Below are 51,358 nucleotides of genomic sequence, written 5' to 3'. Positions count from 1 at the left end.
TTTTTCTTAGGGTTTAAGAAAAAGGTAACACCCATAGGGAAGCAGTCAAATTAGAGAGACTATCACCTGTATTCAAGAAGGGAAGGTTTGGAGTCTTTTTCCCGCGTAAGCGGTTGAGTTCAACAAGTTATTCTGGAGTTTCCCGATAACACTCCTTTTTGAGTATTATCCGTCTTTTCTATCAGTGTTATTTAATCATTCGGCGTATGGCGCAGGCTTATACGCCCTACCGCTACGGGGCTGCAAACCCCTAAACCGAACTGAAGTCAGAAACAATTATGCACTTTGAAGGTCAGGCCGTAAAAACAGCGAAAATCAAAGATTTTCGCTAATAGATTTTTTTATCCCTTGACTAGCGGGGACCATATATGTGTTATAATTTTTTTGTTATTGAACTGTTAACTCTTTAACAACACTACTGGAAATAACATTTGCTAGTTTTACAGGAACAGCATTTCCAATTTGCCTCATAGCTTCAGACCACACGCCTGTAATTTGGTAACTTGCAGGGAATGTTTGAATTAATTTTGCTTCTAAAGTCGTATAGTATCGGACTTCTCCATTTGGATAACGAATCATGTTTTCACCACCAGGAACACCATGATCCCCAGCCTTGATTGTTTTTGAAGGTAAATCAAGGGGACTTCCTGTATGTCCAGGATACGCTTTTGCTCCGGGTCTAAATATATGGTCTTGGTGTTCTGTCAACTCTCTAGCGTTGGGTGTAGGCAAATGCCCTATAGCGTCGCGAACTGTGCGCCAAGGTTTTTGAAGTGGGGCAAAAAGACTATATTGTTGTTTAAGTTTTTTTGTTTTTTGAAGAATACTTTGGCTAACTAATGAACTACTGAGGTCACTAATATTATGTCTACCCCAATATTCTTTGGTAACAAATTGGCTCCAGAGTAGACTTTCTTCTGAATGAGTTGGTTGAGGAAAACTCCATGATAAATTCAAATCATTTCTTATTCCAACGATAATAACTCTTTCTCGTTTTTGTGGCACACCATAATCTGCTGAGTTAATGAGCCTATAAACAATGTTATACTTCAGAGAATTTTTACCCCCTGAAGTATGATTTTTTTCTAACCTCTTAAGATGGTTTAACCACTCTTCTTCAGGCTTCCTGATTATTTCAGGATACGTTAGCTGAAGTAAGATGTAGTTAAAATATGATGCAAATGACTTTCGTAACAACCCTTTGACATTTTCAAAGATGAAGGCCTTGGGAGTTAATTGTTGTATTGCTTTTATTGCATAAGGAAACATATCTCTCTTGTCTAAATGGCCCTTATGATTTCCTCCAAGAGAAAAAGGTTGGCATGGCGGACCACCAGCAATAATTGAAATGTTTTTGAAGTTCTGGAAATTAAATAGTTCTATATTGCCTTCATAAACAAGTTTCTTTGCATAGTTTTGTCGTAAAGTTTTACAAGCTTGAGAATTTAATTCAACAAAGGCCTCATGATTAACACCTGCCAACTCAAGCCCTTTAGCCAAGCCACCTGCACCTGAAAAAATTTCAATACTATTTAACATACTGTAGTTACTCTTTAGAATTTGTAAAATAGGATGCAATATTTTCTTGAACTTTTATATCCGTTGAATGTTCACCTTTACATTTTTCTGCCCATTTTCTTCCGGGATGCAACACGTCCCAATCAGACTTTGCCTGGTTATATCGACCTTTCCCCGGGTCATGGTTGCCAAAACCATCAATAGATGAATTCCATAAAGGAGTATATAGCCTGATTAGTGCAGCTTCTACTGTTCCTATCATGCTACTCGCATAATTTTCTAAAATCATGAATCGACATCTAAAGTCGTTGCACTCGAGATTTGAAGCCTGCAAAATACTTCTTGAGTGTTCTTTAAGCCTCGTATGTAACTCAAAAGTTATTTTGTTTTCTGTAGAAATAGTTCTGGCTTGTCTCCAGCCTGTTGGCACAGCTTTCCCAATATAGATTGGTAAGTCAAAAGAAGTGCGATTCTGTTCGTAAAGCTTTTTGTATTGGGGGAATCTTCCAATGTAATAAATGGCATAAACACCAGTCCCATGAAACTTTTCAGGTGGTGGTAGCATATGAACAGGCGTGCCGTTAAAGAATCGAATTGTATCTTTTACTAATTCTTCGAATTCATCGGAATGGTATACATGTTTGTCTCTTTCAAATTTAATCATAGTTCGTCAATTTTAAATGTTTGGCTCGTTTTTGTCTCTAAAATTATAACGCAAAACTGAGGGTGCGAAAAAGCGCTAGCTTTTAAGCATCCCTCTCAAGTGAGTTATTATCTGCTTTTTCAGAGTTATCTTCATTTATAACTGTAGATATAAATTCATCTTGGTGGTCAATAGTCTCTCTATGCCCTAGTAACAGCGAGATAAAACTAACTATAGCGATAATTGTTATTACTAAAATGTTTTCTGGGAAATAATAGTTATAATTATTGCCCAGATTAAATAACATCCATTTATCTTTATTTATCACATAGAATAATACTAGCCATAGTAAATATGCTACTATAGTTGCCGCTGCACCATTTCCATAGGCTTCTCCGATTGCCATAAATCGCTCTAAACGCTGATCATCTTTATCATCTTTCTTGGAATTCCGAAATTTTCGCAACACTTCGTGAAACTCGCAGGTTGGCGAATACTTCACAGAATAACGAACTATCCTTATATGGCTCCCAATGGCTTGTGCAGCCAATCCGATGATCCAGGAAAAAGTGAGTAGAAGTATCCAAACGACGAATTGAAGCTTTGATTTGAATAAATCAATATAGCTGAAACAATCTAAGGTTATAACGGTTGTGAATAGAATAACTGCTCCAGGCACGACTTTGCCCGCTAAATCACGAAGCAAAAAATGGCTATATAGAAGCTCTATAATATATTTCAGTTCTTTCATAATGTGCATATGATATAGGTTGGTAATTTTATACCGCTAAGTTATTATATAGTTTCCCGATAACACTCTTTTTCGAGTATTATCCGACTTTCTACTTCTCTTCTTTCTTCAAGGCCATCGTTCTGTACTGTTCAATATCTTCATCTTCTTTCAATAACTTTTCTTTATACATATCTTCATCAAAATGAACAATGGGCGTCATATTGCTTGACTTATAGAGATGGCATTCACCGGGTAAGTCCTCATTTCTATCGAGAAACACAGAAACCTCTATTTTTTTCTCAATAAAATCATGAGCAATTTTATTGGGCACATTTTTATGAACAGTTACAGTAAAGTCAGCCCCTTTAAAAGTCACCTTGCACAAGTCTTTTTTTGCAAGTTCCCTTAATTCCTTTGCATGCTGCTGATCCATCGGCATCTCCTTTTTTAAAATTAAATCTTTTCCATTAAATATAAATTGATAAGTCTTTACGGCCAGTTCCCGTATTTTAGCTAAAAGCTCGTGGGGAGAACAGGGTTTTTCTACAAAATCATCGGCGCCGGATTGAAAGCATTCTTCACGGTAGTTGTGATTTCCTGAATAGGCCATGATGGGGAAGTAGCTTAAGTCGCGCCGCATGATGCGTGTCGCCTCACAGCCATCCATTATAGGCATCTCTACATCCATAATGCAAAGGTCATATAAGCCTTTGTTTCTTTTTGCCTCATTGACGGCCTCCTGCCCGTTGGCCGCCAGGTCGAAGTCAAAGCCCCAGGCTTTCATCATCATTTCCATTGTTTTTTGAAGAGCTGTATGGTCTTCGGCGATTAGCAGTTTCATTTTATTCCCCCTTTTTAAAAGAATGTTGCAGGTTACAGGTTGCGAGTTACAGGTTTTAAAACCTTAAAATTCTCTTTCGACACAGATGAACACAGATAAGATATGATTATCACTGATAAACCTTTATTTTATATAAACCTTTGAAAAATCATAATAAATCAGTGTAAATCCGTGTCAAAAAAATTTTGCTCTTAATCCAGTCAATCCTGTTAATCCTGTCAAAAATAATCTTTCGATCTTGTGCTTTTCGTGCGCATGACGCACGCTACAAGGCTTTTTTTAAAAGAATGTTGCAGGTTACAGGTTGCGAGTTGCAGGTTTTAAAACCTTAAAATTCTCTTCCGACACAGATGAGCACAGATAAGATATGATTATCATAGATGAATCTTTATTTGATATCTCTCTTAAAATCATATTCAATCAGTGAAAATCAGTGTCAATTTTTTTTATTTTTTTATCCCGTTAATCCTGTAAATCCTGTCTAAAATTAGCTTTTGACCTGGATTCCCGCTTAAACAATGCGGGAATAACAACATTAAGGGCAAGCCCCTGGCCCGGAACCTGACATTCACCCTTTAAATCCAATCTCCCTTTTAGGTTTATCAGAGGATGCCATTAAAGCCCTGATAGTATCGAAAACAACCTTGAACTGTTCATCATATTTCTTTTCCATTTCCTCAAGCTTTTTTGACAACTCCTTGTTTGAGGCCAGCATTTCCCTCAGCTTTACAAAAGCTCTCATGATTGCAATATTAACCTCAATGGCTCTGTCACTTCTTAAAACACTGGATAACATGGCTACACCCTGTTCAGTAAAAACATTTACATTGGGAGCATGTTTAATTTTAGAACTTATCACAGTTTGTGATAAGTTCATGATCTCTTCACGCGAAAGAAAAAACATAAAATCTTCCGGGAAACGTTTTATATTCCTCCTCACAGCCTGATTCAAAACTCTGGTTTCTACTCCATATAATTCTGCCAGATCACGATCGAGCATCACTTTCTGCCCCCTGATCAACAGTATCTTTTTCTCTATAACCTCTACAGGAAGACTTACTATCATCTATATCAATTCCTTTCAGATCAAAAAAAGCCCTTAACCATTACCGGTCCGGGCTTTTCCTTTCTTTCAATCTCTTTGCATCCCTCATTTACAGTCCCCCATGCTTTTGTTTTATTTTTTATACATTAAGCAAGGGAGTTTGTAAACAAAAAGGAAGGTGGTTGCCGATTGCATGTTTAAATTCAGTTAATTATGCAGACGCTGTCAAAAATTTTAAGATTCCTCACAACCCTTCGAAATGACAACTGTCTCACATTTCTTCCTCTTATTAATAAAGAAAGCCAAAAAGCCAGAGAGGGATTTTGTTTCCGAAACCGGTTTCCATATTATCAAGGGCAAGATATGAATGATCGATATTTTTTATTTGAGAGAAACTTTTGTTTTTGCCTCCCACTTCAAAAAGGAGTTTTCCCTTTACAAGAAAATCTCCTTTGGGGGGAATCGATATCCGGTTTGTTGTCTTTACCATGTTAAGGAAGAAGGTTTCCCTTATGCTCCCTACCTCGGGTTGCAGACTTTCTGTGAGGGCATAAATCAGGTTGGGATTGTTGAGGTATATTTTTTCAGGTTTTTCCATTCCCCCAAGGCTTCTGCTCCCTTTTGAGAGAGTAAGAATGATTCCCGCATCTTCAAGGTACTTAAGGTAGGTTTTCAGTGTTCTTTCATCACCGATATGGAGTGTGGTTTTGAGCTTTCGAAGATCAGGCGTAAAGGGAACTGATGAGGCGATGACTGAAACAAGTTGTTTTATCTTTTTTATGCTGTTGCCGGTCAGGGCCGGATAAATAGCGATCAAATCCGACTCCAGCGTTGTGTGTACATTCTGCTCGAGAGTGATGTGAAATAGTTTTACGTCTCTATATTCGGAAAAATAGGGATAATAACCATGACTAAGATAATCACTGAAAAGGGCGAGAATTCTGGAGCCCCTTTCCTCTATGGTGGTAATAATTTTATTTGCTATCTGCTCATGCTCTATAACTATCTTTTCAAGGTTGCAGCAGCCAAGCTCGATGCCGAGTGTCAGTTCTATATACTCCCTGAAGGACATACCGAACATGCGATAGACAACGGCCCTTCTGCTCAGATCGTGTGTCCCTTTGTGGACTTCCAGCGCAGAGCTCCCTGAAGCGATAATTTTGAGACCGGAAAATGTATCATGGATGCTTTTTAACTCAAGAGACCAGTCAGGGTATTTATGTATTTCATCGAGGCAAATTAACTCTCCACCCAGACGATAAAACTGTTCCGCTATTTCATAAAGGGCGTACTTTCTTGTGAGAAAGTGGTCTGCTTGAATATATATGGCTTTTTTCGTGTTTATGTCGCTATAGGATGAAAGAAGATACTGAATAATGGCCGTTGTCTTACCGACACCCCGCTGACCTACAATAATTGAAAAACGGTTCTCAAGGGGACTTGTTTTCAGGAAGTATCTCTCATATTCCCTGTTGCTTATCTTGATAAAATTCCTGCTGAGCCTGAAAAGTTCGTCAAGCATTGCTTCTCACCTCCTATAATGGATTGCAATACTAAATTACCACCTTTTAATTAGTATTGCAATCCTAATTAAAAGGTGTGCCCATCAACATTTTTACAGGGAGTTAAAGATAGTTGCCGGATGCAGGTTACAAGTTGCGGGTTAATATTTTTTAAAATCCTTATCAATCCCTATTATCTGCGTCACCCGTGTTCTATTCCCATCTTTTTTAAATAGCCTCCTTTTCCGCCATATGTTATCATTCGCCATCAACAACGACAGCAGGAGAAGCACTAGTGAACGACAAGACTCAAGAGGGCGCTACCGAAACAGGGCCTTCTAACTTTATCAGAAATATCATCGAAGAAGACCTTAAGCAGGGGGAAAAGGGTGGTAAGGTTATTACCCGCTTTCCACCGGAGCCGAATGGATATCTTCACATAGGCCATGCTAAATCGATATGCCTCAATTTCGGGCTTGCCGGGAGATATGACGGCACTTGCCATTTACGCTTTGACGATACCAATCCTTCGAAGGAAGAGGAAGAATACGTTAATGCCATCATTGAAGACGTAAAGTGGCTCGGTTTTGACTGGGGTAAAAACCTCTTTTATGCCTCAGGCTACTTTGAGCAGATGTATGACTATGGCGTAGAACTGATTAAAAAAGGGAAAGCCTATGTCTGCTCACTCAATGCTGATGAAATGAGGGAAGGCCGCGGCACACTGACCGAAGCGGGGACTGAAAGCCCTTACCGAAACCGTTCAGTCGAGGAAAATCTCGACCTTTTTGAAAAGATGCGAAAGGGAGAATATGAAAACGGCGCCCATGTATTGAGAGCTAAAATTGACATGGCCTCGCCCAATCTCAATATGCGCGATCCCGTTCTTTACCGCATACAGCATGAATCTCATCACAAGACAGGTGATAAGTGGTGCATTTATCCTATGTATGACTTTGCCCACTGCATTGAAGACTCCATCGAGGGAATTACCCATTCTATCTGTACTCTCGAGTTTGAAGACCATCGTCCCCTCTATGACTGGATACTCGATGCGCTTGAAGTCGATTGCCATCCGCAACAGATAGAATTTGCAAGGCTTAACCTGAGTTACACCCTGATGAGCAAAAGAAAGCTACTTACGCTGGTGGAAGAGGGCCATGTTTCGGGATGGGATGATCCACGTATGCCTACACTGGCAGGACTTAGAAGACGGGGATTTCCACCGGAAGCCATCCGTGATTTTTGTGACAGGATCGGTGTGGCAAAGGCAAACAGTATGGTTGATGTGGCCATGCTCGAACATTGTGTCAGGGAAAATCTGAACGAATTTGCCCCAAGAGCCATGGCTGTTTTGAATCCGCTAAAAGTGATCATTGAGAACTATCCCCATGGACAGGTTGAAGAGATGGATGTTCCCATCCATCCGGCAAACCCCGATATGGGAAAAAGGAAAGTGCCCTTTTCAAAGGTGATCTATATTGAAAGGGATGACTTTATGGAAGAACCTCCAAAAAAGTTTTTCCGCCTTGGGCCCGGGAGGGAAGTGAGGCTGAGATCAGCCTACTTTATTACCTGCAATGAAATCATAAAAGACGACAAAACTGGTGAAGTTATCGAACTAAGATGCAGCTATGACCCTGAATCACGTGGCGGCTCGTCACCTGACGGACGCAAGGTAAAGGGGACTATCCACTGGGTATCATCAGAGCACTCTGTCGAGGCGAAAGTCCGTCTCTATGACAAGCTTTTTCTTTCGGAAAATCCCGGTGGAGGAAAGGGAGGAGCAGATTTCAGGGAAGACCTTAATGCCGGGTCACTTATAAAACTGAATAATTGCAGGGTAGAGCCTTCTCTTGCCAATGCTGCACCAGGCAGCCGCTACCAGTTTGAACGGCAGGGATACTTTTGTGCTGACGTAGATGGGAGTGAGAAGAGGCCCGTTTTTAACCGTATCGTTCCCCTTCGCGATAGCTGGGGCAAGGTGGGAAAGAAATAAAAAAACTAACAGATAAATCTACTCACGATGCTACTCAACTCGTCCTTATCAAAAGTCTTTTCAATAAAGTCATCTGCTCCGAGTTGAGTAAAGCCGTCCATCGCTTCCATTGATTTATCAACGCTTACGACGATGACCGGCGTCTTTTCAGTATCCGGTATATTTCTTAATCTTTCCAGCAACTCGAGACCGCTCATTCCCGGCATATGCGTATCAATAAAGATGAGATGCGGCAGTGCCCTTTCCAGACATTGAATAGCTTCTTCACCATTTCCCGCTTCAATAAAAGAGACATCCATTTTTTCAAGCCTCCCCTTCAATAGGTCTCTCATTGATTCATCATCATCGACGATCATAATGGATGGTTTTATGTGGGGAAAGTTCATATAGAAGGTTGTCCCATTCGCCGGGGAAGAAGATACGGTAAGATCACCGTAATGACTTATCATTATGTCATGTGATAGAGGTAGGCCAAGGCCGCTGCCCCCCTCATCAGAAGTCCCTCGCGTCGAACTTTTTTCATCGTATTTAAAGAGGGCTTCCATTCGTGATTTCTCAATGCCGATGCCTGTGTCCGACACGGCTATGACAGAACTTTCTCCCTGAGGGATGTAAATATCAATGCTGTCTCCCCTGTTACAAAACTTGACGCCATTTGAAATGAGGTTACGAAACACTTCCAGTATGAGCCTTTTATCTCCATAGAGGCGAAAATCTGAAGGGAGACTGCTTTTTAGTGTTATCCCTTTTTCTCTGGCAAGTATTGCATAATTCCTGATGGCCTGCTGAGCGATTTTATCAGCATGCACAAAGGAATAGTTGGGGTGCATAATCCCACCCCGGATTCTGTTCATGTTAAGGATTTCATTGATAAGAGAAGTCATATCATTACAGGCTATTTTTCCCTCTTCAATCATATCTTTCCCCTGATCTGAAATCTGCTGGCTTGCTTCAATGAGGTCCAGATAGCCTGCAATCCTGTAAATAGGATTTTTCAAATCATGGGAAACAAGGGAGACAAACTTATCTTTCAGTCTGTTCGCTTCTTCGGCTACCTCCTTTGCCTGACGTAAAGCCTCTTCTATTTTCCTCCGTTCAAGTATTCCTGCCAGCGTTGCAGCAATTGTTTCCAGAAATTCAATGTCATTTTCATCCCTTTTGGCCCCTTCATCAAGGTAAAGATTAATGACACCGAGCACTTCTTTTTTACTTTTGATGGGAATACAGTAATGGGCATGAGGCTTGATTTCTTCGTACCTGATATTGTGGCGGTCATTATTGCAATCGGTAAAAACCGTCTCCTCATCAGCGATAGCCCTTCCACATAAGCACTGGTCAAAGGGAAGGTCCTCTTTACACAGTTCCAGTAACCTGGCTCCAAGCCCTCTGTGAGAGATCATTCTGAGTATTTCCCCTTCCTTTTCTACAACAAAGATAGCTCCACTTGATTTAAGAGGGATAAAGGGGATGGAAAGAATCTCATCAAGGCAACGATCCAGCAGTTCGTTATAAGAAATATCTTCCAGGGAAAGAGAGAGAAGATAATTAAGAATCTCCTCCTCCAGATGGTTTCTCTTTATTAGCTCTTCAGCTTCAACCTGGTCCGTAACATTCTGGACAAATGAGGCTACGGCAATGACTTTTCCGCTATTATCAATAAGAGGCGTATTGTGCCACTCGCATAAAATTGTACGCCCGTCTTTTGTTACATTTTCGCTTCTTCTTAATGTGCTCTCTTTGTTTTCTATAAGTTCCGACCATACCTTTCCCGCTTCTTTTGATTTAGAAAGGGGTATAATTATTTGCCTTGCATCTTTCCCTATCGCTTCTTTATCTGCATAACCGAATATCTTTTCAGCGGCAGGATTCCATGCAGTAACCACAAAATCAGTATTCCAGCGAATGACGCCGAGCGGTGTTTGCTGAACATGGAGAGAAAACTTTTCTTCCGATTTTTTTAGCGCATCTTCAGCCTTCTTCCGTTCCTCCACTTCGGTAATCGCCCTGTCACGCATCTTCCTGTAATCCATAATACGCCTGGTTTCATCGGTCACGTCATGGATAGCAAAAAGGGCATAGGCTTCCTTATTATCGAGGGAGGGGATGGATGTTACCGTCGTCTGCTGTATACGCAGATTCCCATTTTCCATTGGAGATGGGATTAAATGCCTGTGGAGTTGGGAAGAAAAGATTAGCGGAGGACCAAACTCGAATATCCCTTCAATCCGGTTTGCATAAATCTTTTTATTGAAATGAGGATAATGATCACCGATGTGGTTATTTTCTATTTCGCTTCGGGCTACTCCCGTCCACTCTTCAAGGCAGCGGTTCCAGAAAAGAACAGTAAAGGCGCTGTCAATGATGAAAACACCGAAAGGGACGTAATCAAAGGCTGAAAACAATTTTACTTCTGAATCTTTCCCTTGCATCGTTTAAGCGAAAATCCTCCTAAATGCTATCTATAAAGTTATCTACAATAGAGAAAAGTGAGTCAAAAGAAGTTACCTCAAAAAGGACCATAATGTCCCCCTCTATACTGAGCTCTTCCGTACTAAAGTGAGCTTGCATTACAACAATCAAATCATCGGGGTCATTCCCGGCAGATAAAAGCATATTATCAATGCAATCTTCTCTGTATTGGGGGAGTGAATAATAGAGGCGCTGTTCAAGCAGATTGGCGAAGGAACCGGTGACGCCGTTTAAAATGATATTTCCTATCTCGCATAAAGTTGCGATTCTTACGGAATCAAAATCGATCAGGTCAAAATCATCTTCCGTAACGGCAGCAACAAGGTTGGCAGCCATACCCGGTGGAAAGGCCATAAGGGCAATGCCGGCCAGGTTGCCCTGAAAATGGAGATGAACCGTTGACAGTTTTTCTGAATCATCAGATTTAATACTTTCAAGAAATTCAGACTCTCTGTAAATATTTACGGAAGGAACATGGAGTACTATATGCGATGAAAGAAGTTCATTTAAGGTGGAGGCCGCCCTTCCTACTCCGATGTTAATAATTTCCTTAAGCGCATCTGCCCGGTTATCATTAAGCTCCATCTGATTGTCAGTTGTCCTTAGCCAAAGCTTTTTCGATAGCTTGCGCCAGTTCATCACTGCGAGGAGGTTTGTTGAGGAAGGCCCTGGCGCCCAGTTTGAGGCATTCCTTGCGGACACTCTCCTGAATATCTGCCGTCTGGATAATAACAGGTATGTCCCCATGATCCTGTTGAAGCTTTTTCAGTATTTCAACTCCCGACATGCCGGGCATGAGCAAGTCAAGTAAAATACATGACGGTGAATAATCTCTTGCCATTTTAAGGCACTCCTCCCCACCGTCTGCGGCAAGCGTGTCATAACCCAGGAGTGATACGATCTTCATTGTTGCCTTACGAGCGAATGATGAATCATCAACAACAAGAATTGCAGCCATAGAAGCCTCCATCAAAAAACCGTACGCTTAAAAAATTATTAGAAATATTCTAACATACTTTCTATTTAATTTAATTTACTTTATTTGAGCGTTTTTATGATAAATAAATTTTTTGATTAAATCGACCAGAAGCTGAGGTTCATCGAGCTGTATGAAGTGACCACCGGTCTCAACAATTTCCAGTTGTGAATTTTTTATTGCCCTCTTCAGCTTTTCACTGATTTCGGCGTTAAGGTAAATATCAGTTTTTCCCCTTATAATCAGCACCGGGAGCTGCAGCGCTTTCAGGCCTTCTGATATTGACAGGAGCTGCATATTATTAAGGCTCTTTGCAAGCTGCAGAAAAGCCCTCTTGCCCCTCTCCTTTCTCAATGGCTGATAAAAAAGATCCATTATTTCATCTGTAACACGCTCTTTATGATAGACTCCCCGCTTCACAAGGAGCTTAAAAAAACCGAGATCAAGAAGGGCCATCGCCAGCTGCCTGATAATGGGCGTCCTCATGCTGACTATGGGCTGGACAGGCCAGAAATCATAGGCAACGGTATTGATAAGTACAAGATCATAAAGCCTCTTTGCATACCTGACGGAAAATATCTGCCCAATACCTCCACCAATATCATGGCAGACCAAATGAACCTTCTCAAAACCCAACTTACCCATGACTTTTCCTATGATTTCAGCCTGTGCGGAGATAGAATAATCGGCGTCTTCCGGCTTATCCGAATCACCGCAGCCAAGGAGATCAATTGACGTGACATCAAAATTTTCTGCTAAATGTGGAAGAAGATTGTCCCAGATAAAGGACCACGTTGTCATACCATGGATAAGGAGCATAGGCTCCCCTTTACCGGTTCTGTGATAGGCTATTTTGTGGCCATCTATTTCTGCATAACTACACTGGTTCATATATAACAGCTGCTCTCCTCTATTTAATTATAGTCTGGAAATGAGGCAAAACAAAGCGATCATAAAATATGAGCTAAGCCATAGATTTTGATGCCGCCAGGCTGTCATTTTTTTGATGGATCATTTAAAAAAATGAGGCCAAATATAGATTGAAAGGATTTCATGAAAAAGCGCAGCACTATAAATGGCAGGCCTTTTTAAACAATTAGTTTGCCCTGCCTTATTTCTTCTTTATAGAAACTTAAACAATCTGTACAATAGCGCCAGTGAAAGTCTTTGCTCTTGTTAAAAAAATGTGAGGCACAGGGTAGTTGAAAATGGAAAGTGGTCGGGGTAAGAGGATTTGAACCTCCGGCCCCTGCGTCCCGAACGCAGTGCTCTACCAGGCTGAGCTATACCCCGAAAAAATATGTGAGAATTCTATGAGCTGCGTTGAATCAAGTCAAGAAAAAATATGGAAACCCTCTCTTTACCTGAAGGCATTGAGAGCACCCTTTCTTTCGGCAACAACACTTCCCATGATCCTCGGCGGATTGCTTGCACTAAAAGAAAAAGAAGGAAGCATGCTTCTCTTTGCGCTCATTATTACCTGCGGAGCGCTTATTAATCTTGCAACCAATACACTCAATGACTATTTCGATTATATCAAAGGCTGTGACAATAAGGAAACGCCACGAACACCATTTAGCGGTGGCAGCGGTCTTATTGTTGATGGACTGCTCACCACTGAAGAGGTATCGAGATTATCGACTGTACTTATTTTTTTTGCATTTACCTCAGGACTTGTCATACTCACGCTGAGCCCTGCCAATCCTTTTATCGTATTACTTCTTGGCCTTGGCGGTATTTTTCTCGGCTATGCGTACAGCGCACCGCCATTTAGCCTGTCTTCAAGAGGTCTTGGCGAATTGGCCGTTTTTTTAGCCTGTGGCCCCCTTTCCGTCATTGCGCCCTGCTACATTATGAGCGGTGCTTTTTCAACGACATCTCTTTTTGCCTCCCTTCCACCGGGACTCATGACGACGGCAATTCTCTGGATCAACCAGTTTCCTGATTTTGAAAGTGATAGAAAGTCGGGCAAGAGAAATCTTCTTGTCAGGATAGGAAGAGAAAAAGGACGGCTTTTTTATTTTATGCTCCTAATGGCTGCTGCGGGCACTCTTGTTTTTGCATCTCTGGCTTCCTTCCTTCCTATGGCAAGTCTTTGGGGGCTCGCCTTTCTTATTCCCTTGCCAGGGGCAGCAAAAATACTGGCAAAAAACGATAAAAACCCTGAAAAACTTATTCCCGCCATGGCCCTTACCATCCTGTCCCAGACCCTTCTGTCCATTGCCATGATCCTGGCAGTCATCATCTGAGTTTCCCATTTTAATTGACTAAAGTTGTCTCCTCTGTTATTTATGATTTGATATGCAACACGAAGGATACCTTTCACTAGGGTCAAATATGGGAGACCGGGCAGGAAACTGCCTCAAGGCAATTGAAATACTGGGTAAAATAAAAGAAACGAAACTTGTCTCGCAATCATCTCTTTATGAAACCGCCCCCATTGGTTATGAAGACCAGGCGCCTTTTATTAATATGGCCGTTAAGATCATTACAGCCATGAATGCCCCCGGTCTGCTTTCTCATATCAAAGCGATTGAAAAATCACTGGGAAGGGTCAGGACATTCAAATGGGGACCGAGACTGATCGATATCGATATTCTTTTTTTTGATGACGAAATTATCTCCGGGCCGGGACTTAAGGTACCCCATCCCGCCATGGAGGACAGGGCTTTTGTGCTTCTTCCCCTTGCTGAGATAGGGAGTGAATTTATACATCCCCTAAAAAAAACAAGCGTCGCTCAAATGGCAAAAGAAGTTCCCCGTAAAGAAAGTGTAAAGAGGATTACGGTCTGAGATGAATAAAAATCATGCAAAAGTAAAATGCTTTTTCCCAATCTTTCTTCTCATTATTACCCTGACGGCCTGCGAGGAGAAGGGAAAGCTCAAGATCAGTGAAGAAGTGGCAAAAACCGATCCCATGAAGTCTGAACGAACAGTATCAGACTATGAGGAAGCAATCCGCAATTTCAAGGAACTTCTCAAAAAAGAACCCGACAACGTAATACTCCTCATCTCTCTCGGCAACGCCTATTTCGATATCGGTCACGACATGGAAGCCATCAAGGTTTACAGGAAAGCCCTGGAAATCTATCCCGACAATGTGGCCGTCAGAACGGACCTGGGAACAGCTTACCGCAGAATCGGCCAGCCGGACAAAGCGCTGGAAGAGTACAGGAAAAGCCTTGCCATAGATCCACGCCATTCCATATCGAGATATAATATGGGTGTCGTTCTTTTATGGGACAAGAAAAAAATGGAAGAAGCCATCACTGTCTGGGAAGAATTACTGCGAATTGATCCCTACTTTGTCCTTGCCGAGGAACTGAAAAATAACATAAAGCTTTTAAAAGACATGCTGAAAGAAGCGAGAGAGAGAAAGACGTAATCATGCGAATTATTATATATCTCCTCATTTTCTACTTTACCTTAAAATTCCTCAAGTCCCTTTTCACACCTCGTGAAATCGGGAATGCAAAGGGGAAGGAAGGAGAAGAGATGGTGGCCGATCCCTGCTGCGGTACTTATGTCCCCAAAAGTACGGCCATCGTTAAAAAAGTGAGGGGAGAAAAGCACTACTTTTGCAGTACCGATTGCTGGAAGAAATATAAGGAGGGCAGCTGATAGATCAGGGAAATATAATGAGTCATAATTAACCACAAAGGACACAGAGAACACAAAGAAAAAACAAAAGAAAGACAGAGCAAGGTGTGAAAAATAAAATCAATATTTTTTCTCTGTGTACTCTGTGATCTCTGCCGTTAAAATAGCTTTCTCAATCCAAAAAATCAAAACCCTCCCGACATGGCAAAGAAGGAACGCAGTTTATCATTAGTCTCCCTCAAACGCCGTGAGAGAGTTCCCACAAATTTTGTGAGAATTTTATAACCCATTTCACGGTTCTTCTCCATAAGAGACTGGAGATCTTCTTTTGAAATGCTGATAAGTGAAGAGCCTTCATGGGCCGTTGCATCAGCTGTTCGGGTAATATCTTCGATTAATGCCATTTCTCCAAAATAGTCACCCGTTCTAAGAATGCTGAGCGCCTCTTCTCCCATACCGGGAATACTTTTGCTGATCCTTATGGCACCGGCAATAATAATGTAGAGCTTGTCACCTTTATCGCCTTCACTAAAGATTTTGTCTCCGCCTTTGAAGTCTTCCTGTTTTGTAAGGGCGAGCACCTCATTTAGCTCATCAGCAGTCAAGGTATCGAAAAAACTGATCTTTTTCAAAACGTCTCCATCCATCCCCTTCCTCCATTTTAGGGTATCTCTAAAAATAGTGATTTTTTTATGAGAACAAGGCAGCTCTGCGCTCAGAACCGCAGCGTATACGAAATAAATTAGGATTCGAGCACAGAACTGACGCCGTTATGGCGGGAAAAGTGCATTTTTAGAGGTACACTTTATTCAAAACAGTGGCCTGATATACACTCTTCTGCAGCCATGGCCGCCGTGGCGCCATCACCTACTGCAGTTGCCACCTGTCTTGAAAGTTTACGCCTCACATCGCCTGCGGCAAAGACGCCCGTAACCTTGGTATGAGTATCATGATCGGCGATAATATAACCGCCGTCATCAAGTTCGACAAATCCATTCAAAAAGTCTGTATTGGGAATCATTCCCACATAAATGAAGGCGCCTTCCACTTCAAGTTCGCTTGCTGAACCGTCTTTTACATTTTTTATTTGAAGTGACTTTACGGCATGATCACCTTTCACCTCTTCTACAACAGAATCCCAGACAAAGTCGATCTTTTCATTGGCAAAGGCCTGCTCTGCCGTAATCTTTTCGGCCCTTAATTCATCTCTCCTGTGAATAACGTATACCTTGCTGGCAAATTTAGTAAGATAAATGGCCTCTTTTACGGCAGAATCCCCTCCGCCCACAACAGCCACAACAGCGTCCCTGAAGAATGCGCCGTCACAGGTTGCACAATAGGAAACGCCTTTGCCGGTGAGCTTTGTTTCACCGGGGACATTAAGTCTCCGCGGCTCGGCGCCGGTACATATCAGTACCGTCTTGGCCCTGATCTCTTCATTGCCGAGCTTGAGCACTTTCATATTTCCATCCATTTTTATTTCATCTACTGTGGAAAATTTGAATTCCGCACCGAAACGCTTTGCCTGCAGTTCAAACTTCTCCATCAGGTCGGGCCCCGTCACCCCTTCGGGAAACCCCGGATAGTTGTCGATCATATGGGTAATCGTTGCCTGGCCTCCCACCATCAGCTTTTCAATGACAAGCGTTTTGAGCATGCCTCTCCCGGCATAAATAGCTGCCGTCAGTCCGGCAGGACCTCCCCCTATGGTTACAAAATCATAGTTGTTGTCAGACATTTAATAAATCCTCCTCATCTATTTTTAATGTAATGCCTCATTATGATACTTCCAACATTTCATTCTCTTTTATACCGAGAAGATAGAGTATTGAATCGAGGCTTTTTTGTGAAATACTGTAGTTTGCCGCTTCTCTTACCGTCTTTTTGGCGTTAAAGGCAATACCGAGACCGGCCTTACCGAGCATGGGCAGGTCATTTGCGCCATCCCCTATGGCGATGACCTGGTCCAGGGAAACAGCTTCAGCAGAAGCAATTTCCTCTAAAATTTCCGCTTTTCTCAGGCCGTCAACAATTTCTCCCAACACCTTGCCCGTCAGTTTCCCATTTTCAATTTCCAGGCTGTTTGAAAAGGCGTAGTCAAGGCCAAGAGCCTCTTTGAGCCTGCTTGTAAAAAAATCGAAGCCACCGCTTATAACCGCCGTCTTGTAGCCCAGTTTTTTAAGTACCCTGATAAGGTTTTCAGCGCCCGGCGTAAGAGGAAGAGACTGATAAACTTTTTCCAGGGCATCATCGGCAAGGCCTGCCAGCAAGGCAACTCTTTCTCTTAGAGATTCATTAAAATCAATCTCGCCATTCATGGCCCTTTCCGTAATTTCCTTAACCTTATCTCCCACCCCGGCATGCGTCGCCAGTTCATCGATAACTTCCACCTGGATGAGAGTCGAATCCATATCCATAACAACGAGGCGCTTGGAACGCCGGTATATGCTCTCTTTTTGGACGGCTATATCAACACCCGTTTCATGGCTGATATCAAGAAAAAATGCTGTTAGTTCCTTTATATGAATCGGATGGTCAGAGCTTACCGTAATCTCGAGGCAGTGCAGATTTCCCCTGGCCAGTTTACCTATTTTTTCAATATTAAAACCTTTTTCAAAAAGTTCAGCCGTAACGGTAGCCATCACTTCCGAAGTAATATAATCGCCGAGACAGGTAATTACGCATTGGTGTTCAGCGGGAGGATTAACGATGGAATCCTTTTCGCTCACAAGCCTGAAGTCGAGACTGATGTTCATCTCCTGCGCCTTGTATAGAAGGTCTTTGAGGAGTGGCTTCTTTTCCTCCTCTTTTACATCGATAAGAATGGAGAGAGTAAGTATATTGTGTATAACCACCTGTTCTATATCTAAAATCTCAGTGCCTGCATCTGCAATTATCTTTGTAAGGGTTGCCGTTATACCGGGAGCATCCTCTCCTTTTGCGGTGATGAGCACCGCCATATTGTCTCTGCTCATTCCTCTTTTACGCGCCGCAGTACCTTTCTATAATCTTTTCAACAATATTGGTTGAAGATGATCCTTCAACGAAAGGGATTCGTAAAACTTGCCCGCCATTGTCTTTAACGATATCACTCCCGATGATTTCTCCCTCACCCCAGTCGCCCCCTTTAACGAGAAAGTCGGGTTTAAGTTCATTAATTACATGATAGGGATCGGACTCGTCAAATATGGTTACAAAATCAACGGATTCCAGTGATGCAAGCACCTCTGCCCTTTCCGTCTGGGTCACAATGGGTCTTTTGCTTCCCTTGAGCCCTCTCACCGAACTGTCACTATTAAGCGCAATAACAAGATAGTCGCCGAGCGCTTTAGCTTCCCTGAGATACCTTACATGTCCCACGTGAAGAATATCGAAACAGCCGTTGGTAAAAACAATTTTACCGCCTGTCTTCCGAATTGCCCCTAATGTCTCTTTTAGTTCGTGGATTACTTTAAATTTGCTTTTCAAAGTTTTTCAACCTTGAATTCACCGGAGGTTGGATTAAAATGGAGCCGGTAAGATTCCTTTCCATCACTGCTTTTAAAATCGACCATATTACCGAATACGGTCTTTGCTTCCTGCAAAAGAAATTTCAGGTAGTCACTGTTGGAGGAGTGCATTTCTTTCAGCACTTCGATTCCTTTTTCGTCACCGGTAAGCTTCATGATTCATAATGCTCAAATATTTTACCCAGAGTAAGCCTGGTCAGAGTTGAAACAGATATGAGGTTCTTAATTTCGCCCATTACTTGTTTCTTGTCACCATTAATGACTATTTCATCCTTTTCCACCATCAGGGTAAGGGTCTGGATAACGTCGCCCATAGTAAGATTATTGATTTTGTAAAGATCGAGCCTCGATGAAAATCCTTTAAGAGGAAACATGCTGCTGAGCTTTTCTTCATCTCCGGTAAGGGCCACGCCTTCATCTTTGATCTTGACCATATGTATCGTCGGATAGGTTGCCCCCGCAGGGTAACTGGACATGAGTTGAACCAGGTTATTTTCTTCAAGAAAAAAAAGATTCTTGAAAAGGACCTTTTCGTCGATTTCAAGGGTGTCTACCATTTCAACGAACTTCACCGCCCGGGGATGCTTTTCATCAAGGTAGGACAATATTTCGCGGCTTACCTCGTTGTTTGACTTGGCCATGGCAACAGCTACGATTTAAAGGTTAAGTAAAATAAAAATTCAGTATATCAATAAAGTATTAAATGTCAAAGAATTTTCCATTTGAAAAAGGCAGGGACAGGGGCTGTGAAAAAGAGGATCAAAGCCTTATATCTCCTGCCTTTACAAGCGCACAGCGCAATGCGGCAGAACCGAATATTTCATGGATTGCCGTCACAGCGGCTATGGTCGTAAAGATACCTGCTCCAATGGCCGGAAAGCAACGCTAATTACACCAACAGTCATTACCTCTTTTACAAGCATAATGAAGCGTCCTAAAGTCCCTTATGGAAAGTTAAGAAATTCTACCAGAGGTCATGAGGGTGCTTTACTTCCCATCTGTCCTGGCATTCGTGGGAACAAAAATAGAATGCTTCCCCTTTCAGGTACATAACGGCAGCAACTGATTTTGCCGTTTTTATCCGGCACATTTCACATTCTACAAGTTCACTTTCCTCTTCACCTTTTTTTTCATTCTTACTTGAACAGCAGTCCATGAATTTCATCCTTTTTGATAATTTTTGGGTGAAATTATAGCATGGAGAAAAAGGATTTTAAATTGTTGTCTCTATCCCATGACCGGTTTTAAGTAGAAAAAACAAAATGAACACTTCATTGCCGGGAAAAAAATTCAGACTGCCGAAGATGAAATAATAGTAATCAGATAGCAGCTTCAGCCTGCCAGTGGCCGTGAAGGTTGCATAGTTCAACGATGCGAACCTTTGAACCACTTGCTTTCAAATGAAAGGCGGCAGCACCGTTAAGGGAAGGGGTGAGGCTTGCCCTGCCCACATAGTTGTCATCGAGGTAACAGTCAATAAACATAATATGATGGCCATCCTCCATGGGATGAAGGACTTCTCCAATCTTCACGTGAATATCAATACAGCCGGCATGGGGAATGAGTCCGCAATCTTTTTTTACAACAATGAAAGGGGTGTGCTTTGGCGCACCCTCCCTGTTTTTTTCAGCGGCCTCATCAAAGAGCTTATCATTTTGTGAGAAATTCTCTTTAGGCACATGGCAAACAGGGCAATTATCCGGTACAGAGCCAAACTCTACATGACCGCAGACCTTGCATATAAATATAGTCATATTATCCTCCTTCAGTTTTTATTTTTAAGACTAGTCGAAAAAAAAGTTTTTGCAAGAGTACAGACGGGAATACGGTAAGGACCACCTGAAAAAAAGACGATAAAGGGCAACGTTAAGCTCTTTATCAACAGTAAAATAGCCGTCCTGTGGATAACGTTCTTTCTATGAGGCCGGGACCTTCAAAAAGCTTCATCCCTTCACTTTAGCCACATAAAGCAAAACTATAACCTGCTGTATTATAAGAATAAATTTACAGGCAAAGAAATGCACAAAAAACAGGCAATCTGTTTATCCCCTTTAAAATATTGACTTTTTTCCCGGTGAAGAATAATAAAGGTCACAACTTATCCACAGATTTTGTTGAAAGTTTCGCAAGCTCTTTGATATCAGCCTTTTTTTCAGCTTTCCAGGATAAAATGAAGGGTATATTTCCATCGCTATTGTTGATTCATGACCATATCTGTAATATAGTCATTATCAAAACCTCGGACGCCAAAAGCGATACATGAATTATATTCTTTCCATTTATGACAGGTAATAACATTAAATGAGTGCTCAACGGCAAGTCACTTCAGGTATTGCATGCAGGACATCAGACAAAAAGTGTTGTGAGGAAGCGGCCATGGTCCTTGAAGCCGTCGGGATTGACTCACAGGTACTCTTTTTTGATGGCGAATTTCTTCTTATTGTAAGACCTGAAGATGAGTTTGAGGCAAGGGAGCAACTCGTCTTATATGCCCATGAAAACGAGGACATATCAAAAAGCAAACCACGCGTCCCCCCTCTTTCAAGAGGACTTGACGGCACCCTTTTATACGTAACCCTGCTTATCCTTGTTGACGGGCTCATAAAAGGTAACGACTCCAGCCGGACGCTGCTTGAAGCAGGGAGCGCAAATGCGGGACTCATATGGCAGGGCCAGTGGTGGAGGGCAGTGACGGCTCTCACATTGCATGCAGACATTGTTCATCTCACAGGAAATATTGCTTTCGGAAGCCTGTTCGGGCTCTTTGCCTGCCAGGCCCTGGGTTCCGGCGTTGCATGGTTCAGCATTCTTATGGCCGGTGCCGCAGGTAATATTCTAAGTGCCTCTTTGCAGACACCGTCACATACTTCCATCGGCGCATCGACTGCAGTATTTGCAGCCCTCGGCATTCAGGCGGCTTATACCTGTGTTTTCTGGCGCGGGCTGTCGCAAAATAAAATCAGGCGGTGGTCACCCATTGTGGGGGGGATTATGCTTCTCGCCTTTCTGGGGGGACCGGGACCCAAAATTGATGTCCTGTCCCATGTAACAGGTTTCCTGGCTGGTTCTATCACCGGGGCCCTCTTTGGTCTATGGGGTATGAAGTATACAGAGAGTGGAACATGGCAAACGATAAGTGGCGCTTTAGCTTTATTTATTATAGCCCTCTCCTGGTCTCTTGCTTTAAACCCCCAACTTTCGTAAAGAAATGAAGGGAGAAAGAAAATAAGCTTATGGAAATTAACTTTGACGAGCAAAATGCCGGTGAGATCTATTTCAATATGACCCAAACACTGGTACCGAGACCTATTGCCTGGATTTTGACGAAAAACGAGGTGGGCGGCTATAACATTGCCCCTTTTTCCTACTTTACCGCCATTTGCAGTGATCCCCCTCTTATCCTTTTTTCCGTCGGGAAAAAACCTGACGGCACGCCAAAAGACACAAGAGCAAACATACTTCGTACAGGCGAGTTTATCGTCCACATACCGGGGACCATTTCCATGGAGGCAGTCAATGAAAGCTCGGCAACTCTGCCGGCAGAGGTATCTGAAGTTGAAAAACTGGGACTTGAGACCACTGCTTTCGGCCATTTTAGTTTACCCAGAATAGCCGGGTGCCCTGTTGCCTATGCCTGTGAGTTGTATGAAGTAAAAGAGATAGGCCCCAAAAAACAGGCCCTCATTTTTGGAAAGATCAAGTCCCTCTACATAGATGAAAAAATTGTCTCTACCGATAAAAAGGGAAGATTAAAAACAGACCTTAAAAAACTTGATCCGCTTTCAAGGCTCGGCGCTGATGAGTACGCCTCACTGGGTGAAATCTTTAAAATTTCAAGGCCAAAATAAAAAAGGTATTCCCTTAAGTAAACGATGAGAATAGCAGTCATAATAGATATTTGGGAGCCCCTTATCGGTGGCAGCCAAAGCCATGTGCGTGAAATTGCTTACCGCCTGGTAAACAATCATGGTTTCGAGGTAGACATCTTCACCCGGTCACTTATCTATAATTCCAGGACCTGCAAAGACAATGAAGAATACTTCCATGGTAAATTAAGGATTATAAGAGTCGCTCCGGCAACCCGCTTAAGCAATACATGGGGGCGAATTGCAACGCTGTGGACCGTTGCATGGAAAGTTGCGGTTGAAAACAGGAAAAAAGATTATGACCTGATCCACGCCCATTCCATCCTGGGAGGCGCCATGGGCAAAGTGGCCTCATACCTGACGGGAAAACCACTTATTTTTACGGTCCACGGATCAATGAACCTGGACAGGGGAGTCAAAAATATTGATTATTTTATAGAAAAGTGGATACTTACTCAAATCAGTTATGACAAGTTAATTTCTGTTGCAAAGGGTTTTTTGAAATATAGAAATGTAAATAAAAATATTGAAATCATTCCCAATGGTGTATCAATCCATGATTTTGATATGATCCGCGGTGAAACAAAAGCGGATTATCTTAAAATCATTTTTGTCGGAAGACTGCATTGGCAAAAAGGGATAGACACACTTATTGAAGCAATAAAAATACTGAAAGATAAACAGGAAACCTTGCTGGATAGAAAAAAAGTGCAACTGCACCTGATAGGATACGGCTTTGATATGTCCAAATATAAAAAAATGACAAGCCGGTACGGATTAAATGAGCAAATAATATTTCGGGGAAAAATAAGAGGAGAAAACTTAATTAGAGAGTATAAGAGCAGCCACCTATTCATTTTGCCCAGCCTTTGTGAAGGACAACCGATTACTTTTCTCGAAGCAATGGCGTCAAAACTGCCTGTACTAACAACTCATGCGGCAGATAATGCCGACATATTAAGTTCAGAGACAGGCTGGAAAGTAGAAGCGAATAATCCTGAAGCATTGGCTAATAAACTTGCCGAAATTATAAATTTAGATAAAAATATATTAGCAAAAATGGGCATCAGGGGATATGAAACGGTAAAAAGCAACTATACGCTGGACAATCTTGTCACCAAAACCATAGATGCCTATAAATCTCTAAGGACAAGTGCATGAATGTATCCGTTGTTATAGCAACACTGCACAGAGAAGAAGATCTTCGGGTACTCCTTGATTCCTTTTTGCTTCAAACAAAATCACCCTGTGAAATCCTCATTATAGATCAGTCAGATGATGAGAACACAGAAAAACTGTGTATGTCTTATGAGCGGAAACTACCCCTCAAATACCTTCACAGCGCCGTCAAATCAGGAACCCATAGCAGAAATATGGGAATACAAAAATCGAAGGGCCACATTGTAGCGTTCCTCGATGACGATACAAAGCTGCTGCCTGATTATATTGAACAAATAGAAGCTTTTTATAAGGAATTCCCTCAAGCCATCGGAGGAATGGGCAAAATAATTAATTACAGAGATTTTCGGGAAAATCTCTTCGGAAAGGGCGCATTACCTGTCATATATAAAATGGCTGCCTCTTTTTTTGGATTAAACTCCTTCAGGAAAGGCTTTATCCTGTTAAAATCAAGCAGGAATATCGAATGTTATGATTCAGATCAGACACTTGAGGCAGAATGGCTCTCAGGACTTAGCTGGTATAAAAGAGAAATTTTTTCTGAATTTACCTTTGAAGAGAAATTTGATAAATGGTCCTTTGGAGAAGACAGGATGCTGAGTTACCGTATATTCAAAAAATATCCCGGATCACTCTATTTTTATCCGAAAGCGGGGCTTTATCATTTTGAATCGGACAAGAACAGGCTTCCTGAAAAAAACAAGATCCTTCGCAAGACAGTCTATCAGTATTGGTTTTCATACAGCTCTGTAGATAAAAATCGATTCTTTTACTGGTGGGGCAACCTGGGAGAGATACTATTGCACCTCCTTAATGCTGTGATTATGAGAGAACCTTTAGTCAACACATGGTATTACATTAAAGCCAATACAAAACTTATTCTCAACTTAAAGAAAATTCAAGCTGGTCATCTGAAATCTATAGGGGGATAACAATAAAACTTTTGACAAATAAAGAAATAAATTATTTATGGAACCCGACAAAATAAATCCATATATCAAAGCTGAAAGATGGTATGTCGTAACCATATCGCTTGTACTCTATGTAACGGCATTTATTACCAGGTGGCCGTTAGTTCGCCATATGTTCAATGGTCATATATTGGGAGAAGAATTAAGTTGTGCCTTTGGAGCGGTATTATCACTTGAAAATCTGGAACAATTCGATTACTTTGCATCCAATTTTGGAGCCTACCTTCTTTTCTGGTTATCATCAGATATCATACATTTTGACCTTTATTATGCAAGAACAACCAAGCTTTTTATCTCTTCATTTCTCCCTGTGATAAGCTTTTTATTCTGTAAATATCGTTTAAATCTCTCTATCAACTCGTCTTTGATTTGTGGTTTGCTTATAACTTTCAACCCTACTTTAATAAACTATTCGATCATAGGTAATGATATGGGGCTGGAACTTGTTCCTGGATGTTTGGCTCTTTTTCTCATACGATTCCATAATCTAAACCAGGATAAGATAAGAGTCACTATTGTATTTTTTCTTTCCGCGATGGCTGCTTCCATCTATGGCGCCGGCTTTGCCTTTGTACCTGCCGCCTTTTGGTGGGTAATTTATTGCCACAAAGGTAGTGATATTTTCAGATTGACCCGTGGGGGAATATATTGGCTGTTAGGAGTAATAATTTATATCTGGCCATATTTTCTTATAAGCGGAAATCCTATACCATCCAGAGGGGGAGGAAACTACTGCCCCATATTACCATGTATTTTTGATTCAGCATTGATAATAGCTAAAGACCTCCTTATCAAACCGGTCTCATATCACAATTTTGGAGACTTCCCATCATTTGGAATATTTGGAGCTTCTATATTCTTTCTACCCTTCGCCTTAGGAATTAAGAAACTTTGCTCCAAAAAAATGCGAGATCAGTCAATTCTTATAGGATTGACAATTTTATCGACAATGACTGTTTTACTTATGTCGGGAGATCACCCGGGAATTAGAAGAGGTCTTGTCCTTATTGTTCTAATATTTTTTGTCACTACTGTTGGGCTTGACACAATTTTCCAACTTATAAAAAATACCACCCTCAAACTTTCATTGGCTATATTGTTAATCGTTATCATTACATATAGAGGCTATTCTATTTACCATAACCTCTCAGAGTTAGATCCCATAGGTGTTTCACCTTCTAAATACGAAAATATGGTTGAAAAGCTTAAAAAAGAAGATGTTGTTTTGGTGAAAGGACAAGGAAGAGTTGATCAAACGTATAGCGTCCTGAAACTTATTTGCGAACGCCGGAGGCTTAATTGCAATAACATTCAAATCATTGATTCTTCAAACAAGTAGAGTGCTCATATTTACCTGGCAAAGTAAATTAATACAAGTAAGGTTTTTTATAAATGTGTTATTCAAAATGTCTGTTGAAGATTCCTGCCATTGAAAGATTAGATTTGAAAATTAACTTTTACAAGAAAGCTGAAACATTGTATATCGTAACCATATCGCTGATATTGTATGTAACAGCTTTTATAACTAGATGGCCATTAGTTCACAAAATGTTCAATGGTTATATATTGGATGAAGAATTAAACTGTGCTTTTGGGGCGGTATTATCGCTTGAAAGCTTACAACAATTTAATTATTTTGATTCCAATTTCGGTGCTTACCTTCTTTTCTGGCTATCATCACACAGTGCAAACTTCGACCTTTATTACTCGAGAGAAACGAAGCTTCTTATATCTTCATTTCTACCAGTAATAAGCTTTTTATTCTGTAAATATCGTTTAAACCTATCTCTAAGCTCGTCTTTTATTTGCGCTTTATTTCTAGTTTTCAACCCTACCTTGATAAACTATTCGATCATAGGCATTGATATGGGCATGGAACTGGTCCCAGGAGTTCTGGCTCTTTATTTAATAAGGTTCAAAACCCTTAATAATGACAAGTTAAGAGTAACTGCTGTTTTTTTCCTTTCTGCGATGGCTGCTTCTATATACGGTGCCGGCTTCGCCTTTTTTCCTACAGCTTTATGGTGGGCAATATATTGCCACAGAGGTAGCGACCTTTTCAGATTGGGGCGAGGAGCAATTTATGGATTACTTGGAGTGACAATTTATATCTGGCCATATTTTCTTATAAGCGGGAATCCTATACCCTCAAGAGGTGCGGGAAACTATTGTCCAGATTATTACTGTATTATAGACGCAATATCTCTAATTGGAAAAGATCTCTTTATAAAACCAACTTCATATCTCAACTTTGGTGATTTTCCTTCTTTTGGAATTTTAGGGGCCGCTATTTTTTTTGTTCCATTTATTTTGGGTATTATAAAACTCTACTCAACCATAATGCGCGATCAATCAATTCTCATTGGGTTGACAATTTTATCTGCTATAGCGGTTTTACTTCTTTCGGGAGATCATTCTGGAATTCGCAGAGGTCTGATATTGATTGTTTTAATATTCTTTGTTGTTGCTATCGGACTTGATGTTATTTTCCAACATCTCAAAAATCCTATAGGAAAGTTTGCTCTAGTATTTTTACTTACGATTATGTTGGCAGTCAGAGGACATGCAATTTTGGATAATTTATCCAGTATAGAATATGCTGGCATACACCCTTCAAGATATGAAGATCTTATTAAAAAGCTTGAAAATAATGATCTTACTTTAAGGAAGACTGGTAGTGTAAATCAAACGTATAGCGTTCTTAAGCTTATTTGTATGCGCAGAGGACTTAAATGCAGAGATATACTGATTGTTGATCCTTCAAATAAATAAGGTGTTCAGAGGGAAAAACAGGCCATAGGATCTAAATAACTATTATTGACAAAAGATTCTCTTTAGTACCTTTTAATGATATAGAATAATATTTCCTTCTCTCTGTACACCATATCTGCACAGAAGTTTTTTATACAAAGCGGAGGAAAAAAAAAGCAGTAAGAAGTGAAGGTATCTCTTCCAATTTAATGGGTTAATCTGAATTGCATGGCGGACAAATTTAAGTCCTTCAGAACGCTTGTCAGCAAGTGCATAGAGAGAACCGAGCCGCTGTAAATGATGAGATAAGACAGATGGAAATGCTTTCAAATCATCTTTGTATTTATCCAAAAGTATTTCCCTTGCTGAAATACGGTTATTCAAACCTGCTGACACCTGATTGCCATGGAGAGTATACTTGGCAAGTATTTCAGGCACAAAATCAAAATCATACAATTTTGCAATTCTGATCCACAAGTCCCAATCCTGGCAAGCTTTAAGATCTTCATCAAAAAATCCAGATTTATCGAAACATTCCCTTTTAACGATTGCAGTAGGACCACCTAAAATACAAGATTGCAGAGTCTCTCGATAAATGCTCCCTTTTAACTTAGGAATAATTTCTGATACAACCCTATCTTGGTACACACAAGCGTATCCACAATAAATCAGCCCAACTTTTTCCGATGACTCGGAAAATTTTGCTACCTGCTGTTCCAATTTTCTCGGTAACCACTCATCATCATCATCTAAAAAAGCAATATATTCTCCTCTGGCAGCCTTAATGCCGGTATTCCTGGCTGCCGAACCTCCTCTATTCTTTTCATGCCTACAATATCTTATTCTATTGTCATTAAAACTGTTTACAATATCTTCCGTATTATCTGCCGAGGCATCATCTACTATAATCAGATCAAAATTTCTATAAGTTTGACTAAGAACAGTGTTTATAGCAAGGCCTAAAAGGTGGGCACGGTTAAATGTTGGGATAACAATGCTTACAACCGGATAGTTCATGGTGGTGTTATGACGGTCATTTGACATTTGTTCAGCAAATATAGTGCTCATCTGTTAGATGTTCGGGAAATTAATCCTTTTAAAAAGCCTGCATGGGAGGCTACAGGTTCGACACACTTTAAAAGCCCTCTTTTCCGGTTGTGATTAAGCCAGTTAATGCGAAGCGGCAATATGCCGATTTTGAGTATTATGAGCATCGACATCTTAAATATTCCAAATAACCGGTTCTCTTCGACAATGCCTGCCTTAGCAATGCCCGCCATAAAGCTTCGCTTAATCTGGTAGTACAGAGTCATCTTTTCAGCCGGCACCCGATGTCTCACCTGAACGGCAGGGTCATACCAGAATAGGGGGTGCTCCTTATAAATGCGGTAAAATAGCTCAGCCTCCTCCCCAAATCCCATCATAATACCCAGCATGCCATAATCAGCAGAAAAGCCATTATATTTTACAAGAACAGATTTATTAATAGCCATATTTGATCCGGAAAAACCGAACTGCGCGTCTGGCTGCTTTAAAAATCCTTTCTCTTCCCCCCAACTTCTCATCTCAACACTATCTGAAAACCACGTTGGCGGGGGGATATCATACCACGGAAGGATTTTCCCGCCAACGGCCACTGGGGCAGGGGTTACTATCTCGAAAGCCTCCACAATTAACTCCGCCCATCTCGCCTCAGCCCTTGCATCGTCATCGATATAAGCTACGTACTTACCACGGGCCTCCATATATCCTTTGTTTCTGGCATGGCTCAGCCCCTGATTAGCTTCCTTCACGTAAAAAAAATTTGGATACCTCTCGGCAAAGGCATTTGCGATGTCTTCGGTGTTGTCAGTCGAGTTGTTGTCCACAATGATAACCTCGTAGTCAGATTCCTCAACTGATTGATGGGCAAGGCTCTCGAGACAACCCTTCAGAAGCTCGGCACGATTGTATGTGCAGACAACAATAGAAATATCCGGTTCAGATTGCTCCATATTTCATTCCACACTTCGCCATGAGTTTTGCCCTTTGAACAAAATTCAGCCCAGCCGATTTACTTAACGACGATTGACAGAAGGTCTTCCATACCCAGAGACCAAGCCCTGATGACATTGTGCATACCCTATACCACCTCTTGGCCAAAACCTGTTCAAAATCTGAATTATGATAGTAGCCCACCTTACCGTTTGCATCCAGCAATTTCATCAACCATAAATTGGCCGCTTCAACAAACTCCTTACAAATTTCAAAATCGTAATAACTCAAACGTTCGTGAATATTAAACTCTGCCGAGTCCGGCCTTAAACCAATCTGTGAGAGCTGTTGCTTCCTTACAAGGTTAGCTGCAGCCCTTTGTTCGCAGGATGACCTTTTCCCCACCCCATTAGGATGGCTGCGGTATAAAAGAAGTACCTCCTCTAAATTTTTCAAAGTGGAAAGGCTTGAGCACCTGACCCATAATTCGTAATCCTGCGCCCACTGGAGCTTCTCATCATAGCTCAGATGGTTATTGATAAAAAAACTTCGCCGTATCATGACAGATGGGTGTGCAAGTGCCGATTCAAAAAGCATCCGGCATCTTATAACCTCTGGCTCTGTCGGGTAACGCCAAATATCTTCTTTTGAGTCACCGATAGTCTTGACCCATGTTCCGCAAATTCCAATATCTGGCTCCCTATCCATAAGCCTGACCTGTTTTTCAAGTCGATGGGGGAGGCTAATGTCATCGGCATCCATTCTGGCAATATACTGTCCTTTGGCCAGCGACAAACCCTTATTAAGGGATTTGGTTAAGCCCATATTTTCCTGTTCTATGATTCTAAGACAGGTGCCATCATAAGATTTGAGTATCTCATGAGTTTTATCTATCGATCCGTCATTTATAATCAAAAATTCAAAGTCCTTAAAGGATTGATCAAGTATGCTATCAATCGCTTCCCGGAGATATTTTTCTCCGTTGTAGACAGACATAAGGACTGTAACTTTTGGATTGCTTAAATTACCGCAATATTTTTCTAAGCCGGCCATATAATCCAATAGCTCTATTCTTTAACTCAAAAGCCAATATCTTCCTTCTTATTGTCGAATTTGGGATTTTTAAGTATGGATTCCCGCCATAGTAAATATCAACGCGCTTATTATGCCCCTTCAAATACAATACCTTATTCAAATCTTCATATTCATAAAGCCGATTTTTTTTAACATAATCGTAAAGCTCCGAGCCAGGGATACCAACAAAAACATTCTTTCCAGTATAATCAGGCTTTATAGTAGAGATGAGATCTTCCGTCATCTTCCTGTCTTCTTCTGTTTCAGTTGGAGCTCCGACAACAAAACTGGCATACGTTTTTATCCCCACTTCCTTAGCCATATGGAATGCTTCTGTAAATTGTTCTACAGTCTCTTCTTTTTTGAAAAACTCCAGCATCCTGGGACTGCCACTTTCTACACCTATATAGAAAGCCTTGCATCCAGCCTTGGCCATGAGCTTTTGGTACTCCAGATCACATAAATTGTCTACCCTTGTTTCACATAGCCAGTCTATTCTTATATTCTTCTTTAATAGCAACTCACAAAACTCTACGATTCTTGATTTCTTGAGAGTAAAGTGATCTTCTCTAAAATAGGCTCCCTTTAGTCCATAATACTTCATCATGTAAACAATATCTGACACAATTCTTCCTGCCGACATATATCTGTATGTTTGTCCCCAAATTGACTGAACAGAACAGAAGTTGCAATCGAAAGGACAGCCACGGCTCGTGTTAAAAGTATATAACGGATAAGCATCAACCCATGAATGCTTCCAAAGGTAAGGTTTATAAATAAATTCCTCCCATGCAGGAAGAGGGAGACTGTCCATATCCATAACAGGTTTCCCACGAACCACCCTATTTTTTTGCTTCCCAGAAATTATCTCTGGAACGGACAATTCTCCTTCTCCTATAACTATATGATCAACAAATTCAGGGATAGTATCCAGACCGACGGAAGTGTGGGGGCCACCAACAACAATTTTTCCATGCCACAACTTTTTTTCTCTAAGTTCCTGCAATTTAATAAACATTGAGACTGTTTCCTGATAACATATCGTGTTGGAATATATTCCAACAAAATCTATTTTATTTTTTGATAAGAAATCGGTTTCAAGAACATTACCAGGTTCAAGATAGTTATCTATAAAAAAGATATTGTGGCCTTCTGCCTTGAGTACGGCAATAAGGTAGCCCACCCCCAGCGGGGGCCTCTTCTCTGAGGTCCAGAACGGCGCGATCTTTGGCGCCGGAGATGTCATCATAAGTATATTCATTGCACATCTGCCATAGAATATATCCCTACTTTCTTGCGGTCAGGAATAATTTATTATTATATATTCTTATATTGTTAAAACCTGCCTCTGTAAGCAGCCTTTCTATCTCTGCACGAGTGCAGATATGAAGGTGAAATTTATTTTTCGAACAAACTTTTTCCGCGTCGTCTTCAGTATCGGTAAAGTATGAACTTCCCACCAGCATGCCGCCCGGCTTGAGTACTCTATATAGTTCGTTCAGGTAAATCTTTATGTCATCTACGCAAAAATGTTCGATACTCTCCATTGCCGTCACCAAATGGAAAAAATCTCCCGAAAAGGGCATTTCAAGTACAGACCCATTGACTATATTTACATGTTTGCAGGGCCATACAGCATTGGAGAACTTAATCGACTCCCAGTCCAGTTCTATGCATGTCAGGCTTCTGCAAACCCCTTCCATTAGAAAAGCCCCCCATCCAAGACCACTGCAAGTATCCAGGATATCCTTGCCTCCGCCGTAACTCATGGCAAGTCCATAACGGAGCAACATCAGTTCATACCAGCCGGTTTTCACGTACCTTTCATTACTCGGAAGGGATCGTACCTTGTCAGTCAATATAGTATCACAAGGATAATCGTGCCCATTATAGTTCATTATATAAGATACTCGAGGGTTCTTCTTAAGATGATGGCAATACACCTTGTGCAATAAAATTCTCTCGGTCGAAAATATCCGCGCCAGTCTTGTGAACATACTCACTCTTAAAGGGTGGACAACTTATCAATGACAGGTTTGAAATTACTGGAAAAATTATATCTTTTTTCATAACATTCATAAGCGCCTTTGCTGTATGTAAGATAGTTTCCAAATATCTCCTCAATTGCAATACCGCTTTCTGATATGTCTGCAATGCATTCTCCACATTTGTATTTATTAATAACTTTCCTAATGCTGGAATAATCATTGGTTATTATCGGTATTCCGCACTTTAAATACTGGGCAAATTTTGAAGACGCAGCGCCAATGAGCCGATTATTGAGAACATCACCTCTATACAAGGCAATCCCAACATCCCCTGATGAAATTAGTGCGTCCAGTTCACCGTAAGGAACCCAATCCAGGGACAGCCTTACCCTGCCGTCTTCGGTATAGGGCATCAACCTTTCAAGGCAATCCTTTTCATGACGAGGCCCATGCAGCACAAGCACAAACTCCTCATTCCATTTGGATGAAGCCTCTGCCAATTCAACACACATTGCCCACCCACTTATACAGCCTGCATAAAGGACAATCTTTTTGTCTTCAGGTATTCCAAGTTTTTCTCTGAGATAATTGGATTTTTTCCTGTAGGCAGCACCACGTGCCGAAACCGGTAGAATTATTACCTCCTGGTCTTCAACCCTGTTATCCTTCAGCAAAATCCCTGCCCTTTCCTCGTCTTGAATAATTGTGCAAATTGCCCGTTTATTCCCAAGCCTTTCAAAAAATTTAAAAAGCGGTCTTTTCTTGTCCCAGGAAAGATTATTAAGTTCCAGACTGAAATATATTAAGGGTACCTTGTGCCTGATGGAAAAATATGTGCATGGCAACAGTCCCTCTGGCTCCACTGCTATGAAGCAATCATAATAATCCTTGTTTATTATCCCCTTTATCTGTCTGATGAATTTTATTTCTCCATAATAGAAGTTAAAGGAGGCAAATATCCGATGGTACAAAGAAAAAAAGCAATACATTATTTTCAATATGACCGACGGCATTGCAGACTTAATGGCTTGTTTTGCTTTATGGACGAGACCACCTGTCCTGTTTTCATGCACCCCCACCGCGATATCAAACTTCATACCCTCGGAGCCGGAAGGCATTGGAGGGAATTTTATACTTATATTATCATTAGTAAATACATTTCTATCGTCAATACGCTTATTGTAGAATATATCCACCTGAAACCCATTTTTCGCAAGCTCCAGGGCGCTATATACAATTGTGGGCGATTCACTGAGGATATAATCATATACAAAGAACGCTACCTTTTTATTAAGTGCCGCACTTTTACCCATTTAACCGCTCATTAGCAAGCCCTTGCGACAAACTGAACATTCCAGTCCTTTACTGAGGGGGTTTTGTCAAACTCCATAAAGGGCATCACGACTACCAGCTCAAACCCGTTTTTCGAAAGGAAGTATTTCATCTCCTGCGGGAAGAAAAATCTCATTAGATGTGATTCCTTTGTTTCATCTATAATCTTTTTACCTTTGGTACGCACAACCGTATAGTCGACCTCCACTGTGTGGTTCAGTATATCGAGCCGGGGCTTTGCAGTCCTTAATATCCTCTCGTCCGGCTCTCCCCCTTCAATAAACTTCTCCCTGTCCGTCGGTTTTTGGCTGAGAACTGCCGGACCCGACCATATGTCGAAGATAAAGAGTCCTCCTTTTCCAAGGTGCCTTCTAACCGTCCTTAACGTGTTCTCAACGTCCTCATTTGTCGTCTGATACCCCATCACCGCGAACATGGCAATCACGGTGCCGAAACGCCTCGCCAAGTCAAAGTCACGAAGATCGCCCTCAATGAATTCGACAGCTGCCCCCGCCTCTTCGGCCTTCTCCCTTGCCCGATCGAGCATTCCGGGGGAAAGATCCACTCCCGCACACTCATAACCGCGCCGAGCCAGCACGACAGTGTGTCCGCCCGTACCGCATCCGATATCAAGTACGGAGCTCACAGGAGTGCCGGAGTACTTCTCAAAAAGCCTTTCCAGGTAGTCACACTCAGCCACGTAGTCCTTCTGCGCGTAAAGTGTGTCGTAGAAACCGGCGTAACCGTTCCCGAAAACCTTCATCCGAGAACCTCCTTTAGCACACCGCACACCTGACCCATCTGTTCTTTTGTAAGTGCCAGGCCACTGGGTATATAGAAGCCCCTTCTAGCCAAACATTCTGCGACCGGATGTTTCTCTCCATCAAAAAGTCCTATTTTATTAAACACTGGCTGCTCATGCATGGGCCAGAAAAAAGGTCGTGTTCCAATCTCTTTTTTTCTAAGTCGCCGCATAGCCTCTCCGGCATCAAAAGGGATCTCTTTGTTCAGTACCAATCCATAAATCCAATAGATATTTTCAGCATAGCCAGTCTGGGACAAAGGCAGTTGCAGTCCGGGGATATTTGATATCAAAGAGGTATAGAACTCTCCTACATGCCGTTTTCTGGCAACAAACTCATCAAGGCGCTCAAGCTGGGCCAGACCGAGTGCTGCCTGCATATTCGTCATCCGATAATTCCACCCCATGTCTTCATGAACAAATCGCTTTTTAGATTGGAAACAGAGGTTGCGATAGTATCTACACTTTTCTGCCAATCCTTCATCATCTGTTACTGCCATCCCCCCTTCACCTGTTGTTATATGTTTATTTGAATAAAAACTAAAAGTGCTGATATCTCCAAAACTTCCGCACGGTTTCCCATTATAGGTCTGTCCATGCATCTCGGCTGCATCCTCGATAATTTTCAGTCCATGCTTTTCGGCAATCTCTATAAGCGGATTCATATCTACGGGCAAACCATAGATATGAACAACCATAATCGCCTTCGTTTTTTCGGTAATCTTTCTCTCAACCTGGGAGATATCCATGTTCCAGGTAAAAGGATCACTGTCCACCAAAACCGGGATACCACCTGCTCTTACGACAGAGGCAGCCGGCGAAATAATCGTAAAAGCCGGCATAATGACTTCATCGCCCTTGCCAATACCTATCGCTGCCACAGCAACATCCAGGGCAGCAGAACCATTGGCTACGGCAATACCATATTTGCGATCAACTCTTGCAGAAAATTGTTCTTCAAACTGCCTGACAAAGGGACCTTCTGAAGAGATCCAACCACTGTCTATACACTCCAGAAGAAGTTCTTTCTCACGACCATCAAGAAGGGGGGCATTCACGGGAATCATTATCAATCCTTATTGGGAAGGTGTGTTATCCCTTAAAACCTGGTTTTATCTTCATCTCCTGTATAAGGGCCCTGTTTCACTTCAATTATTTCGGTAGCTTCAAGCATAGTGAACCCATGGCCTCCAGAAGCCAGCAATATCACGTCACCCGTTTCAAGTACACGGCTTTCAAGATACATTTTATCCTGTGAATAAAAATCAACCTTGATCTTTCCTTTGCGTATAAGTAACACTTCCTGAGTAAAGTGGACCTTTCTTGGCACATAGTTATGGACATGTGGTTCAATCTGAAATCCAACTGGTCGGTTCATGTATGCAAGCTGCTGAGAAAATTCATTTGGTGTAAAAAATTCTATTCCTTCCTTGGCATAACCAGCATAAATGATGATGGACAGCAAGTTTTGCCCATCAACAACTTTTTCAACTTTCCCCTTCAAATGCTTCCTCCTTATATTAAATAACTAAAAAGATATTAATCCTTGAAGTAATTGTCCTTTAATACATATTTCAAAAGATGGGGATCTTTTTCCACTTGGGAACGGTGGTAGGCCTTCCCCTTCTGGTAAGCCTCTCTGACCTGTTTCTGAATATTATTTTTTTCAATCTCGGCTTCTTCCGAAAAGACAGGAGAAAACGTTAATAGCTGTTTTAAGCGATTAATAAATGAAGAAGAATCTCTATTCTCTTTTTCCTGTTTCGTCAAAGCACCTGCTTTCCTGATTTCTGAAAAGGAGTCTGAAATCCCCTGATTATATGCCCTCCGGCAAAAGTACTCTATTGTCAAACGCATTTCAGGGATTCGATGGAAAACAGCAGCAGAAGGAACATAGAGAGATATATTGTTTTTATTCATTATTTGCTCTGAAAGAGCACTCTCTCCATTTCCCCTGTACTTTATTAGTTCCTGCGGCATACCATCAGGATTAAAACCTCCGCATTCATAAAGAATAGACTTTCGGATAGAAAAGTTACAGCCGTAAACATAATGAGCAGGTATTCTTTTCACTCTATCGCCCAAATCGAGAAGGCTCAAATACCCAATTGCCCAGCCCCCGTCAACATCGTATTTAAAAGAATTTAACCAATGAGGAATATCGCCTTCCCAGTGTGGTAATATTTTCCCACCAACCAAAGAGACATCCCCATCACTGAAAGCTTCCTTAATCGACTGAAGCCAAGCTTTTGTAACAATAACATCGTCATCAATATAGGAAAGGATTTCAGACTTTGCTTCCACTGCACCTCGATGTCTTCCATTATGCAATCCATAATTCTTTTCAAGAACATACCTTAAATTAATATTGTTATTTCTGATGAAATGTTCTGTAACCTCTAAAGTATTGTCCTGTGAGCCATTGTCTACAACAATCACTTCAAAATGGCTATTGCTGAGTGTTTGTTCTCTTAAACTTTCTAATGCTGTTTTTAAATAGTCAGCTCGATTAAGAGTGGGAATAATTACCGTTATTTCAGGCATATCTAATAATTGAAAATTAGTGTGTTCCTGGTTTAAAGCACTTTAATTAGTAATAAAGTTTATATCAGTTTTTGTCCATCTTAAAAATCTTTTTCGCTTTTATAAATAATTTAAAATCTAAAGACATTACTTTAGAATCGCTTTTATCACGTATTTTTTTCATTTCTATATTTTTTTATTTCCTGCTTATAGATTTGATCTAGATCATGCATAAAAGCCACTTTCTCTTCATTCCCGAGGGAAGCTGCAAAACGTATGGATGCATTATATCGGCGGGTATAATATGAGGTCGTCTTCGTTTCGAATGTTTTTGTCCCATGCATTAATCTGAAGTTCCCCAAGATAGCATCAATTTTATTAAATTTGCATAATTTAGATGCATCCAGTAAAAACTCCCAGTCCATAAAATAATGTTCATCTTCATTAAATTTGCAGCCTTGTTCATGAATTTCTCTCTTGTAAAAATAAGCTGCCGGATTATATGGATAAGCTTGGGATTCCCACCATCTTATCATATCTGCAAATGATATCTTTGGATTATTAATCCATTGATTTCCAGATTCTTCTATAACACGCAGTTTTCCTACAAGAAATATGGCACTCCTGTTTTCCCTGAAAAAGCTTGATACTTTAAAAAATGCCCCAGGCTCAAAGTAGTCATCCGCATTTAAATATACAATAATATCTCCCGAAGACATTTCAAAACCTTTATTCATGGCTTGGGATTGGCCATTGTCTGGTTCAGAAATCCATTTTAAATGAGGATATTTCTTTAACATATCAATAGTGCAGTCGGTGGAACCTCCATCAACAATAATATGTTCAAAGTTGGAATAATTTTGTTTTAAAACAGAAATAATGGAATCTTCCATATATCTCACACTGTTCAGAGATGGAGTAATGACTGATATTTTCATAGTTTAAAATCAAAAAAATTAATTTAACTTTTATTCGAATTGTACCTTTTATTAATAACATTATAATAGAGATCCAAATATGAAGCGGTCATTTGATGGAGTGAAAAGTTGTTTTCAGCATTTATCCGTGCCATTTTCCCTGCCAAGAGCCCTAAGTCCCTATCATATAGAAAGGTTTCTATTCCTTTTATAAAGTCATCAATGTCCCTGTACCTTGCTACATAACCCGTTTCCATATGTTTTACAAGTTCGGGAATTCCACCTGTAGCAAATGTCACCACAGGAAGTCCGCATGCCATCGCTTCAAGAACAGCAAGAGGACAATTATCAGCTAAAGAGGGGTAGAGGAATAGATCGGCAGCACAATACCATTCCGCAAGCTTTTCTTCACAAAATATATGCCCCGTATTCATCCAGGTTACACCCTCTATTTCATAGCTTTCATCCTTCTCCCCCATACATATGAGAACAATGTCTTTTTTAAATTCCATTTTTTTTAGAGCTTCCAGCAAATAAGAGGCTCCCTTTTGTGAGTTTTTCATGCCACCAGCTATAGAGGTAATGAAAACAATCTTTTCGGAATCTATGTTAAACTTTCTTCGCATTTCAGATTTAGGTTTCGGTTTAAATAACGATGTATCTATTCCATTATAGATGAGATGTACATCTTTATCCGACAAAATACTCTTCTTTACAATATTATAGAGCCACTTTGAGGGGACAACGATATCAACCTCAGCCTCCCTATAGAGCTCTTTTTTATCTTTCCAAAGCATTGCAGTCGTATCCTTTTCCAGGGCCGGCGAAGCATCGAGGAGTGGACAATCCCCACAACCTGTCTCCCACTTGCCACAGTCATAGGAAAAAGCGCAGTGACCTGTTATGGATTGCATATCATGGAGTGTCCATACAGTGGGTTTTAGCCTCGTCAGGCCGGGTAACGCATGATAACTAAAATAATAACCATGTACATTGTGGAAATGCAGTATATGGCCATCTTTAAATGCCGCTTTATTAGCAAGATTGAATGAAGAAAGGAAGTTCCAGTATAAAAGACCTTCCTCCTGACAAATTTCACGAAAAGCATCATCGCGGCTATTCATAATGTTAATCACATTTTCATCTTTACTCGACTTATATCCAACAAACATTATAGAGTGATGTCCTTTTCCTCTATAGATATTGTACAGTCGAAAAGCCACAAGAGCAGCCCCACCTAAATTATCGTAAGTACTGATCTGAACTATATTAAGAAGCTCATCTTTTTTCCTGGAAACATTTTTTACAGGAAAAAGGAGGAGCTTTTCTTTTGAGGACTGAAGTTTACTAAAAAATCTGCGTTTCTGATAATTGCAATACAACTCTTTAAAGAGCCCTAAAAAAGAGATGTCCTTAGCTGTTCTTAAGAGTAAATCCTTCAATCTAAATTCCTCATGGCTTTTACTTTAATAAGGCTGATCCAAACAACAGAATTATAAACAAGCTCATTTTACCGGTTTAACAGCCTCCATATATAAAGTTATCCCTTCTCTAAGGTTGAAGAACCTGGTTTCCGGGATTGCCGAGATTAACATTTTCCCCATCTTTATCAGATCTGCTTGCACAAATAAAGTTGATAAATTTCATAACTTTTTAAATCTCACATATAAACTGTGTCCTTTACAATATCTATTAAGTCCTCTTTTTTTAAACAAATAAGCAGCATAATCCATCAGCACCAATGGAATTCGGACTTTATGACGAATAAAGTCTTTATATGTCTGCAAATACCAATCAATATGGTAATCCGCCAATGGCTCAAAGGAAGCTTTTTCAAGCTTTAAAGGAAAAATATTCTCCAGAAACTTAAATGTTGTCAGGCTCCACCTTGTCATGTGATGAGGTGGCATATCCAGAAGGTTAAATTGATGTTTGATGAAACTTTCTTTATTTGGTACGCAAAGGATAAGTAATCCACCCGGTTTTAAAAGTTTTAACACATCATCAAAAAAGCTGCGCGGTGAACTTATATGTTCAAGAACCTGAAAGCTGCATACAGCATCAAACAATTCTTTCCTTTCAATCAAATCCGTTGTACGTGCCATTTCTACAGGGAGTCCTTTTTCTAATGGTTCTACCAGAGCATCACCATTAGATTCTATTCCTTTTGCCATGATTTCAGGGAATTGATTTAAAACCTTTTCGATAAAGAAACCTCTGCCACATCCAATCTCAAGAAGTCTTCCACCATCTTTCAGGTCTTTCAGTGCTTCATCAAACTCCCATTTTTCCGGCATGTAGAACCAATCAAAATTTTGCAGTTTCTTATATAGTTCAGGGCCACCACTTGCAGAGACTGGATAAAAAAAATCAAGCCGGCTCTTTTTACACCTGTAAAGACAGATTTCCTCTATTCCTTTGAGTTCAGATGAAATGTCAATCCTATAATTTGATTCCCAATCGCGTATCAAAGTCAATGTAAAATATTTTTTTAATAAAATAATTTCAGAATCCGGCAGCAATGGATTTATTACATCCGTCATAATCAGATATAGCCTAGTTTGTCCATAACAGAATTATTATACTTGTAAAAAGCCTTCTCATCCTCTATTGAAAAATAGTTTTTCCATCCGCCAGACCTTCCCTCCCTGACAAAAAGAATATCTTTATTTTCAAGCTCTTTCCCAAGCGTTGGGCACTCATTATGTTGTCTGACTTCTAGTTCCTGCATCCTGGGAAAGGATGATTCCTCAATCGCCCTTTCAAGACGTTTTTTTTCAATATCAAGTCCGGCAAATTCGAGAGCTTTTACTAGTTCTGTCTCAGTATCTTTTAACACGTCTTCGTACTTGAGCAAGAGGATATTTCCATCTTTCATCCTGTCAAGCCAGGAAGCAACATTCTGCGACCAGGTTCCAAACAGAGGGATACCCTCCAAATAAAAGTCTTTTAAATATTCCGAAAAAGAAGTTTCTTCTTTAGATAGGTCTCCCCTTTTCAATCGATAATAATAATAGGAAACAGCCACATCTCTGCCATCCCTCACAATGTAAATAACGCGAGGATATTTGGAAGTATAAGGCATATGGCTTTTTATAAATCTTGGTCTGGCATGAATTTCTTTACAATATTCAGGATTAAAATGAAGATCGGGGACTACAAGATGGCTGTTAGTAAAGTCTACCTTATGATCTGAAATATAGTTACCTATGAGAAATCTCATCCATGTATTTCCCGATTTGGGATAAGATACCAGAAATACATCATCGGGCAGAATCTCCATCAAACTTTTCTTATCATATTGTGGCTTAAACAGGTCCCGAACTTTTTTAAAAGCATCACTTATCATATCTTGCTTGCCTTTTCTAAAGCACTTCCGTTTTCCACTCAAGTTTGGGTGCAATCACACCGAGCCACTTCTCTGGGTAAAGGGAACCATGCTGGCCTGTCTTTTCGGCATGGAACCGTATTAATTCCTTCCCGCAGACCAGAACCTTCACACCGGGACAACCTGAATGGATGAGCACAAAATAAAGTCCTGAATTTAGGAGACCACCTGGGATTGTGCAGACAGTACGGTAAAGCCCTGGGCTGTTTTCATCGCTACGAAGGTCCTCGTCCGTCGATGTAAAAGCAATTACACCTTCAGAGTTTATCAACTGAAGAATGAGTCTCATCCCTCTGATTTTCTCAAAAAGCCTGTAAGTTATTTCTACACTGATCGCTTTTCCGGTGTCGAAATTACTACCAGGTCTATTTTCCCTATCAAGGAGCCTGATGGAAACAAGTCGCATTTCTTTACCGCCAGGTGCTGTCTCCGAGTCAGGCCAGTTCACCACCCCTTCATCAGCAACTTCACCTGCCACAGTAACAAAGTATTGCTCAATTGTATGACCTACAGCCCCTTGTGCCATAAGCTTTCCCTCGGAAATAAATAAAGCTGAACTACATAATGATTTAACCGCTCCCATGTTGTGACTAACAAAGAGAACTGTTCTCCCTTCTTTCCCTACATCACCCATTTTTCCCAAACATTTCTTCTGGAAAGCAGCATCACCTACGGCAAGAACCTCATCGACAATAAGTATTTCAGGCTCAAGATGAGCCGCCACTGCAAAAGCAAGCCTCACATACATGCCGCTTGAGTAACGCTTGACGGGAGTATCCAGAAATTTTTCTATTTCGGCAAAGGCAACTATCTCATCAAATTTAGAATGGATCTCTTTCTTTGTCATCCCCAAAATTGCACCGTTTAGATAAATGTTTTCCCGTCCTGTTAATTCGGGATGAAATCCCGTCCCCACCTCCAGAAGACTGACTACCCGACCCCTCATTGCAATTCTGCCCGATGTAGGCTCCGTTATCCTGGAAAGTATTTTCAATAGAGTACTCTTACCCGCACCGTTTTTGCCGATGATCCCGAGCACCTCCCCCTCCTTTACCTCGAAGGAGACATCTTTGAGTGCCCAGATTTTGTTATCTTCCACGTCATCCATTGAATGACGTTTGAAGAGTGCCGTAATCGTCTGCATTATCTCATCTCGCAGAGAACCATAGGACACCTTTTTGCCTATACGATAGGACTTGGATATGTTTTCTACCTTTATAATCGAACTCATTTATAAATACTTGTGCAAAATATCAGCTAATTTTTTTTTTGCGCAGAGGACGGGTAAGACGCTGAGGAAAGAACTTAAATACCATTTAAACTCTGCTCTCTCTTCAGTGTGTGTTCTAAATTACATCAGCGAAATACCGTTCTACCTTTCTAAAATACAACATCCCGCCAACCAAAACCAGAAAACCGACTGCTGCCGATATGCCGAGTTGCTCCCACGGAATCGGAGCATTACCCAATACAGCGGGCCTAAAGGCCTCTATGATGCCTCCCATAGGGTTAAGCGCAAGTATCCATGCATACTTTTCGTTTAACATGCTGCCGGGATAAATAACCGGTGTGGCAAACATCCATATTTGAATGAGAAAGGGGATTGCATGCTGAACATCCCTGTACCTTACATTAAGAGCGGAAAACCACATACCGAAGCCCACGGCATTCATGATGACAAGCATCACCAGAAATGGAACAAGCAGCAGGCCGAAACTTATGCTCACCTCATAATAGACCATCATTAAAAGGAGTATAAGAGAGGCGATAAAGAGGTCCAGGAGGGCTGCAATGGCGGTGCTGGCCGGCATGATAAGCCTTGGAAAATATACCTTGGTTACCATATTTCCGCCCGCCACCACAGAAGTCGTGGACTGTCCCAGTACAGATGCAAAATACTGCCACGGGAGAAGACCAATAAAAACAAATATGGGATATGGGACACCATCTGAGGGGATCTTGCCAAACCTTCCGAATATGACGGATAATACAGTCATTGTCAAAAATGGCTGTATTATGACCCATATAACGCCTATGGCAGTCTGCTTGTACTTGACCTTTACATCACGCCAGGCAAGAAAATAGAGTAACTCTCGAAACTGCCATATCTCCCTAAAGTTAACAGGTATCCAACCTTTTTTCGGCTCTATAGTTGTAATATTATTGAACATATTTAATTTGCTTGACATCGTAGACAGTCCTTTATTGAGTATTAAGGGATATCTATTAATTCTACAAAATAGCCAAGTGAATTTAAGAAGTCGAATTCAAGGCAAAAATTTCGGCAATCAACAACGCTACTTGCCAATTTTTTTAATACAGAAGTTGGCTTTTTTTACACCTGGGAGCCTGTCGGACTTAGGTCGAATCTGCTGTGGAAAAGTTCTTTTGGCCGGATTTCCCGATTAAATTCGTTAAATATGTTCAATATTCGCCTCATTTAATGGTCAAATCCAACTCAAAATCACTTTCCCTCGCTTCGGTCCCCTAAGTCCGACAGACTCCCAGATGATATTCATAAATTATTAGAGGTACCCTTAAGTTACAATTGAGAATCATTGCCTTCCTGTAACAACTTTATTTCCCAGCGGTTTCTCCAAATTTTTTATATGGGTGACCTTTTTTGTATTTTAGCGAGCAGGCAAGGCACCTTTTAAATTTATCTTTTCCAGCATTCTTTTGGCTGCTCCCTGATAAAGCTTGTTCTGCCCGCTACGGATAAATTTTTTCAGGAATTCGGCAGCCTTATTATCTTTCCCCATCACGATATAAACCTTGGCGATCCTGTAGTTCAAAATATTGAGTTTTTTTTCATTATAAGCCTCTATGAGGCCCTTTATCCCGGCAAGATAATATGCCTCTTTCTCATCTTTGTCGGCAGCCGTTCCTGCTCTTTTCAGATTTATATCCGAAAGAGAGATGAGGATATCTCTTCTGACAGCTGCTCCTACCGTAACCAGCAATTTATCCTTTCTTGCTTCCAATAAAGCTTTTCGATAAAATCGTTCGGCTTCATCGAGATCGCCTTTTTCACAACTTATATGTCCGAGCCGATGGAAAAGAAAATGCTTTGCCCCTTCAAGCTTTATTGCTTTATTTAAAACAACTTCTGCTTCTTCCGGTTTATTGTTGCCGGCGAGTGTCCCGGCATAGCCGACCGCTGCTCCTATAAAAGTAGGTGATTTAATATATGAATCCTTCCATATCAACTCATTGCTGTTCATCTCAAGGCTTCTGTTGTAGCTTGACAGCATAAAAAGACAGATAATAACAAAAAGTAAAACCTTTGATGTTATTGACCACTTGCTATTATATAATTTTGCAAAGAGCAAACCGCAAACAAGTGACAAGGGAACTAATGAAAAATAGAGATATCTTTCCGCCCAGGGCGTCCAGGCTATATTTGTAAAAGAGATAAGAACCGCCGGGGCAATACCGATCAAGGCCCAGATAAAAAGAAAACAATAATTTTTTGCCTCGTCAATATTAATCAAATAAGTAAGGCACAGTATAATAATCACACCTAATATAGCATATAAATTAAGATTGATTTCAAATATCATCATGTTAAGGGGAAATGGGAATATAAATTTCTTCACGTAAAAACCTATTGAGGCCAGGCCTGTACTCACAACGGAAATTAAATTCCCCTCCGTAATGCCGCCCAATATTAAACCGATCCCCATATCTTCTCCCGAAATAACAATATTTCTGAACAAGATAAAGAGCGGGATTGAGAATAAAATAAAGGCAATTCCTGCTATGGAATATTTGCTGCGCTCGTAGCCAAAGCTCTCGCAATAAAAAATCTCGAACATGCCGACAAGCAGCGGCACGGCTATGGCAACCTCTTTCGAGAGAATTGCCGGGATACAGAAAAGAAATGCCGGAATTATATATAAGCGGTGTCGATCTTTTGCAAGAAAGTACAGCAAAAGAGCTATCAACGACCACAACGTTGCCAGAGAGTCGCTGCGCCCGGATATCCAGGAAGCGGATTCGACTGCAACAGGATGGACTCCAAAAAGAATAGCCGCAAATAATGAAATCTCATTCCTGCCGTTTTTGAATTTTAACAGCATCCTGGCCATAAAATAAAAAAAGACAACATTAAGGGCGTGGATAAGAACGTTAGTCGTGCGGAACCCTGAAGGATCGCTTCCCCACAGTCTCTGATCAACAAGATAGGAAAAATCTACCAAAGGGCGATAATACTTCTTTTGCCATGCCGAATGGAAAACTTCATTGAACTGCATCCTGTGATTGGCGAGATGCTGCATCAATGTGCCGTCATCTATCGTTAAGACGCCAAAAACCTCGGATAAAGATCTGTAATAGAGACCGGCAGTAATCGAAAAGAGCAGCATGGCCCAATATGCAGGCCTGACATGTTTGGAAACCATTGCGATTCCTTTTGCAGGAGTTATAACTCCATTTCCCAATTTATAGACAGGATTTTTGCCGACGTGAGCAGACATTATATCATCTGTAAATAATGAATCCTATAACCACCAGCCAGATTACACCGGTGAACATTATTTGCCAATCCTTTAAAAGGGCATCCGTAGGGTCTCCCTTGCCTTCTTTTACAATGAAAATATACCTTAGCATGCCAAAAGCTGCTAAAGGAACAGTGTAAAACAATTCGCCTCTCTCTTCAATGGTATAGAGGGCATAGGTTACAAGAGAAGCGGAGGCGGAAAACCACAGGGTCCCCTCCAGAAATGAGGAACTGTAAGCAGAGAGGCTCTTCCTGTGAATGACGGCATCTTTACCCATAGATATCATCTCCCCTGCTCTCTTGCCTGCCGCCAGGAATAGGGAAACCATAAATACGGTCATAAAGAGCCATTTGGAAACTTCAATCCCGAATGCCTCACCACCAGAGAGAACTCTGACCAGAAAACCGGCTGAAATAAGAAATACATCGACTATTACAACGTTCTTAAGGAAGAAGGTATAGGAGAGTGATATTGCAAGATAGGCCGCCAAATAGAGCCAGAAGAGGTTTGAAACAAGAGCAGACAAAGAAAAAGAGAGGGTGAAGAGCAAAAACGCCAGGAGTCCTGCTACAGGTATAGCTATTTCCCTCTGAGCTATTAAGCGATTTTTTTTCGACACATGGTTCCTGTCTGCTTCGGCATCCCATATATCATTAATAATATAGCTGCAGCTGGCAGCAAGGCTGAATGCAGCCAATGCCGGAAATATCCTTAAAATGACATCTGCTGAGGCAATTGTCCCGCCAAAGAGAGGGGGAAAAAGGATAAGAAGGTTTTTTATCCATTGATGAGGCCGGAAAAGTGATAGATATTTGAACATAAGCAGTATATATTATACCTCTATGGCCCTTGTCCTTTTGAAAACCGGATTTATGTACCCCTATTAGTATAAGCGAATTAGCACGGAGCGCCTGGAGGCGTCATATAGTTTTTATTTCCTGAAGCCGGGAATAATCAAACTATCGCGCTATTATACCACAAAAAAACAGACCTGAAAATAATCAGGTCTGTTTTTAAATTCGGGTATTTATCAGGCTTTAAATAGCTGTAAACGCACTACCCCCCCAAGCAGGATTAACCCCGAAATCTACCGGAGCAGTCGGGATCGTGTTCGCACCATCCGCGCATTTTCCAGGGGCAAGGTCCCTTTGATAGATCTTCGTGTCCCCGGCTGAACTGGCGAATGTTTTGTCGCCTGCCTTGTGGCACGTACCCGCCACATAATTAATGTTGTTTGTATCGATACTTACTGCAAGACTTACGTTCTTCGAGGGTTTTACCGGAATGTTGTAATCGGCATGAGTGCCGACCGGTACCGTATAGGGGTAAGCAGGATCAAAAGTTACAGTTACCGCTGCGGCAAAGGCACTGCCGTACGAAACTACAGTTAAAAAGGCCGCGAGGGCTACTATCTTCATCATTTTCATCATCTTCACTCCTTTCGTAATTCTGATTATTTAGTTGCTTGGATACTGCTGGTGCTCGGCATAGTGAGCTTCCATATCCGTTTTGAAGTTCTTCAGGTCGCTCTGGGCTGCCGAATTGTATGCCTTCCGCCTGTATGAAGAGAACTGCGGAATAGCGATGGCTGCCAGAATACCGATGATGGCGACAACGATGAGGAGCTCAATGAGGGTAAAACCACTCTCTCTCTTGCTCATTTTTGATAACATTCTTAACATTTTTTACCTCCTTCATTTCTTTTTTATTATTTATTCTGTTTTATCTTTAGTGATCTTCTACTTTAGTGATCTTCTAATTGCACTCTCATCAAATTTTTTTCTTACGATCACCTCCTGACACAATATCCTGTTCGATCAAATCTTTATATAAAATTATCTCGGATAAGATTTAAGGCATCCTTTCTCAAGTTATAAAGCAATCCATATGCCAATTGAAAAAAAATATGGCGCAAGGTTTTAATGTCGATGATAATGCTTGTAAATAAAGGAGTTATAAAAGTTTAGATAAATTTACAGAGGAATAGCTAAAAGGTTAAACAATGATAAAAGAAGGAATTTTGATGACAATCAACATCACATGTGACGATTTACGTCACATGTGACTGACAATAATTGTCACCCTTGCTCTGAGGTAAGATTCCCTTCTTCCTTGTCCTGGTTCATGAGTTTCATGGAGCATAAGGCAGCACACATGGTGCAGGCATCTTCCGCATCCATGGGGATAGCAGAGTCACGCAAACGTTTTGCCTTTTCGGGATCGAGGCAGGCTTCGATCTGGCCTTCCCAGTCGAGGGCCTTGCGCTTTTTGGACATATTCAGGTCCTTGTCCCAGGCGCCTTTCACCCCTTTTGCAAGATCACCGGCATGGGCGGCAATTCTGACACCCATGACCCCTTCATGAACATCCTCGACAGTAGGAAGCCTGAGGTGCTCGGCAGGGGTAACATAACAGAGAAAGTCAGCCCCGGCAGCAGCAGCAATACTTCCGCCTATGGCTGAGGTTATATGGTCGTACCCTGGGGCAATATCCGTAACCAGCGGGCCGAGAACATAAAATGGAGCGCCGTGGCAAAGCCTCTTTTGCAGGAGAATATTGGCCTCCACCTGGTTAATGGGCACATGCCCCGGCCCTTCGATCATCACCTGAACACCGGCCTCCCAGGCCCTTTCCGTGAGTTCACCCAATATGAGTAGTTCCTGGATCTGCCCCCTGTCCGTTGCATCGGCAATGCAGCCAGGCCTGAAACCATCGCCAAGGGAGAGCACGGCGTCATACTTTTTGGCAAGATCTAGAAGTCTGTCATATTGCTCGAAAAGAGGATTTTCCTTTTTATTCTTCTGAATCCATTCCGTTAAAAAGGCGCCACCACGGCTGACCACATCCATTACTCTTCCTTCGGCCCTCAATCGACTGACAGATTCTCTTGTAACACCACAATGAACAGTAATAAAATCGACACCGTCTTCCAGGTGTTTTTCTATACCGGCAAAGATCTCATCCTCAGTCATCTGGAATATAGGCCGCCCCGAATTAAAGGTCTCCAGCGCTGCCTGGTAGAGGGGAACCGTTCCGATAATAACAGCAGATTCCTTCATCACTCTCTGACGAACAAGGTCTACATCACCCCCTGTAGAAAGGTCCATAACAGCATCAGCTCCCGCCTTGACGGCTACTCTCAGCTTTTCAAGTTCGCAATCGAGTTCCTTAATGTCCCTTGATGTGCCGATATTTGCATTTACCTTCGTTTTAAGACCCTTGCCTATACCGAGAGGAGGGACTGATTTGTGCTTATTATTTCTGCATACGACAATGTTCCCGTCAGCGATACCTTGTCTTATAAATTCAGGATCAAGCCCTTCCTGAAGAGCAACTTCTTTCATTTCGGCCGTAATATTGCCTTTCCGGGCCTCTATTAACTGTGTCATCTTTTACTCCTTAGTTAAGTCGTTTAGAAGAAGCCAGGTCAACCAACCTTTCTGACTCTCCTTGAATATCTTTCGCTCCAATGATGGCCGATATAAGCGCCACGCCATGTGCGCCTGCCCGAATTACTTCCTTAATATTGTCAACATTTATCCCTCCGAGCCCATAAACAGGAATGTTAATAGCGTCCCTCACCTCTTTTAGCCTGTCAAGCCCCTGCGGCTCTCCATAAGCAGCCTTGGAAGGCGTATAATAAACAGGGCTGAAGGTAACAAAGTCGGCCCCCGCGCTTTTTGCCTCTTTTGCTTCATCAATTGAATGGGCAGAAAAGCCGATAATTTTATCATCTCCCAGAACCGATCTTGCATCTTCAACAGAGAAAGAGCTTGCCGGCAAGTGGACCCCCTCTGCTTCGACTGCCAGCGCAACATCGATGCGGTCATTAACGAGCAGCTTTGCGCCGTATGCTACAGTTAGGCCCTTTATTTCCAGCGCAAGTCTTAACAGGTCCCGTACCGGGAGGTCCTTTTCTCTCAACTGGACCATCCTGACGCCACCTTTTAGCGACGCCTCTATCACTTCAGCAAGCGGCCTGTTTTTGCTCTGTAACCTGTCTGATATAAGGTAAAGGACCGGCAGTTCTTTAATTGATCCCGTCATCCGGCTTAAGCAATTGCTATAAAATAATAAGGCTTATTCAATGATTCCTTCAATAGGGCTGCTCGCTGTCGCATAAAGCTTCATAGGCATTCTTCCGGCAAGGTAAGCCTCTCTGCCTGCTTCAACAGCCTTTTTCATAGCGCTTGCCATAAGGATGGCATCTTTGGCTGCAGCTATTCCCGTATTCATGAGCACACCGTCACAGCCCAACTCCATTGCAATGGCAGCGTCACTGGCCGTTCCAACACCGGCATCAACAAGAACAGGCGCTTTAGCATCTTCAAGGATAATCTTGATATTATAGGGATTTCTTATGCCCAGTCCGCTTCCGATAGGCGCTCCCAGAGGCATAACGGCAGCACAGCCGATATCTTCAAGCTTTTTCGCCGTAATGGGATCGTCGCTGGTATAAGCCATCACAATAAAGCCTTCCTTAACGAGGACTTTAGCCGCTTCAAGGGTGGCAGGTATATCAGGAAAGAGCGTTTTTGTATCACCTAAAACCTCAAGCTTCACCATGTCCCAGCCACCTGCTTCCCTGGCCAGACGGCAGGTCCGAATAGCATCATCAGCCGTAAAGCACCCTGCCGTATTGGGGAGGATGGTGTATTTCTTCGGGTCCACATAGTCGAGGAGGTTTTCCTCTTTATTATCCGTAATATTGACACGCCTCACGGCCACAGTAACTATTTCAGCGCCGGACAGTTCGACGGCTTTCTTCGTCTCTTCAAAATCCTTGTATTTTCCCGTTCCGATAAGCAGGCGAGAGTTGTATTCCCGACCTGCAAGAACCAGTTTATCATTTCCCATTGTTATTTCTCCTGATTAAGTTTTTTTCTTTCATCCGCCGCCAACCATCTTGACAACCTCCAATGCATCACCTGCTTTAAGCACCGTCGATTCATGGCTGCTTCTCGGTATGATTTCCCGGTTAAGTTCTACGGCTATGCCCATAGCCGGAGTTTTCATCTCTTCAAGAAGCGATTTTATCGTGGTCCCTTCCCTCACTTCTTTCAGGTTTCCGTTTATTATGATTTCCATTTTTCCCCATCCATATTGTTTGCTAAAAGTAAAGATCCCGCTTGCCTGCATCTATCTCTTTAAATTTTGCAAGGGTTGCTTTTTTCAACTTCTCGTCGGAAATGAGAGAGACATTCCTTTCAATTACCTCATTACATATAGCCGCAGAGCCGTTTGCATGATCAATGA

54 protein-coding genes, 1 tRNA gene and 1 pseudogene (1 of these 56 running past the window's edge) are annotated in these 51,358 nt (G+C 41.5%); 12 read left to right on the top strand and 44 right to left on the bottom strand.

Translation table 11 applies throughout. The features are described 5' to 3' along the window. Positions 1-387: 387 nt before the first annotated feature. From OEV42_02920 to OEV42_02895, 6 genes are all read right to left on the bottom strand, one after another. Positions 388-1,539 carry a DNA cytosine methyltransferase gene (locus tag OEV42_02920; protein MDH3973209.1) on the bottom strand — a complete coding sequence of 384 codons (1,152 nt, stop codon included), beginning with the start codon at positions 1,537-1,539 and terminating at the stop codon, positions 388-390. 7 nt (positions 1,540-1,546) lie between these two features. Next, positions 1,547-2,182, bottom strand: coding sequence for an Eco29kI family restriction endonuclease (locus tag OEV42_02915; protein MDH3973208.1), 636 nt, complete (start codon positions 2,180-2,182; stop codon positions 1,547-1,549). Positions 2,183-2,264: 82 nt separating this feature from the next. Then, a complete protein-coding gene (locus OEV42_02910) occupies positions 2,265-2,912 on the bottom strand; it encodes a hypothetical protein (GenBank protein ID MDH3973207.1) in 648 nt (215 codons plus the stop codon). A 91-nt stretch (positions 2,913-3,003) separates the two neighbouring features. After that, positions 3,004-3,735, bottom strand: a complete 732-nt coding sequence (locus tag OEV42_02905; GenBank protein ID MDH3973206.1) for a response regulator — start codon at positions 3,733-3,735, stop codon at positions 3,004-3,006. A gap of 568 nt (positions 3,736-4,303) precedes the next feature. Next, positions 4,304-4,801 carry an ORF6N domain-containing protein gene (locus tag OEV42_02900; GenBank protein ID MDH3973205.1) on the bottom strand — a complete coding sequence of 166 codons (498 nt, stop codon included), beginning with the start codon at positions 4,799-4,801 and terminating at the stop codon, positions 4,304-4,306. A 268-nt stretch (positions 4,802-5,069) separates the two neighbouring features. Beyond that, positions 5,070-6,302, bottom strand: coding sequence for an AAA family ATPase (locus tag OEV42_02895; protein ID MDH3973204.1), 1,233 nt, complete (start codon positions 6,300-6,302; stop codon positions 5,070-5,072). Positions 6,303-6,577: 275 nt separating this feature from the next. Here OEV42_02895 and OEV42_02890 point away from each other — a divergent pair, with 275 nt between their 5' ends. After that, positions 6,578-8,281 carry a glutamine--tRNA ligase/YqeY domain fusion protein gene (locus OEV42_02890; GenBank protein ID MDH3973203.1) on the top strand — a complete coding sequence of 568 codons (1,704 nt, stop codon included), beginning with the start codon at positions 6,578-6,580 and terminating at the stop codon, positions 8,279-8,281. Positions 8,282-8,286: 5 nt separating this feature from the next. Here the strand turns inward: OEV42_02890 and OEV42_02885 are convergent, their stop codons facing one another. From OEV42_02885 to OEV42_02865, 5 genes are all read right to left on the bottom strand, one after another. Further along, entirely contained in the window at positions 8,287-10,710 is a 2,424-nt protein-coding gene (locus OEV42_02885) for a PAS domain S-box protein (GenBank protein MDH3973202.1), read from the bottom strand. 19 nt (positions 10,711-10,729) lie between these two features. Continuing rightward, the gene (locus tag OEV42_02880) at positions 10,730-11,335 is read right to left on the bottom strand and encodes a chemotaxis protein CheC (protein MDH3973201.1); all 606 of its coding nucleotides are present in this window, start codon (positions 11,333-11,335) and stop codon (positions 10,730-10,732) included. A gap of 7 nt (positions 11,336-11,342) precedes the next feature. Beyond that, positions 11,343-11,708: a response regulator gene (locus OEV42_02875; protein MDH3973200.1), complete on the bottom strand. Its 366-nt coding sequence runs from the start codon at positions 11,706-11,708 to the stop codon at positions 11,343-11,345. A 75-nt stretch (positions 11,709-11,783) separates the two neighbouring features. Then, on the bottom strand, positions 11,784-12,617 hold the full coding sequence (locus tag OEV42_02870) for an alpha/beta hydrolase (GenBank protein ID MDH3973199.1): 834 nt from the start codon (positions 12,615-12,617) through the stop codon (positions 11,784-11,786). A gap of 325 nt (positions 12,618-12,942) precedes the next feature. Beyond that, positions 12,943-13,019: transfer RNA gene (locus OEV42_02865), tRNA-Pro, on the bottom strand. 20 nt (positions 13,020-13,039) lie between these two features. Between OEV42_02865 and menA the strand changes: the two genes are divergently transcribed. The 4 genes from menA to OEV42_02845 are packed head-to-tail and all read left to right on the top strand — an operon-like array spanning position 13,040 to position 15,347. After that, the gene (gene menA / locus OEV42_02860) at positions 13,040-13,975 is read left to right on the top strand and encodes a 1,4-dihydroxy-2-naphthoate octaprenyltransferase (GenBank protein ID MDH3973198.1); all 936 of its coding nucleotides are present in this window, start codon (positions 13,040-13,042) and stop codon (positions 13,973-13,975) included. Positions 13,976-14,027: 52 nt separating this feature from the next. After that, a complete protein-coding gene (folK, locus tag OEV42_02855; protein ID MDH3973197.1) occupies positions 14,028-14,519 on the top strand; it encodes a 2-amino-4-hydroxy-6-hydroxymethyldihydropteridine diphosphokinase in 492 nt (163 codons plus the stop codon). 1 nt (position 14,520) lies between these two features. Continuing rightward, positions 14,521-15,111 (top strand): tetratricopeptide repeat protein, encoded by a 591-nt coding sequence (locus OEV42_02850; protein ID MDH3973196.1) that lies wholly within the window; start codon positions 14,521-14,523, stop codon positions 15,109-15,111. Positions 15,112-15,113: 2 nt separating this feature from the next. Next, positions 15,114-15,347, top strand: a complete 234-nt coding sequence (locus OEV42_02845) for a hypothetical protein (protein ID MDH3973195.1) — start codon at positions 15,114-15,116, stop codon at positions 15,345-15,347. Positions 15,348-15,511: 164 nt separating this feature from the next. Here the strand turns inward: OEV42_02845 and OEV42_02840 are convergent, their stop codons facing one another. From OEV42_02840 to OEV42_02815, 6 genes are all read right to left on the bottom strand, one after another. Then, positions 15,512-15,973: a cyclic nucleotide-binding domain-containing protein gene (locus OEV42_02840; GenBank protein MDH3973194.1), complete on the bottom strand. Its 462-nt coding sequence runs from the start codon at positions 15,971-15,973 to the stop codon at positions 15,512-15,514. Positions 15,974-16,131: 158 nt separating this feature from the next. Then, positions 16,132-17,064 carry a thioredoxin-disulfide reductase gene (trxB, locus tag OEV42_02835; protein ID MDH3973193.1) on the bottom strand — a complete coding sequence of 311 codons (933 nt, stop codon included), beginning with the start codon at positions 17,062-17,064 and terminating at the stop codon, positions 16,132-16,134. Between the two features lie 40 nt (positions 17,065-17,104). Continuing rightward, a complete protein-coding gene (serB, locus tag OEV42_02830) occupies positions 17,105-18,301 on the bottom strand; it encodes a phosphoserine phosphatase SerB (GenBank protein MDH3973192.1) in 1,197 nt (398 codons plus the stop codon). Between the two features lie 7 nt (positions 18,302-18,308). Beyond that, on the bottom strand, positions 18,309-18,794 hold the full coding sequence (gene rfaE2 / locus OEV42_02825) for a D-glycero-beta-D-manno-heptose 1-phosphate adenylyltransferase (GenBank protein MDH3973191.1): 486 nt from the start codon (positions 18,792-18,794) through the stop codon (positions 18,309-18,311). Further along, the gene (locus OEV42_02820; GenBank protein ID MDH3973190.1) at positions 18,791-18,991 is read right to left on the bottom strand and encodes a hypothetical protein; all 201 of its coding nucleotides are present in this window, start codon (positions 18,989-18,991) and stop codon (positions 18,791-18,793) included. The genes rfaE2 and OEV42_02820 overlap by 4 nt, the downstream gene beginning before the upstream one ends. After that, positions 18,988-19,476 carry a hypothetical protein gene (locus OEV42_02815; protein ID MDH3973189.1) on the bottom strand — a complete coding sequence of 163 codons (489 nt, stop codon included), beginning with the start codon at positions 19,474-19,476 and terminating at the stop codon, positions 18,988-18,990. The genes OEV42_02820 and OEV42_02815 overlap by 4 nt, the downstream gene beginning before the upstream one ends. Before the next feature lie 62 nt (positions 19,477-19,538). Between OEV42_02815 and OEV42_02810 the strand changes: the two genes are divergently transcribed. Further along, positions 19,539-19,724 carry a hypothetical protein gene (locus OEV42_02810; GenBank protein ID MDH3973188.1) on the top strand — a complete coding sequence of 62 codons (186 nt, stop codon included), beginning with the start codon at positions 19,539-19,541 and terminating at the stop codon, positions 19,722-19,724. A 75-nt stretch (positions 19,725-19,799) separates the two neighbouring features. On the opposite strand, the gene OEV42_02805 is transcribed toward OEV42_02810, so the two are convergent. Then, a complete protein-coding gene (locus tag OEV42_02805) occupies positions 19,800-19,991 on the bottom strand; it encodes a hypothetical protein (GenBank protein ID MDH3973187.1) in 192 nt (63 codons plus the stop codon). A 163-nt stretch (positions 19,992-20,154) separates the two neighbouring features. Continuing rightward, the gene (locus tag OEV42_02800) at positions 20,155-20,589 is read right to left on the bottom strand and encodes a desulfoferrodoxin family protein (protein MDH3973186.1); all 435 of its coding nucleotides are present in this window, start codon (positions 20,587-20,589) and stop codon (positions 20,155-20,157) included. A 547-nt stretch (positions 20,590-21,136) separates the two neighbouring features. Here OEV42_02800 and OEV42_02795 point away from each other — a divergent pair. The 6 genes from OEV42_02795 (at position 21,137) to OEV42_02770 (ending at position 27,623) form a co-directional block, all read left to right on the top strand. Beyond that, complete coding sequence (locus OEV42_02795; GenBank protein ID MDH3973185.1) at positions 21,137-22,039, top strand: rhomboid family intramembrane serine protease; 903 nt, start codon at positions 21,137-21,139, stop codon at positions 22,037-22,039. 29 nt (positions 22,040-22,068) lie between these two features. After that, a complete protein-coding gene (locus OEV42_02790) occupies positions 22,069-22,683 on the top strand; it encodes a flavin reductase family protein (protein ID MDH3973184.1) in 615 nt (204 codons plus the stop codon). 24 nt (positions 22,684-22,707) lie between these two features. After that, the gene (locus tag OEV42_02785; GenBank protein ID MDH3973183.1) at positions 22,708-23,862 is read left to right on the top strand and encodes a glycosyltransferase family 4 protein; all 1,155 of its coding nucleotides are present in this window, start codon (positions 22,708-22,710) and stop codon (positions 23,860-23,862) included. Next, positions 23,859-24,812, top strand: a complete 954-nt coding sequence (locus OEV42_02780; protein ID MDH3973182.1) for a glycosyltransferase — start codon at positions 23,859-23,861, stop codon at positions 24,810-24,812. The genes OEV42_02785 and OEV42_02780 overlap by 4 nt, the downstream gene beginning before the upstream one ends. Before the next feature lie 37 nt (positions 24,813-24,849). Next, a complete protein-coding gene (locus tag OEV42_02775; GenBank protein MDH3973181.1) occupies positions 24,850-26,190 on the top strand; it encodes a hypothetical protein in 1,341 nt (446 codons plus the stop codon). A gap of 74 nt (positions 26,191-26,264) precedes the next feature. Further along, on the top strand, positions 26,265-27,623 hold the full coding sequence (locus OEV42_02770) for a hypothetical protein (protein ID MDH3973180.1): 1,359 nt from the start codon (positions 26,265-26,267) through the stop codon (positions 27,621-27,623). 72 nt (positions 27,624-27,695) lie between these two features. Here OEV42_02770 and OEV42_02765 read toward each other — a convergent pair whose 3' ends face one another. From OEV42_02765 to hydG, 25 genes and pseudogenes are all read right to left on the bottom strand, one after another. Next, the gene (locus tag OEV42_02765; protein MDH3973179.1) at positions 27,696-28,670 is read right to left on the bottom strand and encodes a glycosyltransferase; all 975 of its coding nucleotides are present in this window, start codon (positions 28,668-28,670) and stop codon (positions 27,696-27,698) included. Beyond that, entirely contained in the window at positions 28,667-29,596 is a 930-nt protein-coding gene (locus OEV42_02760) for a glycosyltransferase (GenBank protein MDH3973178.1), read from the bottom strand. The genes OEV42_02765 and OEV42_02760 overlap by 4 nt, the downstream gene beginning before the upstream one ends. Then, positions 29,583-30,629: a glycosyltransferase gene (locus OEV42_02755; GenBank protein ID MDH3973177.1), complete on the bottom strand. Its 1,047-nt coding sequence runs from the start codon at positions 30,627-30,629 to the stop codon at positions 29,583-29,585. Before OEV42_02755 ends, OEV42_02760 begins: the two co-directional genes overlap by 14 nt. Then, on the bottom strand, positions 30,601-31,911 hold the full coding sequence (locus OEV42_02750) for a B12-binding domain-containing radical SAM protein (GenBank protein MDH3973176.1): 1,311 nt from the start codon (positions 31,909-31,911) through the stop codon (positions 30,601-30,603). Before OEV42_02750 ends, OEV42_02755 begins: the two co-directional genes overlap by 29 nt. Before the next feature lie 25 nt (positions 31,912-31,936). Beyond that, a complete protein-coding gene (locus OEV42_02745) occupies positions 31,937-32,548 on the bottom strand; it encodes a methyltransferase domain-containing protein (GenBank protein ID MDH3973175.1) in 612 nt (203 codons plus the stop codon). Positions 32,549-32,655: 107 nt separating this feature from the next. Continuing rightward, a complete protein-coding gene (locus OEV42_02740) occupies positions 32,656-33,951 on the bottom strand; it encodes a hypothetical protein (protein ID MDH3973174.1) in 1,296 nt (431 codons plus the stop codon). An 11-nt stretch (positions 33,952-33,962) separates the two neighbouring features. Beyond that, entirely contained in the window at positions 33,963-34,733 is a 771-nt protein-coding gene (locus OEV42_02735) for a class I SAM-dependent methyltransferase (GenBank protein ID MDH3973173.1), read from the bottom strand. Continuing rightward, entirely contained in the window at positions 34,730-35,839 is a 1,110-nt protein-coding gene (locus tag OEV42_02730; GenBank protein MDH3973172.1) for a DegT/DnrJ/EryC1/StrS family aminotransferase, read from the bottom strand. The genes OEV42_02735 and OEV42_02730 overlap by 4 nt, the downstream gene beginning before the upstream one ends. 32 nt (positions 35,840-35,871) lie before the next feature. Next, positions 35,872-36,276, bottom strand: a complete 405-nt coding sequence (locus OEV42_02725; protein ID MDH3973171.1) for a hypothetical protein — start codon at positions 36,274-36,276, stop codon at positions 35,872-35,874. A gap of 35 nt (positions 36,277-36,311) precedes the next feature. Next, positions 36,312-37,316, bottom strand: a complete 1,005-nt coding sequence (locus OEV42_02720; protein ID MDH3973170.1) for a glycosyltransferase — start codon at positions 37,314-37,316, stop codon at positions 36,312-36,314. Between the two features lie 146 nt (positions 37,317-37,462). Beyond that, positions 37,463-38,233 (bottom strand): glycosyltransferase, encoded by a 771-nt coding sequence (locus tag OEV42_02715; protein MDH3973169.1) that lies wholly within the window; start codon positions 38,231-38,233, stop codon positions 37,463-37,465. 23 nt (positions 38,234-38,256) lie between these two features. Then, positions 38,257-39,654: a glycosyltransferase family 4 protein gene (locus OEV42_02710; GenBank protein MDH3973168.1), complete on the bottom strand. Its 1,398-nt coding sequence runs from the start codon at positions 39,652-39,654 to the stop codon at positions 38,257-38,259. 201 nt (positions 39,655-39,855) lie between these two features. Beyond that, entirely contained in the window at positions 39,856-40,755 is a 900-nt protein-coding gene (locus OEV42_02705) for a class I SAM-dependent methyltransferase (GenBank protein MDH3973167.1), read from the bottom strand. A 2-nt stretch (positions 40,756-40,757) separates the two neighbouring features. Further along, positions 40,758-41,495 (bottom strand): sulfotransferase domain-containing protein, encoded by a 738-nt coding sequence (locus tag OEV42_02700; GenBank protein ID MDH3973166.1) that lies wholly within the window; start codon positions 41,493-41,495, stop codon positions 40,758-40,760. 82 nt (positions 41,496-41,577) lie between these two features. Further along, on the bottom strand, positions 41,578-42,831 hold the full coding sequence (locus OEV42_02695; GenBank protein MDH3973165.1) for an ABC transporter ATP-binding protein: 1,254 nt from the start codon (positions 42,829-42,831) through the stop codon (positions 41,578-41,580). A gap of 115 nt (positions 42,832-42,946) precedes the next feature. Beyond that, a complete protein-coding gene (locus OEV42_02690) occupies positions 42,947-43,789 on the bottom strand; it encodes an ABC transporter permease (protein ID MDH3973164.1) in 843 nt (280 codons plus the stop codon). A 441-nt stretch (positions 43,790-44,230) separates the two neighbouring features. Further along, positions 44,231-46,003 (bottom strand): hypothetical protein, encoded by a 1,773-nt coding sequence (locus OEV42_02685; GenBank protein MDH3973163.1) that lies wholly within the window; start codon positions 46,001-46,003, stop codon positions 44,231-44,233. A 79-nt stretch (positions 46,004-46,082) separates the two neighbouring features. Then, on the bottom strand, positions 46,083-46,922 hold the full coding sequence (locus tag OEV42_02680) for a decaprenyl-phosphate phosphoribosyltransferase (GenBank protein MDH3973162.1): 840 nt from the start codon (positions 46,920-46,922) through the stop codon (positions 46,083-46,085). A 217-nt stretch (positions 46,923-47,139) separates the two neighbouring features. Further along, complete coding sequence (locus OEV42_02675) at positions 47,140-47,532, bottom strand: hypothetical protein (protein ID MDH3973161.1); 393 nt, start codon at positions 47,530-47,532, stop codon at positions 47,140-47,142. A gap of 117 nt (positions 47,533-47,649) precedes the next feature. Continuing rightward, a pseudogene (locus OEV42_02670) lies at positions 47,650-47,763 on the bottom strand (prepilin-type N-terminal cleavage/methylation domain-containing protein). A 417-nt stretch (positions 47,764-48,180) separates the two neighbouring features. Continuing rightward, positions 48,181-49,491, bottom strand: a complete 1,311-nt coding sequence (gene thiC / locus OEV42_02665) for a phosphomethylpyrimidine synthase ThiC (GenBank protein ID MDH3973160.1) — start codon at positions 49,489-49,491, stop codon at positions 48,181-48,183. Between the two features lie 10 nt (positions 49,492-49,501). Next, a complete protein-coding gene (gene thiE, locus OEV42_02660) occupies positions 49,502-50,149 on the bottom strand; it encodes a thiamine phosphate synthase (GenBank protein MDH3973159.1) in 648 nt (215 codons plus the stop codon). Between the two features lie 33 nt (positions 50,150-50,182). After that, positions 50,183-50,959 (bottom strand): thiazole synthase, encoded by a 777-nt coding sequence (locus OEV42_02655; protein MDH3973158.1) that lies wholly within the window; start codon positions 50,957-50,959, stop codon positions 50,183-50,185. A 30-nt stretch (positions 50,960-50,989) separates the two neighbouring features. After that, entirely contained in the window at positions 50,990-51,190 is a 201-nt protein-coding gene (gene thiS / locus OEV42_02650) for a sulfur carrier protein ThiS (GenBank protein MDH3973157.1), read from the bottom strand. 22 nt (positions 51,191-51,212) lie between these two features. Further along, positions 51,213-51,358, bottom strand: partial view of a [FeFe] hydrogenase H-cluster radical SAM maturase HydG gene (hydG, locus tag OEV42_02645; protein MDH3973156.1) — the end only. 1,228 nt of this gene lie beyond the right edge of the window; the window shows 146 of its 1,374 coding nt (coding positions 1,229-1,374); its start codon lies beyond the right edge, outside the window; its stop codon occupies positions 51,213-51,215.

Source organism: Deltaproteobacteria bacterium (assembly GCA_029860075.1).
Classification (GTDB): Bacteria; Desulfobacterota; JADFVX01; order JADFVX01; family JADFVX01; genus JAOUBX01.
Note: the sequence above shows the minus strand (reverse complement) of the source record. Positions and strands in the feature narration are given on the sequence as shown.

What these genes read in the sequence shown, in the direction of transcription:
- OEV42_02700 (MDH3973166.1), bottom strand. Translation starts at nt 41,495, where the DNA reads ATGGAGATTCTGCCCGATGATGTATTTCTGGTATCTTATCCCAAATCG.
- OEV42_02705 (MDH3973167.1), bottom strand. Translation starts at nt 40,755, where the DNA reads ATGACGGATGTAATAAATCCATTGCTGCCGGATTCTGAAATTATTTTA.
- OEV42_02880 (MDH3973201.1), bottom strand. Translation starts at nt 11,335, where the DNA reads ATGGAGCTTAATGATAACCGGGCAGATGCGCTTAAGGAAATTATTAAC.
- OEV42_02685 (MDH3973163.1), bottom strand. Translation starts at nt 46,003, where the DNA reads ATGGTTTCCAAACATGTCAGGCCTGCATATTGGGCCATGCTGCTCTTT.
- OEV42_02745 (MDH3973175.1), bottom strand. Translation starts at nt 32,548, where the DNA reads ATGAACTATAATGGGCACGATTATCCTTGTGATACTATATTGACTGAC.
- OEV42_02680 (MDH3973162.1), bottom strand. Translation starts at nt 46,922, where the DNA reads ATGTTCAAATATCTATCACTTTTCCGGCCTCATCAATGGATAAAAAAC.
- thiE (MDH3973159.1), bottom strand. Translation starts at nt 50,149, where the DNA reads ATGACGGGATCAATTAAAGAACTGCCGGTCCTTTACCTTATATCAGAC.
- serB (MDH3973192.1), bottom strand. Translation starts at nt 18,301, where the DNA reads ATGAGCAGAGACAATATGGCGGTGCTCATCACCGCAAAAGGAGAGGAT.
- OEV42_02675 (MDH3973161.1), bottom strand. Translation starts at nt 47,532, where the DNA reads ATGATGAAAATGATGAAGATAGTAGCCCTCGCGGCCTTTTTAACTGTA.
- OEV42_02720 (MDH3973170.1), bottom strand. Translation starts at nt 37,316, where the DNA reads ATGCCTGAAATAACGGTAATTATTCCCACTCTTAATCGAGCTGACTAT.
- OEV42_02730 (MDH3973172.1), bottom strand. Translation starts at nt 35,839, where the DNA reads ATGATTCCCGTGAATGCCCCCCTTCTTGATGGTCGTGAGAAAGAACTT.
- OEV42_02790 (MDH3973184.1), top strand. Translation starts at nt 22,069, where the DNA reads ATGGAAATTAACTTTGACGAGCAAAATGCCGGTGAGATCTATTTCAAT.
- thiS (MDH3973157.1), bottom strand. Translation starts at nt 51,190, where the DNA reads ATGGAAATCATAATAAACGGAAACCTGAAAGAAGTGAGGGAAGGGACC.
- OEV42_02845 (MDH3973195.1), top strand. Translation starts at nt 15,114, where the DNA reads ATGCGAATTATTATATATCTCCTCATTTTCTACTTTACCTTAAAATTC.
- OEV42_02750 (MDH3973176.1), bottom strand. Translation starts at nt 31,911, where the DNA reads ATGAATATACTTATGATGACATCTCCGGCGCCAAAGATCGCGCCGTTC.
- OEV42_02815 (MDH3973189.1), bottom strand. Translation starts at nt 19,476, where the DNA reads ATGGCCAAGTCAAACAACGAGGTAAGCCGCGAAATATTGTCCTACCTT.
- OEV42_02755 (MDH3973177.1), bottom strand. Translation starts at nt 30,629, where the DNA reads ATGGCCGGCTTAGAAAAATATTGCGGTAATTTAAGCAATCCAAAAGTT.
- OEV42_02920 (MDH3973209.1), bottom strand. Translation starts at nt 1,539, where the DNA reads ATGTTAAATAGTATTGAAATTTTTTCAGGTGCAGGTGGCTTGGCTAAA.
- OEV42_02820 (MDH3973190.1), bottom strand. Translation starts at nt 18,991, where the DNA reads ATGAAGCTTACCGGTGACGAAAAAGGAATCGAAGTGCTGAAAGAAATG.
- OEV42_02760 (MDH3973178.1), bottom strand. Translation starts at nt 29,596, where the DNA reads ATGGAGCAATCTGAACCGGATATTTCTATTGTTGTCTGCACATACAAT.
- OEV42_02690 (MDH3973164.1), bottom strand. Translation starts at nt 43,789, where the DNA reads ATGTCAAGCAAATTAAATATGTTCAATAATATTACAACTATAGAGCCG.
- thiC (MDH3973160.1), bottom strand. Translation starts at nt 49,491, where the DNA reads ATGACACAGTTAATAGAGGCCCGGAAAGGCAATATTACGGCCGAAATG.
- OEV42_02850 (MDH3973196.1), top strand. Translation starts at nt 14,521, where the DNA reads ATGAATAAAAATCATGCAAAAGTAAAATGCTTTTTCCCAATCTTTCTT.
- folK (MDH3973197.1), top strand. Translation starts at nt 14,028, where the DNA reads ATGCAACACGAAGGATACCTTTCACTAGGGTCAAATATGGGAGACCGG.
- OEV42_02785 (MDH3973183.1), top strand. Translation starts at nt 22,708, where the DNA reads ATGAGAATAGCAGTCATAATAGATATTTGGGAGCCCCTTATCGGTGGC.
- OEV42_02885 (MDH3973202.1), bottom strand. Translation starts at nt 10,710, where the DNA reads ATGCAAGGGAAAGATTCAGAAGTAAAATTGTTTTCAGCCTTTGATTAC.
- trxB (MDH3973193.1), bottom strand. Translation starts at nt 17,064, where the DNA reads ATGTCTGACAACAACTATGATTTTGTAACCATAGGGGGAGGTCCTGCC.
- OEV42_02870 (MDH3973199.1), bottom strand. Translation starts at nt 12,617, where the DNA reads ATGAACCAGTGTAGTTATGCAGAAATAGATGGCCACAAAATAGCCTAT.
- OEV42_02900 (MDH3973205.1), bottom strand. Translation starts at nt 4,801, where the DNA reads ATGATAGTAAGTCTTCCTGTAGAGGTTATAGAGAAAAAGATACTGTTG.
- OEV42_02875 (MDH3973200.1), bottom strand. Translation starts at nt 11,708, where the DNA reads ATGGCTGCAATTCTTGTTGTTGATGATTCATCATTCGCTCGTAAGGCA.
- OEV42_02765 (MDH3973179.1), bottom strand. Translation starts at nt 28,670, where the DNA reads ATGAGCACTATATTTGCTGAACAAATGTCAAATGACCGTCATAACACC.
- OEV42_02780 (MDH3973182.1), top strand. Translation starts at nt 23,859, where the DNA reads ATGAATGTATCCGTTGTTATAGCAACACTGCACAGAGAAGAAGATCTT.
- OEV42_02775 (MDH3973181.1), top strand. Translation starts at nt 24,850, where the DNA reads ATGGAACCCGACAAAATAAATCCATATATCAAAGCTGAAAGATGGTAT.
- OEV42_02655 (MDH3973158.1), bottom strand. Translation starts at nt 50,959, where the DNA reads ATGGGAAATGATAAACTGGTTCTTGCAGGTCGGGAATACAACTCTCGC.
- OEV42_02740 (MDH3973174.1), bottom strand. Translation starts at nt 33,951, where the DNA reads ATGGGTAAAAGTGCGGCACTTAATAAAAAGGTAGCGTTCTTTGTATAT.
- OEV42_02905 (MDH3973206.1), bottom strand. Translation starts at nt 3,735, where the DNA reads ATGAAACTGCTAATCGCCGAAGACCATACAGCTCTTCAAAAAACAATG.
- OEV42_02805 (MDH3973187.1), bottom strand. Translation starts at nt 19,991, where the DNA reads ATGGACTGCTGTTCAAGTAAGAATGAAAAAAAAGGTGAAGAGGAAAGT.
- OEV42_02840 (MDH3973194.1), bottom strand. Translation starts at nt 15,973, where the DNA reads ATGGATGGAGACGTTTTGAAAAAGATCAGTTTTTTCGATACCTTGACT.
- OEV42_02915 (MDH3973208.1), bottom strand. Translation starts at nt 2,182, where the DNA reads ATGATTAAATTTGAAAGAGACAAACATGTATACCATTCCGATGAATTC.
- menA (MDH3973198.1), top strand. Translation starts at nt 13,040, where the DNA reads ATGAGCTGCGTTGAATCAAGTCAAGAAAAAATATGGAAACCCTCTCTT.
- OEV42_02795 (MDH3973185.1), top strand. Translation starts at nt 21,137, where the DNA reads ATGAGTGCTCAACGGCAAGTCACTTCAGGTATTGCATGCAGGACATCA.
- OEV42_02810 (MDH3973188.1), top strand. Translation starts at nt 19,539, where the DNA reads ATGTCAAAGAATTTTCCATTTGAAAAAGGCAGGGACAGGGGCTGTGAA.
- OEV42_02895 (MDH3973204.1), bottom strand. Translation starts at nt 6,302, where the DNA reads ATGCTTGACGAACTTTTCAGGCTCAGCAGGAATTTTATCAAGATAAGC.
- OEV42_02800 (MDH3973186.1), bottom strand. Translation starts at nt 20,589, where the DNA reads ATGACTATATTTATATGCAAGGTCTGCGGTCATGTAGAGTTTGGCTCT.
- OEV42_02715 (MDH3973169.1), bottom strand. Translation starts at nt 38,233, where the DNA reads ATGAAAATATCAGTCATTACTCCATCTCTGAACAGTGTGAGATATATG.
- OEV42_02735 (MDH3973173.1), bottom strand. Translation starts at nt 34,733, where the DNA reads ATGAAGGTTTTCGGGAACGGTTACGCCGGTTTCTACGACACACTTTAC.
- OEV42_02910 (MDH3973207.1), bottom strand. Translation starts at nt 2,912, where the DNA reads ATGAAAGAACTGAAATATATTATAGAGCTTCTATATAGCCATTTTTTG.
- OEV42_02695 (MDH3973165.1), bottom strand. Translation starts at nt 42,831, where the DNA reads ATGAGTTCGATTATAAAGGTAGAAAACATATCCAAGTCCTATCGTATA.